The organism is Bacillus sp. JZ39 (genome assembly GCF_053903145.1).
This window is the reverse complement of record NZ_CP096389.1, coordinates 1195277-1251048: the sequence shown is the minus strand read 5'-3', so window position 1 is coordinate 1251048 and position 55772 is coordinate 1195277. Positions and strand designations below refer to the sequence as shown.

68 protein-coding genes, 1 tRNA gene, 2 pseudogenes and 2 riboswitches (1 of these 73 cut by a window edge) are annotated in these 55772 nt (G+C 42.9%); of the genes and pseudogenes, 32 read left to right on the top strand and 39 right to left on the bottom strand.

From position 1 onward, the window contains the following. Positions 1-69 precede the first annotated feature (69 nt). From cotT to M1D65_RS06515, 4 genes are all read left to right on the top strand, one after another. On the top strand, positions 70-303 hold the full coding sequence (cotT, locus tag M1D65_RS06530; protein ID WP_014479515.1) for a spore coat protein CotT: 234 nt from the start codon (positions 70-72) through the stop codon (positions 301-303). 111 nt (positions 304-414) lie between these two features. Beyond that, positions 415-1416, top strand: a complete 1002-nt coding sequence (gene cyoE / locus M1D65_RS06525) for a heme o synthase (RefSeq protein ID WP_195757827.1) — start codon at positions 415-417, stop codon at positions 1414-1416. A 606-nt stretch (positions 1417-2022) separates the two neighbouring features. Continuing rightward, the gene (locus tag M1D65_RS06520) at positions 2023-2352 is read left to right on the top strand and encodes a YjdJ family protein (protein ID WP_070548830.1); all 330 of its coding nucleotides are present in this window, start codon (positions 2023-2025) and stop codon (positions 2350-2352) included. Between the two features lie 131 nt (positions 2353-2483). Continuing rightward, positions 2484-2678: a DUF4177 domain-containing protein gene (locus tag M1D65_RS06515; protein ID WP_003232825.1), complete on the top strand. Its 195-nt coding sequence runs from the start codon at positions 2484-2486 to the stop codon at positions 2676-2678. 41 nt (positions 2679-2719) lie between these two features. On the opposite strand, the gene ybaK is transcribed toward M1D65_RS06515, so the two are convergent. Further along, complete coding sequence (gene ybaK / locus M1D65_RS06510; RefSeq protein ID WP_277709517.1) at positions 2720-3199, bottom strand: Cys-tRNA(Pro) deacylase; 480 nt, start codon at positions 3197-3199, stop codon at positions 2720-2722. 228 nt (positions 3200-3427) lie between these two features. Between ybaK and M1D65_RS06505 the strand changes: the two genes are divergently transcribed. After that, entirely contained in the window at positions 3428-3823 is a 396-nt protein-coding gene (locus M1D65_RS06505) for a hypothetical protein (protein WP_009967031.1), read from the top strand. A 218-nt stretch (positions 3824-4041) separates the two neighbouring features. Then, positions 4042-4548, top strand: coding sequence for a GNAT family N-acetyltransferase (locus tag M1D65_RS06500; protein ID WP_049140740.1), 507 nt, complete (start codon positions 4042-4044; stop codon positions 4546-4548). 45 nt (positions 4549-4593) lie between these two features. Here M1D65_RS06500 and M1D65_RS06495 read toward each other — a convergent pair whose 3' ends face one another. From M1D65_RS06495 to M1D65_RS06470, 6 genes are all read right to left on the bottom strand, one after another. Beyond that, positions 4594-5076 carry a YjdF family protein gene (locus tag M1D65_RS06495; RefSeq protein WP_080474468.1) on the bottom strand — a complete coding sequence of 161 codons (483 nt, stop codon included), beginning with the start codon at positions 5074-5076 and terminating at the stop codon, positions 4594-4596. 168 nt (positions 5077-5244) lie between these two features. Further along, positions 5245-6192 carry a mannose-6-phosphate isomerase, class I gene (manA, locus tag M1D65_RS06490; protein ID WP_456270813.1) on the bottom strand — a complete coding sequence of 316 codons (948 nt, stop codon included), beginning with the start codon at positions 6190-6192 and terminating at the stop codon, positions 5245-5247. A 14-nt stretch (positions 6193-6206) separates the two neighbouring features. After that, on the bottom strand, positions 6207-8159 hold the full coding sequence (gene manP, locus M1D65_RS06485) for a PTS mannose transporter subunit IIABC (RefSeq protein WP_041850960.1): 1953 nt from the start codon (positions 8157-8159) through the stop codon (positions 6207-6209). A 149-nt stretch (positions 8160-8308) separates the two neighbouring features. Further along, on the bottom strand, positions 8309-10255 hold the full coding sequence (gene manR, locus M1D65_RS06480; protein WP_021479514.1) for a mannose transport/utilization transcriptional regulator ManR: 1947 nt from the start codon (positions 10253-10255) through the stop codon (positions 8309-8311). Between the two features lie 308 nt (positions 10256-10563). Further along, complete coding sequence (locus M1D65_RS06475) at positions 10564-10881, bottom strand: hypothetical protein (RefSeq protein ID WP_041345315.1); 318 nt, start codon at positions 10879-10881, stop codon at positions 10564-10566. A gap of 138 nt (positions 10882-11019) precedes the next feature. Then, a complete protein-coding gene (locus M1D65_RS06470; RefSeq protein WP_080474467.1) occupies positions 11020-11337 on the bottom strand; it encodes a putative quinol monooxygenase in 318 nt (105 codons plus the stop codon). Positions 11338-11584: 247 nt separating this feature from the next. Between M1D65_RS06470 and M1D65_RS06465 the strand changes: the two genes are divergently transcribed. Together M1D65_RS06465 and M1D65_RS06460 are read left to right on the top strand one after the other, a co-directional pair. Beyond that, positions 11585-12511, top strand: a complete 927-nt coding sequence (locus tag M1D65_RS06465) for a response regulator aspartate phosphatase (RefSeq protein ID WP_456270812.1) — start codon at positions 11585-11587, stop codon at positions 12509-12511. 101 nt (positions 12512-12612) lie between these two features. Next, positions 12613-12735 (top strand): response regulator aspartate phosphatase I, encoded by a 123-nt coding sequence (locus tag M1D65_RS06460; RefSeq protein WP_224588918.1) that lies wholly within the window; start codon positions 12613-12615, stop codon positions 12733-12735. 489 nt (positions 12736-13224) lie between these two features. On the opposite strand, the gene M1D65_RS06455 is transcribed toward M1D65_RS06460, so the two are convergent. After that, entirely contained in the window at positions 13225-13605 is a 381-nt protein-coding gene (locus M1D65_RS06455) for a hypothetical protein (RefSeq protein WP_029317635.1), read from the bottom strand. 197 nt (positions 13606-13802) lie between these two features. Here M1D65_RS06455 and M1D65_RS06450 point away from each other — a divergent pair, with 197 nt between their 5' ends. Beyond that, positions 13803-14462: a hypothetical protein gene (locus M1D65_RS06450; RefSeq protein ID WP_029317634.1), complete on the top strand. Its 660-nt coding sequence runs from the start codon at positions 13803-13805 to the stop codon at positions 14460-14462. Between the two features lie 30 nt (positions 14463-14492). Here M1D65_RS06450 and M1D65_RS06445 read toward each other — a convergent pair. Next, positions 14493-14597 (bottom strand): annotated as a pseudogene (locus M1D65_RS06445) (peptidoglycan-binding domain-containing protein); the annotation flags it as partial. A 136-nt stretch (positions 14598-14733) separates the two neighbouring features. Between M1D65_RS06445 and M1D65_RS06440 the strand changes: the two are divergent. The 4 genes and pseudogenes from M1D65_RS06440 to M1D65_RS06425 all read left to right on the top strand — a co-directional run bounded on the left by M1D65_RS06440 (position 14734) and on the right by M1D65_RS06425 (position 17614). After that, positions 14734-16512: a T7SS effector LXG polymorphic toxin gene (locus M1D65_RS06440; RefSeq protein WP_032725476.1), complete on the top strand. Its 1779-nt coding sequence runs from the start codon at positions 14734-14736 to the stop codon at positions 16510-16512. Positions 16513-16523: 11 nt separating this feature from the next. Further along, positions 16524-16916 carry a CDI toxin immunity protein gene (locus M1D65_RS06435; RefSeq protein ID WP_003232847.1) on the top strand — a complete coding sequence of 131 codons (393 nt, stop codon included), beginning with the start codon at positions 16524-16526 and terminating at the stop codon, positions 16914-16916. A 33-nt stretch (positions 16917-16949) separates the two neighbouring features. Continuing rightward, complete coding sequence (locus M1D65_RS06430; protein ID WP_003232848.1) at positions 16950-17258, top strand: hypothetical protein; 309 nt, start codon at positions 16950-16952, stop codon at positions 17256-17258. A gap of 54 nt (positions 17259-17312) precedes the next feature. Then, positions 17313-17614 (top strand): annotated as a pseudogene (locus M1D65_RS06425) (contact-dependent growth inhibition system immunity protein). Between the two features lie 133 nt (positions 17615-17747). Here M1D65_RS06425 and M1D65_RS06420 read toward each other — a convergent pair. After that, positions 17748-17820 (bottom strand) — tRNA-Val (locus tag M1D65_RS06420). A 172-nt stretch (positions 17821-17992) separates the two neighbouring features. On the opposite strand from M1D65_RS06420, the gene M1D65_RS06415 reads away from it, so the two are divergent. Further along, positions 17993-19183, top strand: a complete 1191-nt coding sequence (locus M1D65_RS06415; protein ID WP_032725419.1) for a DUF819 family protein — start codon at positions 17993-17995, stop codon at positions 19181-19183. Positions 19184-19252: 69 nt separating this feature from the next. Further along, on the top strand, positions 19253-19798 hold the full coding sequence (locus M1D65_RS06410) for a GNAT family N-acetyltransferase (protein WP_003232852.1): 546 nt from the start codon (positions 19253-19255) through the stop codon (positions 19796-19798). Between the two features lie 31 nt (positions 19799-19829). On the opposite strand, the gene metC is transcribed toward M1D65_RS06410, so the two are convergent. Together metC and metI are read right to left on the bottom strand one after the other, a co-directional pair. After that, positions 19830-21002, bottom strand: coding sequence for a cystathionine beta-lyase (gene metC / locus M1D65_RS06405; RefSeq protein WP_014479474.1), 1173 nt, complete (start codon positions 21000-21002; stop codon positions 19830-19832). Continuing rightward, positions 20995-22116, bottom strand: coding sequence for a cystathionine gamma-synthase/O-acetylhomoserine thiolyase (gene metI, locus M1D65_RS06400; protein WP_032725759.1), 1122 nt, complete (start codon positions 22114-22116; stop codon positions 20995-20997). The genes metC and metI overlap by 8 nt, the downstream gene beginning before the upstream one ends. A gap of 67 nt (positions 22117-22183) precedes the next feature. Then, a riboswitch (SAM riboswitch) is annotated at positions 22184-22304 on the bottom strand. A 167-nt stretch (positions 22305-22471) separates the two neighbouring features. Here metI and M1D65_RS06395 point away from each other — a divergent pair. The 3 genes from M1D65_RS06395 to M1D65_RS06385 are packed head-to-tail and all read left to right on the top strand — an operon-like array spanning position 22472 to position 24168. Beyond that, the gene (locus tag M1D65_RS06395) at positions 22472-23194 is read left to right on the top strand and encodes an esterase family protein (RefSeq protein ID WP_003245358.1); all 723 of its coding nucleotides are present in this window, start codon (positions 22472-22474) and stop codon (positions 23192-23194) included. Positions 23195-23230: 36 nt separating this feature from the next. Beyond that, positions 23231-23746, top strand: coding sequence for a YjcG family protein (locus tag M1D65_RS06390; RefSeq protein WP_003232861.1), 516 nt, complete (start codon positions 23231-23233; stop codon positions 23744-23746). Then, on the top strand, positions 23746-24168 hold the full coding sequence (locus M1D65_RS06385; RefSeq protein WP_003245407.1) for a GNAT family N-acetyltransferase: 423 nt from the start codon (positions 23746-23748) through the stop codon (positions 24166-24168). Before M1D65_RS06390 ends, M1D65_RS06385 begins: the two co-directional genes overlap by 1 nt. Positions 24169-24240: 72 nt before the next feature. On the opposite strand, the gene M1D65_RS06380 is transcribed toward M1D65_RS06385, so the two are convergent. Continuing rightward, positions 24241-24495, bottom strand: coding sequence for a hypothetical protein (locus M1D65_RS06380; protein ID WP_003232866.1), 255 nt, complete (start codon positions 24493-24495; stop codon positions 24241-24243). 116 nt (positions 24496-24611) lie between these two features. On the opposite strand from M1D65_RS06380, the gene M1D65_RS06375 reads away from it, so the two are divergent. Next, positions 24612-26891 carry an ATP-dependent helicase gene (locus tag M1D65_RS06375; protein WP_032725418.1) on the top strand — a complete coding sequence of 760 codons (2280 nt, stop codon included), beginning with the start codon at positions 24612-24614 and terminating at the stop codon, positions 26889-26891. A 73-nt stretch (positions 26892-26964) separates the two neighbouring features. Here the strand turns inward: M1D65_RS06375 and spoVIF are convergent, their stop codons facing one another. From spoVIF to yjcA, 4 genes are all read right to left on the bottom strand, one after another. Continuing rightward, complete coding sequence (gene spoVIF / locus M1D65_RS06370) at positions 26965-27219, bottom strand: sporulation-specific transcription regulator SopVIF (protein WP_003232870.1); 255 nt, start codon at positions 27217-27219, stop codon at positions 26965-26967. Positions 27220-27351: 132 nt separating this feature from the next. Continuing rightward, positions 27352-27501 (bottom strand): sporulation protein YjcZ, encoded by a 150-nt coding sequence (gene yjcZ / locus M1D65_RS06365; RefSeq protein ID WP_003232872.1) that lies wholly within the window; start codon positions 27499-27501, stop codon positions 27352-27354. Between the two features lie 81 nt (positions 27502-27582). Further along, the gene (locus M1D65_RS06360; protein WP_014479470.1) at positions 27583-27789 is read right to left on the bottom strand and encodes a hypothetical protein; all 207 of its coding nucleotides are present in this window, start codon (positions 27787-27789) and stop codon (positions 27583-27585) included. A 281-nt stretch (positions 27790-28070) separates the two neighbouring features. Next, positions 28071-28427 (bottom strand): sporulation protein YjcA, encoded by a 357-nt coding sequence (yjcA, locus tag M1D65_RS06355; RefSeq protein ID WP_014476457.1) that lies wholly within the window; start codon positions 28425-28427, stop codon positions 28071-28073. A gap of 159 nt (positions 28428-28586) precedes the next feature. Between yjcA and cotV the strand changes: the two genes are divergently transcribed. From cotV to cotZ, 5 genes are all read left to right on the top strand, one after another. Beyond that, on the top strand, positions 28587-28973 hold the full coding sequence (cotV, locus tag M1D65_RS06350; protein WP_003244871.1) for a spore coat protein CotV: 387 nt from the start codon (positions 28587-28589) through the stop codon (positions 28971-28973). A gap of 40 nt (positions 28974-29013) precedes the next feature. Beyond that, the gene (cotW, locus tag M1D65_RS06345; RefSeq protein WP_003245818.1) at positions 29014-29331 is read left to right on the top strand and encodes a spore coat protein CotW; all 318 of its coding nucleotides are present in this window, start codon (positions 29014-29016) and stop codon (positions 29329-29331) included. Between the two features lie 99 nt (positions 29332-29430). Then, positions 29431-29949 (top strand): spore coat protein CotX, encoded by a 519-nt coding sequence (gene cotX, locus M1D65_RS06340; RefSeq protein ID WP_003244668.1) that lies wholly within the window; start codon positions 29431-29433, stop codon positions 29947-29949. Positions 29950-30100: 151 nt separating this feature from the next. Next, positions 30101-30589, top strand: coding sequence for a spore coat protein CotY (cotY, locus tag M1D65_RS06335; protein ID WP_003239243.1), 489 nt, complete (start codon positions 30101-30103; stop codon positions 30587-30589). Positions 30590-30716: 127 nt separating this feature from the next. Continuing rightward, positions 30717-31163, top strand: a complete 447-nt coding sequence (gene cotZ / locus M1D65_RS06330; protein WP_003244982.1) for a spore coat protein CotZ — start codon at positions 30717-30719, stop codon at positions 31161-31163. Positions 31164-31256: 93 nt separating this feature from the next. On the opposite strand, the gene cotO is transcribed toward cotZ, so the two are convergent. The 10 genes from cotO to M1D65_RS06280 form a co-directional block, all read right to left on the bottom strand. Further along, the gene (gene cotO / locus M1D65_RS06325; RefSeq protein ID WP_080262653.1) at positions 31257-31940 is read right to left on the bottom strand and encodes a spore coat protein CotO; all 684 of its coding nucleotides are present in this window, start codon (positions 31938-31940) and stop codon (positions 31257-31259) included. Between the two features lie 100 nt (positions 31941-32040). Continuing rightward, on the bottom strand, positions 32041-32817 hold the full coding sequence (fabI, locus tag M1D65_RS06320; protein ID WP_003232896.1) for an enoyl-ACP reductase FabI: 777 nt from the start codon (positions 32815-32817) through the stop codon (positions 32041-32043). 134 nt (positions 32818-32951) lie between these two features. Then, positions 32952-33767, bottom strand: coding sequence for a bifunctional hydroxymethylpyrimidine kinase/phosphomethylpyrimidine kinase (gene thiD, locus M1D65_RS06315; protein WP_032725416.1), 816 nt, complete (start codon positions 33765-33767; stop codon positions 32952-32954). A gap of 18 nt (positions 33768-33785) precedes the next feature. After that, positions 33786-34796 (bottom strand): thiazole biosynthesis adenylyltransferase ThiF, encoded by a 1011-nt coding sequence (gene thiF, locus M1D65_RS06310; protein ID WP_032725415.1) that lies wholly within the window; start codon positions 34794-34796, stop codon positions 33786-33788. Further along, positions 34793-35563, bottom strand: coding sequence for a thiazole synthase (gene thiG, locus M1D65_RS06305; protein ID WP_010886483.1), 771 nt, complete (start codon positions 35561-35563; stop codon positions 34793-34795). Before thiG ends, thiF begins: the two co-directional genes overlap by 4 nt. After that, positions 35560-35760 carry a sulfur carrier protein ThiS gene (gene thiS, locus M1D65_RS06300; RefSeq protein ID WP_072173897.1) on the bottom strand — a complete coding sequence of 67 codons (201 nt, stop codon included), beginning with the start codon at positions 35758-35760 and terminating at the stop codon, positions 35560-35562. The genes thiG and thiS overlap by 4 nt, the downstream gene beginning before the upstream one ends. After that, the gene (thiO, locus tag M1D65_RS06295) at positions 35760-36869 is read right to left on the bottom strand and encodes a glycine oxidase ThiO (protein ID WP_120027978.1); all 1110 of its coding nucleotides are present in this window, start codon (positions 36867-36869) and stop codon (positions 35760-35762) included. The genes thiS and thiO overlap by 1 nt, the downstream gene beginning before the upstream one ends. Further along, positions 36853-37470, bottom strand: a complete 618-nt coding sequence (gene tenI / locus M1D65_RS06290) for a thiazole tautomerase TenI (protein WP_049140729.1) — start codon at positions 37468-37470, stop codon at positions 36853-36855. The genes thiO and tenI overlap by 17 nt, the downstream gene beginning before the upstream one ends. Continuing rightward, positions 37445-38155, bottom strand: a complete 711-nt coding sequence (gene tenA, locus M1D65_RS06285; RefSeq protein ID WP_049140728.1) for a thiaminase II — start codon at positions 38153-38155, stop codon at positions 37445-37447. Before tenA ends, tenI begins: the two co-directional genes overlap by 26 nt. Before the next feature lie 78 nt (positions 38156-38233). Then, positions 38234-38342: riboswitch (TPP riboswitch) on the bottom strand. 61 nt (positions 38343-38403) lie between these two features. Beyond that, the gene (locus M1D65_RS06280) at positions 38404-40248 is read right to left on the bottom strand and encodes a monovalent cation:proton antiporter family protein (RefSeq protein ID WP_120027976.1); all 1845 of its coding nucleotides are present in this window, start codon (positions 40246-40248) and stop codon (positions 38404-38406) included. 234 nt (positions 40249-40482) lie between these two features. On the opposite strand from M1D65_RS06280, the gene prpE reads away from it, so the two are divergent. Then, a complete protein-coding gene (prpE, locus tag M1D65_RS06275; protein WP_077670622.1) occupies positions 40483-41217 on the top strand; it encodes a bis(5'-nucleosyl)-tetraphosphatase PrpE in 735 nt (244 codons plus the stop codon). Between the two features lie 12 nt (positions 41218-41229). Here prpE and M1D65_RS06270 read toward each other — a convergent pair whose 3' ends face one another. The 4 genes from M1D65_RS06270 to M1D65_RS06255 are packed head-to-tail and all read right to left on the bottom strand — an operon-like array spanning position 41230 to position 43995. After that, on the bottom strand, positions 41230-42129 hold the full coding sequence (locus M1D65_RS06270; protein WP_021479542.1) for an RluA family pseudouridine synthase: 900 nt from the start codon (positions 42127-42129) through the stop codon (positions 41230-41232). Between the two features lie 14 nt (positions 42130-42143). Then, the gene (locus tag M1D65_RS06265; RefSeq protein ID WP_003232918.1) at positions 42144-42944 is read right to left on the bottom strand and encodes an NAD kinase; all 801 of its coding nucleotides are present in this window, start codon (positions 42942-42944) and stop codon (positions 42144-42146) included. A gap of 18 nt (positions 42945-42962) precedes the next feature. Continuing rightward, positions 42963-43598: a GTP diphosphokinase gene (gene yjbM, locus M1D65_RS06260; protein ID WP_003245294.1), complete on the bottom strand. Its 636-nt coding sequence runs from the start codon at positions 43596-43598 to the stop codon at positions 42963-42965. A 28-nt stretch (positions 43599-43626) separates the two neighbouring features. Continuing rightward, complete coding sequence (locus M1D65_RS06255) at positions 43627-43995, bottom strand: UPF0738 family protein (protein WP_038828801.1); 369 nt, start codon at positions 43993-43995, stop codon at positions 43627-43629. A gap of 124 nt (positions 43996-44119) precedes the next feature. Here M1D65_RS06255 and M1D65_RS06250 point away from each other — a divergent pair, with 124 nt between their 5' ends. The 5 genes from M1D65_RS06250 to M1D65_RS06230 all read left to right on the top strand — a co-directional run bounded on the left by M1D65_RS06250 (position 44120) and on the right by M1D65_RS06230 (position 47472). After that, complete coding sequence (locus M1D65_RS06250) at positions 44120-44692, top strand: CYTH domain-containing protein (RefSeq protein ID WP_014479452.1); 573 nt, start codon at positions 44120-44122, stop codon at positions 44690-44692. A gap of 14 nt (positions 44693-44706) precedes the next feature. Then, positions 44707-45441, top strand: coding sequence for a bifunctional muramidase/murein lytic transglycosylase (cwlQ, locus tag M1D65_RS06245; protein WP_064671238.1), 735 nt, complete (start codon positions 44707-44709; stop codon positions 45439-45441). A 254-nt stretch (positions 45442-45695) separates the two neighbouring features. Beyond that, the gene (locus tag M1D65_RS06240; protein ID WP_003232928.1) at positions 45696-46094 is read left to right on the top strand and encodes a globin domain-containing protein; all 399 of its coding nucleotides are present in this window, start codon (positions 45696-45698) and stop codon (positions 46092-46094) included. After that, positions 46091-46990 (top strand): protease adaptor protein SpxH, encoded by a 900-nt coding sequence (gene spxH / locus M1D65_RS06235; RefSeq protein WP_003245184.1) that lies wholly within the window; start codon positions 46091-46093, stop codon positions 46988-46990. The genes M1D65_RS06240 and spxH overlap by 4 nt, the downstream gene beginning before the upstream one ends. Positions 46991-47304: 314 nt before the next feature. Continuing rightward, the gene (locus M1D65_RS06230; protein WP_003244944.1) at positions 47305-47472 is read left to right on the top strand and encodes a hypothetical protein; all 168 of its coding nucleotides are present in this window, start codon (positions 47305-47307) and stop codon (positions 47470-47472) included. A 37-nt stretch (positions 47473-47509) separates the two neighbouring features. Here the strand turns inward: M1D65_RS06230 and pepF are convergent, their stop codons facing one another. Beyond that, positions 47510-49339 (bottom strand): oligoendopeptidase F, encoded by a 1830-nt coding sequence (gene pepF / locus M1D65_RS06225; RefSeq protein WP_003245178.1) that lies wholly within the window; start codon positions 49337-49339, stop codon positions 47510-47512. A 229-nt stretch (positions 49340-49568) separates the two neighbouring features. Continuing rightward, a complete protein-coding gene (coiA, locus tag M1D65_RS06220) occupies positions 49569-50690 on the bottom strand; it encodes a competence protein CoiA (protein WP_249853162.1) in 1122 nt (373 codons plus the stop codon). Between the two features lie 73 nt (positions 50691-50763). Here coiA and M1D65_RS06215 point away from each other — a divergent pair, with 73 nt between their 5' ends. Then, positions 50764-50886, top strand: a complete 123-nt coding sequence (locus M1D65_RS06215; protein ID WP_021479547.1) for a hypothetical protein — start codon at positions 50764-50766, stop codon at positions 50884-50886. Here the strand turns inward: M1D65_RS06215 and mecA are convergent. Next, the gene (mecA, locus tag M1D65_RS06210; RefSeq protein WP_003232942.1) at positions 50881-51537 is read right to left on the bottom strand and encodes an adaptor protein MecA; all 657 of its coding nucleotides are present in this window, start codon (positions 51535-51537) and stop codon (positions 50881-50883) included. The two genes, M1D65_RS06215 and mecA, sit on opposite strands and share 6 nt — an antisense overlap. After that, complete coding sequence (locus M1D65_RS06205; protein WP_119122854.1) at positions 51504-51644, bottom strand: hypothetical protein; 141 nt, start codon at positions 51642-51644, stop codon at positions 51504-51506. Before M1D65_RS06205 ends, mecA begins: the two co-directional genes overlap by 34 nt. A 169-nt stretch (positions 51645-51813) precedes the next feature. On the opposite strand from M1D65_RS06205, the gene M1D65_RS06200 reads away from it, so the two are divergent. Then, a complete protein-coding gene (locus M1D65_RS06200; protein ID WP_038828809.1) occupies positions 51814-52470 on the top strand; it encodes a TerC family protein in 657 nt (218 codons plus the stop codon). Between the two features lie 45 nt (positions 52471-52515). Here the strand turns inward: M1D65_RS06200 and spx are convergent, their stop codons facing one another. The 4 genes from spx to oppF form a co-directional block, all read right to left on the bottom strand. Then, entirely contained in the window at positions 52516-52911 is a 396-nt protein-coding gene (spx, locus tag M1D65_RS06195; protein ID WP_014476435.1) for a transcriptional regulator Spx, read from the bottom strand. Between the two features lie 180 nt (positions 52912-53091). After that, positions 53092-53670 (bottom strand): GNAT family N-acetyltransferase, encoded by a 579-nt coding sequence (locus M1D65_RS06190; RefSeq protein WP_003224597.1) that lies wholly within the window; start codon positions 53668-53670, stop codon positions 53092-53094. A 163-nt stretch (positions 53671-53833) separates the two neighbouring features. Further along, complete coding sequence (locus M1D65_RS06185) at positions 53834-55051, bottom strand: MFS transporter (RefSeq protein WP_120027974.1); 1218 nt, start codon at positions 55049-55051, stop codon at positions 53834-53836. Between the two features lie 106 nt (positions 55052-55157). Continuing rightward, positions 55158-55772: the 3' portion of an oligopeptide ABC transporter ATP-binding protein OppF gene (gene oppF / locus M1D65_RS06180; RefSeq protein WP_003239287.1), read on the bottom strand. 303 nt of this gene lie beyond the right edge of the window; the window shows 615 of its 918 coding nt (coding positions 304-918); the start codon falls outside the window, past its right edge; it ends in the stop codon at positions 55158-55160.

Here is a 55772-nt window from a genome sequence, read left to right as displayed (position 1 = left end):
GTACATACACCCAACTTAAGCATCAAGAATATGGTAAAAGGAATAAAAAAAGCTAGGGAGGTTTTCCTCTTGGATTACCCTTTGAATGAACAGCCATTTGAACAAATTACCCCTTATGATGAAAGACAGCCTTATTATTATCCGCGTCCGAGACGGCCATTTTATCCGCCTTATTATTATCCGTTCTACCCGTTTTATCCGCGTCCGCCTTATTACTACCCGCGCCCGCGCCCGCCTTACTACCCTTGGTACGGTTACGGCGGCGGTTATGGCGGAGGATATGGCGGAGGTTACGGTTACTAGTCGCCGCATATCAAAATGGGGGCAGTCCAGCTCCCCATTTTTTTATTTTAAAAATGACAATATCATGACAAATATAGGAAATAATTGTGATTCCGTATCCCTCTTGTTACGATAACAAAAGCATGCAGTTTTAGGGGGAGGCGTCTATTTTTGGAGAATACAAGAGATTCTGCAGCCATATCTGAAACAAAATACATAAAAGCTTCAAACCGGGTAACCATTTACGATTTTATCAAACTTGCAGAACCCGGCATTATCATATCAAACTCGATAGCAGCCTTCGGCGGGTTTTGGATCGCGTTTGCAAGCGCAGAAAAAACGTTAACCGGCATGGCTTTTTTGATGACAATGGTAACAGCAATGTTGGGAACCGCGTTTGTGATGGCTTCCGGCACTGTCTATAACAACTATTTTGATCGGCATATGGACGCAAAAATGGCACGCACTCGCAGCAGGGCCTCGGTCACAGGGAAAATGCCGCCAGCCATGATCTTAACATATGGCTCTGTGTTAGGAATCGCAGGTCTTGCCATGCTTTATTCCCTTAATCCATTAACGGCCTTTCTCGGACTCGCCGCCTTTATTTTTTATGCGATCATCTATACGGTATGGGTGAAACGAACGTCTGTGTGGAGCACATTTGCCGGGAGCTTTCCAGGAGCTGCGCCGCCATTGATGGGGTATTGTGCCGTAACCGGTGACTTCAGTATGACAGCAGTGCTGTTGTACACGATTATGTTTCTGTGGCAGCCGCCGCATTTTTGGGCGATTGGGATAAGACGCAAAGAGGAATATCGTGCCGCTGGCATTCCGCTCTTGCCAGTAGTCAAAGGAAATCATGTAACAAAAATAAAAATGATGCAATATATTGCCGTCCTGGTGCCGGTCACGCTATTATTTCCTTTCTCTCTCGGCACCGGCCATATGAGCCCATTTTATTTTTTAGCAGCCTTGGTTCTCGGAGGCATATGGATCAAAAAAAGCATCAAGGGATTCAAAATAGACGATGACGTGAAGTGGGCAAAGGATATGTTTGTCTACTCGCTTATTTATTTTTGCTTGCTGTTCTTCATCATGATGATCGATTCATTTATGATGTTTCTGATCAGATGATGCAAAAAGAGCCACACATTAATGTGACTCTTTTTTGTTTGGAAAAACAGCATCTAATAGAAATGTCATGGCAAAAAACACAACCATGCAAATCAAAAATCGTATAATCTCACTCAAAATCCAGCTATCAGCTATGCGCATACCATCGGTTTCTCGGAGGGTTGCGCATATTGAAAAAATCATGAGTATGTTTTTTAGGGTTTCTTTGTTCATAAAATACCATCGCTTTCTCGATAGGATGACTTAAAGGCAATGAGATAAGTCATCAAGATATAAAATGTGTCGCATCGTTGCATGTTTTGATTGAAAGAAATCATTGTTTTTTTGCCAGCCAATTGTAAAGCTCAAGCAAACAGATGAAAACCGTTTCTGTGAAAAAGCAGATCTAATCGAATGCTTCTATACTCTCTCCACAAATAAATACATTTGTTTCTCTAATCTATAAACCCGCACTCTTTTTCCATCATCAGGTATTATAAGCCAAAAACAAACAAAAAAATAGACTTGCGTTTGAGTTGTATGGAAGTGAAATTGCAAGAATAACCCATACGGTGGTAATATATTGTTTGATTTTCCCATATTCATAGATTTGGAGGTCATACAAAAGTGAAGGGAATATTTTTAGTTGTTCAGCTTGGATTTTCTATTATGGTATTTCTGTTTTTAGCTGCTGTTAATTGGTATCAAGGAAGCGAGCTTGTTTCAGATCGATTTGATTGGAACTATACTGCTAAACTCTCAAAACTGCTTAATGGAATTGATGCCGTCAGCAGCCCCAAACAAATTTCACAGCTTGATTTTTTCGTCTACTCCGCTAAACACTACCCTGTTATGAGTGCGTTAATGATCATCTCCTTCTTATATGTTCTGGCCGCTCTTTTTTTACTTATATACTCAGTCAAATGCAATAAGCAAGAGATTCATTTGGACTGCTGACCCGGTGAAATTCGTTTTTATAGCCCCTTGACTCTTCAAGATGTTCCTGTGTTTAGTGAGGCAGACCTTAACCTAGGTTTTTGGAACTTCTTGCTCAATTATGCGTATACCTTAATAGAAGGGATCAAACGATGAAAGAATATGAATTCGTAAGAGTTGAGCTGAGTACGATGAGAAGAAGGCCTAAAGAAGACTACCAGCAAATCATCCATGATTATGCGAAAAGAGGCTGGAGATTTGTTCAGATTTTCGCTCCCAGTATAGATGGGTATGGGGCAGCTGCTTATTTTGAAATCATATTTGAAAGGGATGCGGAAAAAGCTTAATCGATATGACTAAGCTTTTTTGTTTCCCCCTATATCTGCATCTATACAATTTCTGCAAATGCGGCATCACATGATTTGGCTAAATCTTGTGGCGCCAACTTTAGCTGCATACCGATTTTCCCTGCACTGACAATGATAAAATCAAGCGTTTCTGCAGATGCATCAATATAGGTCGGGAACAATTTTTTCATGCCAATTGGCGAGCAGCCGCCGCGAAGATAGCCAGTTACCGCTAATAGCTCCTTCATTGCAATCATTTCTATTTTCTTTTCCCCTGTCACCTTTGCTGCCTTTTTTACATCTAACTCTTCTGCAACGGGTACAACAAAGACATAATAATGATTTGTTCCTGCTGCTGCAACCAACGTTTTATATACATATTTCAAAGGATAACCGATTTTTTCCGCAACAGAGATGCCATCTACCGGCTGGCCGTCTGTTTTATACCCTAATACCTCATAAGAGATGTTCTGCTGTTCTATCAGACGAACCGCATTTGTTTTTGCCAGTTTTTTCGCCATTGTTTTCACCCACTATCAAAATGATGTATGTCTAACTTCTTGCAGTAATATGTAAATTCTATCATCCTAACCTGCATTTTCAAGGTTACTAGCATTGAATCAACGAAAGGACAAATTGATTTCCTTGGACGCCTATAGCCCATTATTAGACTACATGGAACAAAACAGGAATGAACAAATAACTCTCACATACAATTTGTATGAATGGAAAATAAAGGAGTGGTTGCTTTGTATCATTACTTTTATGGCCCTGCGTTAATTCCTTACTTTTCACATACTCATAACCCTCAAAGAAGTCCAGACTTTTCAGAAAGACAGCGAAGAAGAGAAATCACGTTGACTGTAGATGGCTTTGTCCCCCCATCTTCCACCGAAGATCTTGGAGACGGCTTTTATTCTTACGCATGGACGAACCAACAGGTCATCAATCCAGGTGAATACTTAGTTTGTCATCTTGAAGGAAGAGATATCAACGTGATAAATGGTGGATTCACTCCGCGCGATACTGCTCCATTGTATGCTGTAGCAAGCTTTCCAAGACGAAGAAACCAATGGGTCATTATCATTCATAATCCTGTGCAAACCCAAAGAGCCATATCGCTTTATTTGATTGCGAAAAGGTAGCACAACATGTTATCAGAAACCCTGCATTCAGGAACAGAAAAACGGGTAGGGACACATTAACATCGGTATTTTCCCACCCGTTTTTGGTCTGGGCAAACTCTTACCTGTCACTCTTTCAATCCCCCTCAATTTTTTCATCTTTCTCTACTGCCAAGGTATCAGAGAAAATTGTTATATGTTATCATTATTCCCAGTAAAAAGAAAAGAGGATTAGATATATGGTTCTCCTTGAGACGAATCGATTACGATTAAAAACGATTGATATTCCCCTTCTTGACGCCGCGTCTAAACAAGATCATCAGGCTATCAAAGACTTAGGTTATGAAACAAATGGTGAATGGCCAAATTCTGATTTTTTTGAAGCGATACCTTATTTCCGCGAGATTTTAGTCAAAAACAATGGAACAAAAGGATTTGATTCATGGATTATTGTAAAGAAGGACAGTCATGAAATTGTTGGGGGAACTGGATTTTTAGGTGACCCAGACGAAAATGGCATGATTGAAATCGGTTTTGCAACAAATAAAAGTCATCGCCGCAAAGGTTATTGTGTGGAAGCCGCCCAAAAACTAATAAACTGGGCATTAAGCCAAGAAACAGTAAACCGGATCACCGCAAGATGCGAACATGATAATCTAGGCTCACAAAAAACCTTGGAGAAGTTAGGGTTTATATTGAATCATAAATCAGCGGATTATAAACATTGGCTATATGTTACAAAGTAGAGTCCTTAATTACAAAAGCAGGCACTGCGCCTGCTTTTGTTTGGATTATTTACCTCTGTGCTTCTTTTTCGCTTTTTGCTTTTTGAGCATATACCTTTGCTCTTTTACATGTTCTCGTTGTTCTTTCATTATTTGTTTTTTCTTTTGCTTTCTTGCTTCAAGCTCTAGCTTTATCGCCTCTTGAGCTTTAGAAGCTACTCCGGCGTTTTTCAACTCTTTTGAAACCTGGCGCTGCAATCTTTTTGGATTGATCTTTTTTTGACGTCTCCCTTGTAAACTCACTCCTTCCTGCTCAGCTTGGGCCAACATATTCAGGAGTTGGTTATGAACAAACTCTAATACTTCAGAATCCCTCGGCTCTTTGCCAAAAAGATGACGAAAGGCTCTTAGCTTTCCATTGTTCACAACTTCAACAACGCCTACCCAAAACTGACCATCGTAGTAAATCGTTAATTTCATAACGATTCCCTCCTCATAAAAGATATTAAAGAATGATGGACATCCCGAGGAGGGGAAGGTTACTGACATTCTCAATCATGCATCCGGACTACCAACCGAATCGTGTTTTTTCATTCTTTACCATATACAGAAAAGAGTGTAACATTTCTTCTCCAACTATTAAACTCTTATTTTATTTAGATCATTGCTGGAGAATAGGCGTCTTCATTCGCAAATTTATTTCTCAAGCCCTGCATGTTACAGATGGGAGACGATACATTCTGCATATCCTTCGAGTTTAAATTCTCCAAGACCGTAAGGCAGCAACATATGATCTCCTTTTTTGAAAGGATAGACATACCCACCAGAGATCATACGGCCCTCCCCTTCAATCACACTGATAAGAAGGAATGGTTTTTGCTGCTTTAAGCTTGCTGATCCTGATAAGTTCCATTTCCCCACCGAAAAGTAAGCGCATTCAATCAATGTCGTTGTAAGCAAATCCTCAATTTGTTCATGGTGAACTGTATGCCGTTCTGGAATAGACGGGACCTCTATCACTTCGATGCTCTTTTTCAGATGAAGCTCGCGCAGCTTGCCTTCTGCATCTTTTCGATCATAATCATATAATCTGTAGGTTGTGTCTGAGTTCTGCTGCGTCTCCAAAGCAAGAATTCCTTTTCCAATCGCATGAACAGTACCGCTTGGCACATAGAAAAAATCCCCCGGCTTTACCTTTACACGGCGCAAGAGCTCATCCCATTCTCCACGCTCTATCATGGTAGTTAGTTCTTCCTTTGTTGTTGCATTGTGGCCATAAATAATCTCGGCATCTTTTTGGCAATCAATAATGTACCAGCATTCTGTTTTTCCAAGCTCACCGTTTTCATGTATGTTGGCATATTCATCATTCGGATGCACCTGAACAGATAAGTCCTGGTCAGCATCTAATATTTTTGTAAGCAGAGGGAAACGGTCCCCTTCAAGCTGTCCGAATAAATGTCTATGATGTTCCCATAATTCGCTGAGCGTGAACCCCTTATACATTCCGTTTTGAACAACGCTTTGACCATTTTGATGCGCGGCAAAAGCCCAGCACTCCCCTGTTCGTTGTGACGGAATGGTATAGCCAAAATCAGCTAAAGCGGTCCCGCCCCAAATTCTTTCTTTGAAAACAGGCTTGAAAAATAACGGTTCAGTCGTCATGAAAATCCCCCGCTTTATTCGATTTCTTCTAGCAGCTTGTATGCTTCTTCTGTTGTTTGCACGGAGAGCAGCCGCTCCCTATAATTGTCATCCATTAGCTTTCGAGATAGCATCTGCAGTATTTTCAGATGCTGGTTTCCCCCGCTCTCTTTCGGTACAGCAATCATAAAGATTAATTTAGCTTCTGATCCATCCAGGCTATTCCAATTAACACCTGATCGTTTGATCCCAAAGGCAACACTCGGCTCCCTGACCGCCTCAGACTTTCCGTGCGGAATCGCGATATTCATGCCAATCGCCGTTGTTCCCTGTTGTTCACGATTCAAAATGGCTTGTTTAAACCCGCTCTCTGAAAGCAGCGCACCTCTTCGGGACAATTTCTGAATCAATTCATCTATGATGTCATCCCTCGTTTCCCCCGATAAATTTGGTTCAATTAATTCCGGGCTGATAATGTCTGTCAGTTTTTTAAATTCCGACATCTCAGCTTTTTGGCTTTGAATTGGCTGCTTTATTTCATTTGCTGCCGCAGCTTCACTTGGCGCGGAGGGCGGTGCAGTTTCACTGAGCACAGGAGACGCCGTAATATCCTTTTTTAGTACATTGACGAACAGAGCAGTGACAAGAGATCCTGCAATCACAGCAATAAAAAACATCAGGACATGATCAACTGCGCCAAGCACTGCAACGATAGGTCCGCCGTGCGCCACTCTGTCTCCCACATTGCCAATCATGGCTATCACAGAACCTGTCATTGAGCCTGCCATAATACTTGGAATAACGCGCAGAGGGTCCTGCGCCGCAAATGGAATCGCTCCTTCAGTAATGCCGAAGAGACCCATCGTAAATGCCGCTTTCCCCATTTCTCTTTGAGATGCCTCGAATTTTCTTTTTCCTAAAAACGTCGCAATGCCAAGGCCAATCGGGGGGATACAAATGGCGACAGCAATTGGTCCCATAATTTCATAATTTCCTTCTCCAATCATTGCCGATCCAAACAGAAACGCCACCTTATTTACGGGACCGCCCATATCAAATGAGATCATCGCCCCTAAAATCAATGCCAGAAGGATCGAGCTCGACCCTTTCATCCCCGCCAGCCAAACTGTTAAAGAGGCGAAAATTTGAGCTACAGGCGCGCCGATCAAAAACACAAACGCTAAACCTACAATCAGTGATGCAAACACCGGAATAATAATAATCGGCATAATCGGCTGGATGGCTTTTGGAACTTTTAATTTTTTGATCCAAAGTGCCGCGTATCCAGCCAAAAACCCGGCAATAATCCCCCCGAGGAATCCGGCGCCGCTTGCGCTGTCATAAAAACTTCCAGTCGCCGCAATATAACCGCCGATCATCCCTGGCACAAGTCCCGGTTTATCAGCGATGCTATAGGCGATATAGCCTGCTAAAATCGGAATCATAAATGAAAATGAAGCACTGCCGATCTGTTCAATCGTTTTCCAGAAGGAATCATCCGGAATAACTAAGCCTTTAGGTGTTTTCTCCCCTCCAAGCGTTAATGCAACCGCTATCAATAATCCGCCGACAACAATGAAAGGAACCATAAATGAAACGCCGTTCATTAAATGACGGTAAATTGGATTTTGTTTTTTCTCCTGATGATTACCGGATTCCGATTTTAAAGCGGAACGATAGACCGGTATATCCCCGTTAAGAGCTTTTTGAATCAATTCTTCCGGTTTGCGGATGCCGTCCTGTACCCCCACAGACAGCAGTTTTTTGCCTATAAACCGGTCTTTGTTTACCGAGCGGTCTGCAGCAATAATGATTGCGTCCGCTTCGTGAATTTCCTCTTCGGTTAGCTTATTTTCAACACCAATCCCTCCCTGGGTCTCAACTTTGATGCTAACGCCCAGTCTGTCAGCAGCTTTTTGCAGATTTTCCGCTGCCATATACGTATGGGCGATTCCATTCGGACAAGATGTAATCGCTAACAGTTTCATAGGAAACCTCCTTTAAAGTGTGAATAATAAGATCTTGTCTCAACTGTATACCGAAATCAGCTCATTAAAATCGCTTTTTTTTACCATAGGTTCCGGTAATAAAGGCATTTTTCCCTATAACAAAAAAAAAGCAAGGAATAATCCCTGCTTTAATAATCCAAATGAGATAAAAATGTCATGACATTGGCTTCTTTCGTCAGCTTCTGGACGAAGGCCGGCTGCTCGCTAAGATATGAAAGCTCGCTAAACAGCTGCTTTGTCATGGTTTGATCCTCGTGTTTGACAGCCAGCATAAAAACGAGCGAAACTTTTTCATTTCCCCATTCAAGCGGCTCCTTTAATGTGGCAATCGCGATTGCTGATTGTTTAATAAATTTAGCGTTTGCATGAGGAATGGCAATGCCTGACCCAATATTTGTCGCCGACATTTTTTCCCTCATCACCGCATGAACCGCATAGTCCTTATCAACATAGCCTTTCTCAAACAAAGCTGTCGCCAGCTGTTCGATTAACTTGTAGCGATGCTCCGCCTCCTGCTGCAAAAAAACCAAAAAAGGAGTCGTATTGTTCAGCATCTGAAACGTTTTTTGTTTTTGGCGGTGTGATTCGCCCAACTGACGTATAAACGCACTTAATTTCTTCTCTTCGCCAGGCTCTAAAAGCGGAGATACAACAATATGGGGAACCGTAATATTCTCCAGCGCAATGGTGGATATGACAAGATCAATATCCTCATGCTTTTTGATATAATCCTTTAAATCGGCCTTTGCAATACAAGCCATTACAGCGATTTGGTGATATTTCCGTTCAATTTTTGTCCGCAGCAATTGTGACATCCCAATCCCCATGTGGCAGACGATAATCGCCTTTTTATGTGTCTCGCTGCTGCACTGCATCCGTTCGATCGCTGCCTGAAAATGCAATGTCAAATATGCTGCCTCTTCCTCAGGAATTTGAAGATCAAAAGTTTGATTGATGTCTTCCAAAACATCAATGATGAGGTGGAACAAATAAGGGTACATCTTTTTGATGTCATTGAGCATAGGATTTGCTACAGAAAGATCGTAGCTCAGCCGTTGTAGCACAGTATTGAGATGAATGTTCAAACCATTGATCAAATCCTGATCCTTATGAAAATCCATCATTTTCAGCTCTGAAACACGATTGATTAAATGCCCTACAACCTTAGGAAGCACAGCATTTTCAAGGTTCTCTTCTGTCTGCAATGGATAACGAACTTTACCGCCCAATATATGTAATGTTAAGTACACGGCTTCTTCTTCTGGGAAGCGGATTGCAAAAACCGGTTCAAGCCGCTGTAAACAAGCAAATGTCCATTGATATTCTTTCTTCTTTTTTACTGCCGCCATTTCTTTTGGGGACAATGAAATCGGCTGCTTCATTTTGATGCGGCGGACCATTAACAATGTATGCAGCAGCAAACTTTCAAACGTTTCGTCTGTGAAATAGAGGGAATGCTTTTTTTGTAGTGATTTGATTTCTTTCGTCACAAAGTCTACTTCATAATGTAAAAACTTACTTTTAATAAATTGGCTGGTAAACGCTGTATTGTGGATCAAATCAGATATTCTTGCCAATGCCTTTCTTTTATTTCTTTCGTTCCCTTCAACCTTTAATCCAAGCCGCTGCCTAGAAACCAGCGTGAGATCAAAACGCTTCAGCCACTCTTCTACTGCGTATAAATCCTTTTTTATGGAAGATCGATTGACAAAATGCCGAGCAGCAATGTCTTTTGCGGAAACAGGCTTCGGATTCATTAATAAGTCATAAGCAATGTGCAGCATTCTTTCTTCATCGCTCCGCTGCCTAGAAGAAAAATGTTCAGTATGTAATTGTTGGCTTAGCCAGGTCCTTTCTTGTTCTTCTATATGTAAATAAACGCCCAACCCTGGTTTTCGAATAAGCTGTGCATGAGAATGCTCATTGAGATAATCCTCGATCACTTTCAAATCATTTCGGATTGTTTTTTCAGAACACTGTACCCTATCTGCGAAATCTTGCACAACTAAATAGTCATCAGGTTCAGATAACAACAGATACAAAATCTCTTTTTGTCTTGTATTTATGTATTCCATCTGTTTTTCTATCCTTCCTGTCAGTATCTACTTGAGCAAATTGATAGTATAAGTATACTATATAAGAAACCGTTTACATTATAAAATAAAATCATAGAGACAAAAGTTTCGTTTTTTACCGAAGCTTCCGGAAAAATGCGATTTTATGATTTTGAGTTAACTGCTAGAAACGACCTGATTCTGTGATAGCTTCTTGTTTTCGTTTTATGTCAGCTTAGTATACGAAATAAAAAACGGACACCAACCAAAGCACAGCGTTCTCTGTCCAGTGATCAGTATCCGCAGACCTTTCATCTCGGGCATTTTTTTTACGGCCCGGTTCCACAGTCTACTTTGTATTTACCGTTTGATGCTTTTTTTGAATAGCATAAGTGAGGCGTTTGTCCCGTTTCACCTTTCCAATCAAGCCAATTCACATCATAAAGATTCCCAGATTCATTGTCACCTTCTTTTTGGAGAACTGCAAAGTAGCTCTGATAGGGATATCCTCTTTTATAAATTTCGTGTCTGATTGCTCCTTTTTCAGAAGCAGCTGTAAAAACAACAGGAGATAGAACTGGTAGTGCTATCAATATAACTATAAGTGCTGCTAAAAGGGAAAGTATAATTTGGGTTTTCTTTTTCATTTTTTTCTCCAAGCTTTTAAACTTATTATTAATAAATGTATTTAATTCTCCGCATGATATTGTTGTCGGAGTTGGACAACAATCCGCCAACAACTTTCCGCTTCTTAGTTTTTGAATGTCTCTTTTGAAGACGCCTTTTTAATCATTCACATTGCTTTTCATTAACCATTCTACTTCCGTTAATTCTTGTTTTTGAACGTCTATTGTGTGTTTTTTCGTGAAATGGGTTTTCACAGCTTCTTCGTTTTCCCAAATCTCCCAAAGCATTATTTTACGTTCTGATGGCTCAAGCGGATAAGCATGGAATGTAATACAACCCTCTTCTTTGTTCGTTTCTTCCTCAAGTTTTTTGAATTTCTTCATTATCTCATTAAGGTCTTTATCACTGATGATTTTTAAACATGCCGTTATGTAATGCATCGAAATTCCCCCTCCTATCATTTTATGGCTTTTCATTATAACATTTTCTTGAAAAAGATAGATGCCATTTATAAATCATTAGACGACTTCGAGTGCCTTTTAGATCAGCTTTCTTAAATTCTAAAGCAAGCTAAAGAGTTCATATCAGACGATACAGTCCTTATTTATGTTTATTCTGACCTTTTTTCAGTCTAAATAGATGGACTTTTCAAAAAATAATTCTTTTAGAGGGTGTCCTTAGTGGTATAATATTAAATATATGTAAATAAAAGGAGGTATTTGATTGTCTGTTTCGGATTTAATCCCATATCATTACGTAACTACAGACATTAATCATTGGTATGTTGTCATAAAACAGGGTCGAGTTGAGAAAGCAAAAGAAATGAAACAAAAAGTTGAAAAAGAATTCGATATGATGGAGAAAAATGAAAAAGTAGCAGTCTATCTCCAGCTATTAAAGCTGCGGCACGAAATAATGCTTTCGTATCTCGAACCTGACTCTGTTAAAAATATAGATGGTGTTTATGCTGATCTCAAAAAGACAAGGGAAAATATGGCTCCTGAATCCCTCACCAATACAATAGAGTTCTATTATCATTTTTTTACCGGCATGTATCATTTTAGAACGAGAGATTTAGTTATTGCTTTAACATATTATCGCGAAGCCGAAAAATATCTTGATTTATTAGATAAGAACGCAAATACAGATAAGGCAGAGTTCTATTTCAAAATGTCAGAAGTCTATTACTATATGAAAGAGACTCATTTTTCAATGAATTATGCCCAGCGAGCATACTCTATATTTAAAGAGCAAAAAGATGCTCAGGGGAACCTTACATATGGCAAGGAAATGGTCCAATGTCAGTTTGTTATCTTTGGGAACTGGCTAGATAAAATGTGTTATGAGGACGCTTTAGAAACAGCTGAAAAAGCCTTAAATGATGCTATAAAAATAGGGGAACAACATTTAATTGGTTCAGCTCATTTTAATGTGGGATTATGTTATAATAATCTTGAAGAACTTGACAATGCTGAGAAACATTTTAAAATCGCCTATGAAATTCATAAGAATCGAAAGCACATTTATGAGTCCAAAGCGATTTTTAATCTGGCGTATGTCAAAGCAAAGAAGAATGATTTAAAGGCTGCGTTAGAATTATACCAAGAAGGTCAGAAGGTTGCTGCCCGACACAACAACCACAGGAAGTAACCGAGAAATTAAAACTGGTTAAAGGTCTTTATTTATCATTTGACTTACAAACACTTAGAGAAGTGTTCAAGTTCTTCAAAGAGAAAAACCTTTATGGTGATATGGAAGAATACGCTGTTGCTGTTGCTGATTTTTTGACCAACAAAGAAGACAGACATGATGCGGTCGATTTTTATCAAATGGCAATTGAAGCACGTAAACAAATTCAAGGGGGAAACATTTAAATGAAAAAATGTAAAATTGCAATTTGTTTAGCGCTCTTGCTTGGCATTGTTGGAGTATCCAGCGCTTCATACGCTCTTTCTGAGCAGTCCACTCATAAGGTCGCAGATAGAGCAGCAACTTAATATGATATTAAGAAATAACCCCATTTTGGACTTTAGAAATGGGGTTTTTATTTTATCTTCTCAACTCAATATTATTCCTGAGTTTTCATTTAAATCATATACTGCATTAATAAACCGACAGCCCATAAAAAGTAAAAAACCCTTGCTACGCAAGGTTTTAAGCTATGATTCCGACTGGGCTCGAACCAGGGATCTCCCCCCCTGTCACAAGGTAGCGATTATGTTCTGACACGAACAGACGTTTTATTCCCAAACCCTATTTTATAGGGTTTCTTACATAAGTTTCTGATTAAAAATATTCCTTTTTGATTAAATTTGTATAAAGCCCGTCTAAAAAACGACGGGCTTTTAATTAATTCTTGTTGGTTATACTGTTTTACAGTTGTTGGTTTTGGGCTGTAATAAGATGGTCAGGGCTATACCTGATGCCAGAGTTAAAAAATAGCCACATAGCATAAAATAGGGGGCGATTTCGTTTTTGAGAAAATAAAGCCCAAAGAGAATAACGGCTGTACCGATAGTGAAATAAATCGGCTTTTTACTTTTCAAAGTCAAACGGCTTGATTGAGTAAACTTTTTGTAGATTAAAGGCAAGCCGGTATAAACCCCTATGAAAAATGTAAATAAGATAGACCAAAGGAAACCGATTGGCGAGAAATAGCTCTCGGAAAATATTCCGTCGAAAGCCCAATTGCTCAACACAACGAAGCCAAATAGATAAACAAATGCCAATATGATCTTGACCATGATATCCCTCCCCTACAATCCAATATACACGTGATATAAGGTTGTTTAAATGGGTAAAACCATTCATTTACTTTTCAATCTTCCCGCTCCTTCAAAGCCTAATACTTTAATCAATAGCACCATTTGTTACTTTCATCCCATTTACCAATATTATACATTAAGATAAGATGGGGACGAAAACATTAAGGAGGGATAAAATGAAAAAGTTACTTGTGGGTGTGGTTTTTGCCCTAGCTTTGAGTTTTTCATCTCTGTTTAGTCTTCAAAGTGCAAATGCTGCCGAAAAAGTGGACAAGAATTCTGATCTGATTATTGATAAGGCGACCTTTCACGAGGTAACAAAACAAAAAAACTTGAGAACCCTTTCATCTGAGAAAATCCCAACTGTTAAAGAAGTGAATAAGGCTTTAAACAGTATGCATGTCAGCAAAGATCATCCATATCAAGAAATTGATCTCGGTAATGGTTTCACTGTGGAAATGGGCGTAAGTACAGATATGGGAATGGAAAAGATAAAAACACAGGCCACCCAAAATAAAACTGCAAGTGGCTATTACGCTGTAAAGTTTACAGGGATAAAATTATATGATATTCGAGTAAGTGACAACTATTCATACGAGTATGGAAAGAAAATAACAAAGTGGGAAAGCCCGCCAAGTGCATCCGCTTCAGGTTTTGCTGGCTGGAATGGTAAAATCACTTCCAAGAAAATTGCAAACATTGATAAAACGGCTAAGGATGCAATCGCCAATTCTGATTACACGTTTGTAAAGTATGGAGGTAACCGCCACGGCCATATGGAATTACGATTCACTGCAACCGGAAACTGGTACACACATCACGTTTCTATTAAATAAAAATAGCCCTCCAATTGAGGAGGGCTATTTTTATTTAAGAAGGGATTCGAGCTTCGCTTTAGTTTTCGGGCCATAAATGCCATTAGGACTTAAACCATTCATCAGCTGGAATCGTCTTACTGCGTCATCAGTTTCCAAACAAATAATCCGAGTAGGTAAATTGACACAGATCAAATTATTCATTTCACACTTTTGAATCACATCGCTGTCTATTTCTTCATTTTCCCATGGTAAAATCTTGTTGGAGCTATTCAAACGAAAGGATATGAACATGAAAGTATTTGAAGCCAAATCACTGCTTTCAGAAGCAGATAGACGTGCAAAGGAATACAAAGAATTAAGAAGTCAGATGGTCAATCTAAAAAAGGCTTTTAAAGCTGTAGCTGATTTAGATGACAGTGAGTTTTCCGGCAAAGGTGCTGACAACATTAAAGCATTTTATCAAGACCATGCAGGTGTAGCTGACAATTGGATTGACTTACTTGATATGAAAATTGCTTTCTTGACAAGCATTTCAGGCACTCTAGAGGACGCCAGCTTATCTGATGCTTATATAGAAGAATCCTTCTTAGAGCACGAGCTGGCTAACGCCTACACAAAATCAAAATCTATTATGTCTGAACAAAAGAAAGCCATGAAAGATATCTTACATGATATCGACGATATCCTTCCGCTTGATCTGTTTTCAACTGAGGACTTTAAAGACGAACTCGCCGATGCGGAGGACAAACGCAAAAAAACAGTCGATAAACTAGGCAGCGTGGACGAAGCACTTGTTACTGAATATGCCCAATCAGAGCCAAACGAGCAATTCATCAAGAAGGACTTCCAAAAGCTTGAGGAATCCACAGGCAAAGGCAAGAATGCTACACCAATCCATTATAATGCCAAGGCTTATCGAGAAAGTGATATACATAAGAGAAAAGGCGATATCGAGAAACAGACTGAAGCTTATTTGAAGATCAAGAAAGATGAAGCGAAAGAACGAGAAATCAAAGAGCTGAAAAAGAAGCTAGCTGACGGAGTGACGGATCCAGATGAATACTTAGACATTGCCAAGAAGGTCGGCTATGAGAATCTTACCCCTGAACAGCTTGAATTTGTTTCATTTCTTGAACAGCGTAAAGCTTTCATGGATAACGGAAAAGAAGTGTTGCAAATCATAGGTGATGGCGCCAAGGGTGCGATTGTTGGTATATACGATCTTGCCAAGGATACCGGTGAAGGAGCCATTCAATTCGGATGGAATATCGGTTGGACAATTGACAACTTAAACAAGGATCCTCAAAAAGTGCTGGATACAGTTCTGGAATACGACTATCAAGCTGCCTTTCAAAGTATGGTCGACACATTGAAGGATAATTGGGATACAAAAATGATTCACGGGGATGCATACACGCGGTTGCACTATGTTACTTATTTGGGCGGAAGTCTTCTGTTATTGAAAGGTGGAAAGTCATCTGTCTCAACAGGCTCGAAGGATCTTGCTAAAGTTGGGAAAGCAGCTAGTGAAAAGATTAAGAATGGCAATCCATCTGTTAAACCTTATGTTAATCGATATACTCCTGCATTAGAAGGGATTCTACAAGACGCCGGGAATACTATTAACGTTAAAAATACGCCGCTCCTAAAAAGAATAGCCGATTCCACTAAAGATAGTGTATTCTTTAAATCAATCAATGGTAAGTCATCAAACAACAAGACAGTTAAAAAAGGCCTTTCCAAAAAATCAAGAGAAGTCGCGCTTCCAAAGGTAGATACATATGAACAAGCTAGAAATGAGGCGCTAAATCTAATTGGTGATTTAGGAATAGATTCAAAACCTTTTATAGGTACTTTATCTAAAAGCGCAGGCTTTGGTAAAGTTACTGGCCGAATGTCTGGAGATAATAAAGTCCTTTGGAGATTAGATTATGACCCCGAAAAGGGACCTCATATAAATGTTGAGGATTATAGAAATGGAAAAGGAGATAAGGCAAAGAAATATTATATACCTTTTAACGGAAACGAAGATACTTATAAATCCCTTTTAAAACATTTAAATAAATAGGAAGTGTTAATATGACTTTATACGAAGAATGTCTAGAAGCTCTTGGAGATAACAAAGAAGTCCTCACTATTTCTGAGACACGCAAATATCATGAACAACTTGGCGAAAGCTTCCCCTTCACATCATGGGGAAGAATTAAATGGGATGAAGTAACTACTCACAGATCTATTGATTATGCTGAAGATATCGACGAATGGTTAATTGAGAATAAAATAGATGACAAAAATGTTATTCTCCTCTGGGCTTATGGTGATTATCCAGCTGTAAAAACCAGCTTAGACAACGCTTTAAACGTAATTGATGATGTAACTGCTGTAGGTTCAGATACTTTCATGTTCAGCGAATCTGGTTATGTTATTGAATTTTTCCATGATGGAGATGTAACAATAGGAAAAGCAAGCTGAAAATAATAGCCCTTCTTAGTTAAGAGGACCAATATGAACTTAGAGAAAAAAATGGAAGCTATATTAATTAAAAGAAAAGAACTTAATCTTAATGATGACTATGAAATTCAAAAGAGTTGGGATGAAATAATTGAAGTACTCTCAGAAAATGAGGAAAATTCAATTAGCTATCTAGAAAATTGTAATAAAGAAGATTTATATTGGATCAGTGAAGTATTTGAAGATTTAGCTGAAAGTTTGCAAAGTAAAGAACTTATTAATTGTTTAAGAAAATTAGATGAAAAGTACCCTGATTTAGAAATGACAAATGATATTGATATAGCAGAAAGTTATATAGAATAAGATACGTACCATCTCTCAGATTTAAAGTTACCAGTTTCTTGGTGGTGATAAGTAATGATAGAAATCGAAGTTTCTGATTCTGTATTTGGATTCCTTGGCGGTTATTTTCATCAGGATATTGATTCTCCAGAATCAGCACTGGACGAATACTAGAAGAGATTCCAAAAGAAGAGCAAGAAACTGATATAGTTGCATTGAAAGATTTTATTAACAGCGATTATTCGGATGAAGAAAAGAATGATTTTATCGATGAAGCTGCTGACGGAGTGGACGTTCTTAGTTACGGCGTATCTCCAATCATATGGCTCGAACAAGTTATTCAAAAAATCGAAAAGAATATTGAAACTTTAACCTAGCATAGAAACAGAGCTGATTTTGAATTCACTTCAAAATCAGCTTAAAAAAACTTCCGTCCCCAACTCGATGAATGATGACAAAATCAATAAATAGGCAAAATAAAAAACCCTTGCTACGCAAGGGTTTAAGCTATGATTCCGACTGGGCTCGAACCAGCGACCTCTACCCTGTCAAGGTAGCGCTCTCCCAGCTGAGCTACGGAATCATGATATGTATGTGTTACTGGGTATGTTGTTGTCTTTCTGACAAGTTCTATTATATAACCTCCTCCTCTATTCGTCAACTGCTTTTTCAGAAAAACTTTTTTCGGACTTGCTGTTCTGTTCATCGGCTATTATAATATGTCTTAATTTTCTAACAATAGAGGTGATGGGGTTTTGCATTCTTTGATTTCTTCCGATGATGTATGGGTATTATGGGGGTTTATTGCGGTGTGGGCGGCAGTGAGTATCGGGCTGGAGCAGCGCTTTAAGTGGGCGTCCGCTGTGTCGGGCGCTATTATCGCCCTTGCAGGCGCTATGGTGTTTACAAATGTAGGAGTGCTTCCTGTTGAGTCGCCTGTGTATGACACTGTGTGGTCTTATGTGGTACCACTGGCGATACCACTTTTATTGTTTCAGATCAATGTTCGGCAAATTTTTAAGGAAAGCAGGCGTTTGCTGTTTATTTTTCTGATTAGCTCCGCTGGCACTGTGCTTGGGAGCATTCTTGCTTTTTTTCTACTTAAACAGCATATTCCCTATCTCGATAAAATCGGTGGGATGATCAGCGCCTCTTATATCGGCGGCGGGGTCAACTTTGCGGCGATGGCGGCAAAATTTGAGACGCCTGGTGAATATGTATCGGCTACCGTTGTGGCTGATAATTTTATGATGGCGCTTTTGTTTTTTATTTTAATCAGCATTCCTGCACTCAAATGGTTTCAGCGGCATTATGCCATGCCGTTTGAAGAGAAGGTAAAAGCCGATGGAAACAGCGGAAACAGTGCTGAAAGCTATTGGAAACGGAAGGATATTTCCTTAAAGGATATCGCTTTTAATGCCGGTGCCGCTTTCGCGCTTGTTGCGGTTAGTATGAAGGTTTCCGGTTATTTTAAAAGCATTTTTTCTCATCCCCTGCTGACCGGTACGCTTGGCGATCAGTACCTGGTGCTTACGTCTTTAACTGTTCTTATCATTTTTCTTTTCCCGCGTTTTTTTGAAAGGCTCAATGGATCTCAGGAACTTGGAACCTTTTTGATTTATTTGTTTTTTGTGGTGATCGGCATTCCTGCAGATCTCCGTTTAATCGTCACGAATGCCCCCCTTATTCTATTATTCGTGTTTATCATTGCGATCAGCAATTTAGCGGTTTCCTTAGCTGCCGGAAAATTGTTCCGTGTGCGGCTTGAAGAAATTCTGCTCGCCGTCAACGCTACTGTCGGGGGACCGACGACTGCGGCTGCGATGGCAATTGCCAAGGGATGGCGGGAGCTTGTCGCCCCGATCATGCTTGTCGGTACGCTCGGCTACTTAATCGGCAACTATGTTGGCACTTTTATGGGAAATTGGTTTTCTTCCTTCTTATAAAAAGGATATTTGCATTTCCCTGAGAATAATGTAAGAGGAATGCTGACACGAGAACGGAGAGATCACTGTATGTTAAAAGGAAAAACCATTTATGTTAGACCTTTAGAAGTAACGGATGCCGAAGAAAATCTGCGGCTGCAAAGTGAAAATCGAGATTTTTTCGAACAGTTTTCTATGATACGCGCAGACGATTACTATACGGTTGAGGGGCAAAGAAAACGAATAACCGAGTATCAGGAAAGACTTGAGAAAGATGAAGAATATCATTTTGGCATCTTTACAGCGTCAGACGATAGATTAATCGGGACGGTTTCGCTCTTTCAAATCATCCGTGGGGCGCTGCAAACTGCGTTCATTGGGTATTTTTTAGACAAAGCTCATAATGGAAAGGGCATTATGACAGAGGCAGTCAGATTGGTTGTTGATTATGCGTTCCACGAATTGAAACTGCATCGGATTGAAGCCGGTGTGATGCCCCGTAATCTCGGGTCCATGCGTGTTTTAGAAAAAGCGGGATTTCATAAAGAAGGCATCGCCCGAAAAAATGTAAAAATTAATGGCGTTTGGGAGGATCATCAAGTCCTCGCGATTCTGAATCCTGATGACGAACAATAATAAAAGAAGCCGGCCATCCCCGGCTTCTTTTTTAACGAACCGCAACTGGAGCAATTTCTTTCAGCGCTTGTTCGAAATCGTGTTCTAAATCATCTGCATGTTCGACGCCCACACTCAGACGGAGCAGGCCATCAGTGATACCGCGTTTTTCACGCTCTTCCTTAGGCATTGCCGCGTGAGACATCGTTGCCGGATAGGACAAAATCGATTCCACGGCGCCAAGGCTGACAGCGAAGACCGGCAGTGACACATTCTCGACTAACTTCTTAACGGCCTCTTTGCTTTCAAGCTCAAAAGATAGCACGGCGCCCGCTCCCGTTGACTGGCTTTTATGGGTTTCAGCGCCGGGATGATCAGCCAGTCCCGGATAATACACGCGCTTGACCGCCGGGTGCTTCTGGAAAAATTCCGCAAGCCGCTGGGCTGTTTGGCTCGCTTTTTCTAAACGGACCTGCAACGTTTTTAAGCCGCGCAGCACGAGCCAGCAATCTTGCACGCCAAGGACGGCGCCGAACGCGTTTTGCAGCTTATACAGCTGCTTCCCAAGCTCTTCATCTTTGACAGCAGCCAAACCTGAGAGCACATCGCTGTGTCCGCTTAAGAATTTTGTCGCGCTGTGAAGTACAATATCCACGCCGAGGTCAAGCGGACGCTGCAGTGCCGGTGTCATGAATGTATTGTCCAGAAAGGTCAGACAGCCGTTTTCTTTTGCAAGCTGAACAATCGCTTTAATATCCGTAATCCCAAGTGTCGGATTTGATGGCGTCTCCATATAAATGACCTTTGTATTCGGCTTGATGCTCCGCGCCACTTCATTACGATCCGTCATGTCGACAAACGTATGCTCAATGCCAAACCGGGTCAGCACCTCTGTCACCATACGGAAGGTTCCGCCGTATACATCTTCTGTCACAAGAACGTGATCACCCTGTGACAGCAGTAAAAATGCTGTTGAGATGGCAGCCATGCCTGAACTGAAAGCAAATCCTCTTGTTCCGCCTTCCAGTGCGGCAATTGTTTCTTCGAGAGCTGTTCTTGTCGGCGTGCCAGAGCGGCTGTAATCATATGCCCCGAACTCTTCAAATGAAGATTGGTGAAAAGTCGAGGCGTGCTGAATCGGTACACTGACCGCCCCGGTTCCGCCGTCTGTTTTAAATGGATTGTGCACGAGCTGGGTTTCCAGCGTCCAATTGTGTTTACTCAAAAGAAACAGCTCCCTCTTTGACCTGACATAATGCCTGTTTTAGATCCTCTTTTAAATCTTCCGCATGTTCAATACCGACAGAAAAGCGCAGCAACCGATTGCACACCCCGTTTGCGATGCGGATCTCTTCAGGAATATCCATGTGCGTCTGGGTCGCAGGGTATGTAATAAAGCTTTCCACCCCGCCGAGGCTTTCTGCAAAACAAATGGTCTTCAGCGCTTTTAAAAACGGATTGACCCATTCTTCTTTTTGCAGACGGAAGGACAGCATGCCGCCTTTTCCGGGATACAGCACATCCGAAATTTCTTCCTGCTCTTCTAAAAACGCCGCAAGCTCCTGCGCGTTTGCCTGATGCTGGCGCATTCTGAGGCTCAGCGTCTTCATTCCTCTCATCAGAAGCCACGAATCAAATGGCGGCAGGACGGCGCCGATTGCATTTTGATGCTGAAACATTTCCTCTCCGAGCTGCTCATCCTTCACCACGACAAGTCCAGCAAGCAGATCGTTATGCCCGCCTAAATACTTGGTTGCGCTGTGAATGACAATGTCAGCTCCCAGCTCAAGCGGCCGCTGCAAGACCGGTGTATAAAATGTATTATCTACGATCAGCAGAAGACCGTGCTCCTTTGTAATCCGGGCAATATGTTCAATGTCCGCCTCCTGCATGAGGGGGTTTGTCGGCGTTTCCACAAACACCGCTTTTGTATTCGGCGTAATCTTAGAGCGTAAACAGTCCTCATCGCTGAAATCATCATAATGAAAAGTCAAGCCGTATTTTTTCCATTCATTTTCAAATAAACGGTACGTGCCGCCATATAGGTCCGATGAAACGATCAGTTCATCTCCGCTTTTAAACAGCGCCATAATCGTTTGGATAGCAGCCATTCCCGAACTAAAGGCAAGCCCTCTCGCGCCGTTTTCTAAGTTAGCGATCGCGTCCTCAACAAGCTGGCGTGTCGGATTTTTTGTGCGGACATAATCAAATCCGGTAGATTCTCCGATCCCTCTGTGGCGGTATGCTGTTGATAAATAGATAGGAGCACTCACTGTTCCCGTGACTTCATCGCTACGGTTCCCAATTTGAGCTAATTTCGTTTCAACGTGCTGTGACATATAGCTGACACCTTCCCTTTTCAAAATAAAAACCCCTTCTTCATAAGAAGAAGGGGTTTAACGCTTCTTCTTATCTTCCAAGCATAAAAAACGCTTGCTGGATTTAGCACCTTGGCGCTTTGCACATGCAAAACAAGCCGGTTGCTGAGGTTTCTAAGGGCCAGTCCCTCCACCTCTCACGATAAGAAATATCGATTTCAATTTTCTGATTGTTTTATATTAGCGCAATTCACAGTTTATTTCAACACTTTTTTCTTCGTGTGCCGAACCGTTTAAAGAGAGAAATTTCTAATAATTCATGGTACAATAATTGAAAATGCAAGAAAGTATAGTGATGTCCTGGAGGAATGTTTTTATGGCACCGAAAAACGGCACAGTGCAAGAAAAGAAATTCTTTTCAAAAGAGCTTAACGAGGAAATGACCTTGCTTGTTTATCTGCCGTCCAACTACTCCCCGCTTTATAAATACCATGTCATTATCGCGCAGGACGGCCACGATTATTTCAGGCTGGGGAGAATCGGCAGACAGGTTGAGGAATTGCTGTCGAAACGCGAAATAGACCGGAGCATTATTATCGGTGTTCCTTATAAGGATGTAAAAGAGCGCAGAAACACCTATCATCCGGAGGGTTCAAAATTTTCGGCTTATAAACGGTTCATCGCCCATGAGCTCGTTCCTTTTGCAGATGATGAGTATCCAACCTATCAGATCGGTTACGGCCGAACGCTGATCGGTGATTCGCTCGGAGCAACCGTGTCACTTATGACAGCGCTTGATTATCCGAATATGTTTGGCAACATCATCATGCAGTCTCCCTATGTTGACAAACACGTACTAGAAGCCGTAAAACAGTCAGACGATATCAAACACCTCTCTATTTATCACCAAATCGGAACAAAAGAAACTGACGTCCACACGACAGACGGGAACATTCTGGACTTTACAGAACCGAACCGGGAGCTGAAACAGCTGCTGGAGAAAAAGCTTTCCGATTATGATTTCGAGCCATTTGACGGAGACCACAAATGGACATACTGGCAGCCGCTCATCACCCCGGCGCTGAAAAAAATGCTTTAACACTCTATCATACTTTATTTCCAGGAGGGACATAATATGAAATACGGAATCGTTTTATTTCCATCAAAAAAGCTCCAAGACCTTGCAAACTCTTACAGAAAGCGCTATGACCCAAGCTACTCTCTAATCCCGCCTCATTTGACGCTGAGAGCATCCTTTGAATGCGCGGAGGAGAAAGCGGATCAGCTCGTATCACATTTAAGAAACATCGCAAAAGAGTCCCACCCACTCGTTCTCAAAATGACAAAATACAGCTCATTTGCGCCTGTCAATAATGTCATTTACATCAAAGCAGAACCGACGGAAGAGTTAAAAACACTCAATGAAAAGCTATACACCGGTGTGTTGGCAGGAGAACAGGAATATAATTTCGTTCCGCATGTGACGGTCGGCCAAAATCTTTCCGACGATGAGCATTCAGATGTGCTGGGACAATTAAAAATGCAGGAAGTGTCGCATGAAGAAATCGTTGACCGTTTCCACTTGCTTTACCAGTTGGAAAACGGATCGTGGACAGTATATGAAACCTTCTTGCTAGGCAGAGGAGAATAATGAAAGCAGTTATCGCAAAAAATGAAGAACAACTGAAAGATGCATTCTATGTAAGAGAAGAAGTCTTTGTCAAAGAACAAAACGTGCCTGCTGAAGAAGAAATTGACGAACTTGAAAATGAGTCAGAGCATATCGTCGTGTATGACGGTGAAAAGCCTGTCGGTGCCGGAAGATGGCGCATGAAGGACGGCTACGGCAAGTTAGAGCGGATTTGCGTACTGAAAAGCCACCGCTCAGCCGGTGTCGGCGGCATCATTATGAAAGCGCTCGAAAAAGCCGCGGCAGACGGAGGCGCTTCCGGTTTCATTTTAAACGCGCAAACACAGGCTGTGCCGTTTTACAAGAAACACGGGTATCGCGTGCTTTCTGAAAAAGAATTCCTCGATGCCGGCATTCCGCACTTACAAATGATGAAGGACTGAACGCATCCGGATCTTTTGAGATCCGGATTTTTACTGCATATAAAAAAACCGTTCTCTGGTATGAACGGTTTTTTATACATATCGATTAATATATGTGCCCATTCCTTTTTCTCGCAATCTCTTATAAAGAGAGCGCTTACGTTTCATCTCGTTTACTTTTCTTTCAGCTGCCGTTTGATTCTCCTGCTGCTTTTCCAGTTCTTTGTATACCCGCTGAAACGGGACATAGCTGATTTTTTCGGTTCCGGCATAATCCTGCTTATGTCCAATCGTTCTATTAGCATATTGAGCGTATTGCTGGTTCTGAATTTGACCTGCATATATCATACAATACCCACCCCTCTGCTGTCTCTTTTCCCTTAAACTTACTTTTTGAAACACATTTCTTTTGATATGATAGTCATTGTCTGTAATGAACACCTTTTGATTGGGAGGACCCCTTTTTGAAATGCGCCCGACTGAATGATAGAATCATACATTTACATACATATTCGAGAGAACATTATCAATTCCTCTTTGAAGAGGGAATAAAAGGACATTTATTTTGTTCTCATTGCGGAAAGCCCGTTTTGTTACGGCTTAACATCGCCGATCCGCCAGAGTTTATCCATCGCCAGCCAGGCGATTTTCCGGCATGTGAGGAGGCGTGCGAACCGAAGCCCTCTAAAGAGGGGAAAAAAGAAGATGATCAGGAATCTGGTGTGATTCGTTTACCCAAGGGAAAAGCGATCGCCGCTGACCCGTCCCCAGCTGTTACAGAATGGCACCGTCCTAGAAGCATTAAACCAGGAACACCATTTGTGCCAAAAACAATAGAACCCGATACGAGCCTTTTTCCGTCTGTCGGTTTAAACACGGATCAGCTGAAAGCTGTCACGGAAACAGAGGGCCCGCTCCTCGTGCTTGCAGGTGCGGGGAGCGGAAAAACACGGGTGCTGACAGCCCGTGCCGCCCACATGATCGAACACTTAGGCATACCGCCTGAAAATATGCTGCTTGTCACCTTTACAACAAAAGCTGTCGCTGAAATGAAAGAGCGTATGGCGAACCAGTACGGATTACAGCCGGCAAAAGTCAGAAGAATTGTGACAGGAACATTCCACAGTCTGTTTTATAAGATCTTGTATCACTCTAATTCTGCTAAATGGAACGGTGAGCATCTGCTGAAAATGGAGTGGCAGCGGGAACAATATATCAAAAAAGCACTCTATGAAGAAGGCATCGATGAGAAAGAATTCCCAGTTGACCAAGCCCTGCAGCAGATCGGTTTTTGGAAAAACACTTATGTCCCAAATGAACGCATCCCTCTAAAAGATGAGTGGGAAAAACAAGTTTATCGTTTATATGAACATTATGAACGCCAGAAAAAAGAACACAGCCAATTTGATTTTGATGACATGGCTTCAGCCTGCTATGAATTGTTTATCGAGCGGCCTGACCTTCTGGAACAATATCAATCTCGGTTTACGTATATCTTAATTGATGAGTTTCAGGACATTAATCCGGTTCAATACAAAATCATGCAAATGCTCGCCAGCCCGGAGCAAAACCTGTGCTGTGTCGGAGACGATGACCAGTCCATCTACGCGTTTCGCGGAAGCAATCCGTCTTTCATTCTTGATTTTCAAAAGGATTATCCGGGAGCGAAGACGATCTATTTAACTGCGAACTACAGGTCTACGCACCCGATCGTCTCTAGTGCTGATATCGTTGTGAAAAAGAACAAAAACAGATATGCCAAAACGCTTGAAGCGGCCCGCGATGACATTCAGGTCCCTGTGCTGTTTTATCCTTATGATGAAGAGGAAGAAGCCACAATGGTCGTTTCCGATATCAAAGAAAAAATTCAAAATGGAGCCAGTCCAGAAGACTTTGCGGTTCTTTACCGCACAAACAGCGGAGGCCGTGCTATATATGAAAGGCTTCATCAATCGTCAATTCCGTATACAGCTGACCGCGGCGTCCAATCGTTTTATAGCAGACGGATCGTCCGCCAGATTCTCGCCTACTTGTACGCCAGCCAAAATGAGGATGACACCGAGGCGATTAAACACTTGCTTCCCGCCTTGTTTTTAAAACAGTCCGCTTTGAATACGCTGAAGGCGCTCTCGATCACAGAGGACTGTACCATGATCAAAGCGCTGGCCAAATTGCCTGATCTGAAGCCATTCCAGCTGGACAAAATCAAGAAAATCGTACCGTTTTTTGCAAGCCTCCGCACGATGAAGCCCGTAGAAGCCATCACCTTTGCAGAAGGAAAAATGGGCTTCTCCGAGTATTTAAAAAAGCGGGGCAATGAGGGCAACAAGCTGGAAAAAGGTTCCGATGACCTGCGCGACATCAAGGTTGTCGCCAAGAAGTTCAAAATGATTCCTGACTTTCTTGCCCACGTAGACCATATGAGGGCCGCTGAGAAAAACAGAACGGATAAACATGGCGTTCAGCTGATGACCATTCACCGGTCAAAAGGCCTTGAATTCAAAACAGTCTACGTGTTAGGCACTGTAGACGGCTCGATTCCGCACGATTTCTCATTAGAAACGGCAAGAAAAGGAGACGAGGCCGCTCTTGAGGAGGAAAGACGCCTTTTATATGTAGCCATGACCCGGGCGAAACAGCATTTATATTTGTCTTGCCCCGCTAACAGGCGCGGCAAAACAGCCAACCGCTCAAGATTTTTGTATCCCCTGCTACAGAAAGCAAGACAGCCCTTGCATCATTAACAGCCCGGCAGATTTCTGCCGGGTTTTTACTGTAAAAAAAGGCCCGCTGCAGTGAGTCAGCCAGGCCATCCACTTATTTATTATCCATCATTTTAGAAATCGTGCCAAAATCAAGCTTTTCTTTTCCGCTTGTAATAGATTCCACAATTTTATCTTCTAATTCTTTTGGCACGCGTCTGTTTGCCATCTGCGCTACGCGGTTAATCACACTGCGCACTGTATTTTCATCTTTAAAATTAGCGTTTTGGAGTGATCCGGCAAGATTCATTACATCCTGCATCTTCACACCTGTTTTCTTTTCGATGTTCTTAAAAAATTGATTATCCATAATGCGCCTCCTTTTGGCGGAGTAATACGGTATTGTATGAATGCACATAATACATTGTGCTTTTCCAACATTTTTAAAAATAAACACAAGGCAAGGAAGCACGGGTTATAACCCGTACTTCCTCAATACATCTTAAAAGAAAGATGCACCTACGATGATGAGGAGAATGAATAATACGACCAACAAAACAAATGTTGAACCATAGCCGCCGCCGTAACCGCCAGCATAACCGCCATAACAGCCGCCGCCGTAGCCGCCGCCGAATCCGTATCCAAAGCCCATAGATAAGCACCTCCTTTACTCTCTATACACTATGTGAGCTGCTTGGATCGGCTTGGATATTCGCATAGGGCGTTTGCGGATTTACGATTGATCATATTGAGCTTGATGTTTTTTAAGTAAGGCCTCTGTTTTTTCAGCCAGCTCTTCAATCTCATCTTCAAATTCCAGACCGGCTTTATCAAATGCATCCAAGTCTTTTCTGATACTGCCCATCGTGTCTTCATGCTTTTTTTGCTTTTGTTCGTGAGGTTCATATCTTCCTTCTATCCATTTTTCAAACTCATTCACTTTTATCCCCCCGCTTATGATATATGCTGAGCAAGGCCGCCCCGTTAAAAAAACAAAAAACCGGAGTTCTCCGGTTTCTTTGCCAGGCTATTGAGGCTTTTTCTTTTTATTTCCGCACCCGCAGCCTTTCTTTTTTATCTTTTTTGATTGATACGATGAATCTGTATATGGAGATTTTTGGGAAGGTTTATGATGCTGATTCATTTTTGTCCCCTTCCTTTCCTTATGTCATATATGCTACTTTATGCGTATTCTGACAGAAAGTTGCTGGTAGTAACGCCTTATTCTTGCAGCCATTTTGATACGAGCGTTTCTATGATGCCGGCAAGGCCGGCGATCGCCAAAAGTAAAATCAGCCACTGCGCCGCTTGCGGGATCAACGCCTGGCATAAAATCAAAAAGCCGGCGCACCACACGCCTGTGCACCAATAGCAGCTCAGCAATTCACCAATAAACGCCCTGACACCGGTTCCCTTAATCACGATATAGGTTTCAATGTTTCCGTCCGCATCCTTTTCTTCCTTCTCTTCATGAAACAGACTGCGAAGCGGCGCCATAATCGTGTCAAACACCAGCAGGCGGGCGAGCCGAAAGACCGCAAGCGATAGAAGAACAATTGTCAGCCCATTTATAACCACTCGTTCACTCCTTTGCCAATCATGATCCCTTCACATATATGCCAAAACCCTATTCTTCATGAATTGTATCTTGTCCGGCAGAAAATTGGTTATTTTTATTATTCCGCTCTGCACCCCATTTGCATTATATAGAGTATGGATAAGAAAGGAGTGAAGGTTATGTCATTTGAAGAAAAAGTCGAATCCCTGCACCCTGCAATATTTGAGCAATTATCAAGCGAATTCGAACAGCAGATCGAAGTGATTGATTGCGAAAATATCACAATTGACACGTCACATATAACAGCTGCCCTTTCTATACAAGCCTTTGTGACAACCATGATTATCGTGGCGACTCAGCTCGTCATCGCCGACGAGGATTTGGCTGACGCAGTGGCAAGTGAAATTCTTATTCTCGATAGCTCCCAAATCAAAAAAAGAACCATCATTAAAATTATCAACAGCCGCAACATCAAAATTACTTTGTCTGCCGACGAGATAATAACCTTTGTACAAATCTTGCTTCAGGTGTTAAACAGCATTCTTAGTGAACTTGACGTCCTTTAACCCTTTCTTTTCACAAACTTAAAAGACGAGGTGAAAACAAATGTCAGATAACGATAAATTCAAAGAAGAGCTTGCAAAGCTTCCAGAAGTTGATCCAATGACGAAAATGCTGGTCCAAAATATATTTTCTAAACATGGGGTCACAAAAGACAAAATGAAAAAAGTATCAGACGAAGAAAAAGAAATGCTCTTAAATCTTGTAAAAGACTTACAAGCTAAATCACAAGCGCTAATAGAAAACCAAAAGAAGAAAAAAGAAGAAGCAGCCGCGCAAGAGCAAAAGAACACAAAACCGTTAAGCCGCAGAGAGCAGCTCATTGAACAGATCAGACAAAGACGGAAAAACGATAACAATTAGCCAATCATAAAAAAATAGGGTTCTTCATCAGGATATATGACTCAGTCAAAATAAGAGGCTCGCTCATTTAATAACAGTAAAAGAAAAGGAGGAATAGATATGGAAAGCAGACCATATTCTTGGGTTGCACTTGATCCTGACTGTGACCATCCGTTAGATGACAAAGAGAAAGATAAAGAAAAACACGAAAGAAAATGTCATTGCGACGTTTGCTGTAATGGCAATGGTTTTTTTGGCAACGACAACGCCTTCATCGACCAAGATCTAGCTCAAGCAAATCTCAACAAACAAGTTTCAGATGAAACGATTATTATTAGAGATTCTTGTGACATCAATGTTACATCTACAGACGTTCAAGCCGTAACATCAGTTGTAACAGCACTTAATGCCGCTGTCGTAACGGCAACTCTGACATCAATTGCAGACGGGGTAATTGCCGAATTAGTCGCACAAGATTTGTTACAGCTTACAGCTAACAAACAAGTAAACCGCCAAAAACTTCTCATCGAATGTTCCCGCGGCGTAAACGTCACAACAGTAGATGCCGATATCGCAACCCTTATTTCTACAGCAACAAATACACTCGTAGCCATCCTAGTTATCACTCTTGTCCTCTAGGACCTAAAAGCAGAGCTAAAAACGCTCTGCTTTTTCTTATTTTCCAAGCATATGATGAATATATAGACGTTCACCCACACCAAGTGGGGCACGGGTACATATGTTGTTAAGGACTAAAGTCAAATACCCTATAAAGAAGGAGCTGAAATCAATGAGCTGCGGAAAAACCCATGGCCGGCATGAGAACTGTGTATGCGATGCAGTGGAAAAGATTTTAGCAGAGCAGGAGGCAGTTGAAGAACAGTGTCCGACTGGCTGCTATACCAACCTTTTAAACCCTACGATTGCTGGAAAAGACACAATTCCGTTTCTCGTTTTTGATAAAAAAGGCGGATTGTTCTCCACATTCGGAAACGTAGGGGGATTTGTGGATGATATGCAATGCTTTGAATCCATTTTCTTCCGCGTCGAAAAATTATGCGATTGCTGTGCAACACTTTCTATTTTACGCCCGGTCGATGTCAAAGGCGATACCTTAAGTGTTTGCCACCCTTGCGACCCGGATTTCTTCGGGCTAGAAAAAACAGATTTCTGCATTGAAGTGGATCTCGGATGCTTCTGCGCGATTCAGTGCCTGTCACCAGAGCTAGTTGACAGAACATCGCCTCACAAAGATAAAAAGCATCATCACAATGGATAAACACTTGTAAAGAGGAATCCCCTTCCAAACTCTATTACAGGTGCAAATCATTCAGCTGCTTCCAGCGTGAGGCAGCTGACTCTCCATCATTTCGCCAGTCTCAAATTTATAAGGCAGGAGGGATAATATGAGCCAGAAAACATCAAGCTGCGTGCGTGAAGCTGTAGAAAATATTGAAGATCTGCAAAACGCTGTTGAAGAAGACTGCCCGACCGGCTGCCACTCTAAGCTTTTATCTGTAAGCCATTCGTTAGGCGACACAGTGCCTTTTGCAATATTTACATCAAAATCAACGCCATTAGTCGCCTTCGGAAATGTTGGCGAACTCGATAACGGCCCTTGCTTTAATACAGTATTTTTCAGGGTCGAAAGAGTGCATGGAAGCTGCGCAACACTGTCATTATTAATCGCATTTGACGAACACAAACACATTTTGGACTTCACCGATAAAGATACGGTGTGTGAAGTGTTCCGACTCGAAAAAACGAACTACTGTATTGAAGTTGACTTAGACTGCTTCTGCGCAATCAACTGCTTAAATCCTCGATTAATCAATCGTACACATCATCATTAATCATAAGCTGGAAAAGCTTGCAGGCCTGCAGGCTTTTCTCTATATAAAAAAAGCTGTCCGGCAACATCAGCCGGGCAGCTTTTTTCTTTTTCGTTAAAAACCGAGCGGGTGCAAAGAGGTAATATCATCGATTGCCAGCTCGGTTGGGGCTCCGTTTCCGGTTGTTCGAAGGAGGACAGAATCATTTCTTCTTCCGACAATCACGCCCCTGTACGTTCTTCCATTGGCTTCAATCAAACAAAGCGCTCTCGGCATGTTATGAGGCAGCTTTGTTAAAAAATCAATTTTTTCGTGGATCGTCATCTTGCTCATCGGTTTTTTCACTTTTCGTGCCGGCGGTGCTTTTTCCTCCGCTTTATCAGCACTATGGACAGCTTCCGGTTCTTTCTCAGGCTTCCGGGTCTCAAGTGCAGGCTCTTCCTTTTTTTCTGCTTTCGGGGGCTCGTGTTCAACGGTTTCTTCTACGGCCTGCGGCTCTGCTTTCTGTTCCTCTTGGCTTTTTATGTTCTCTGGCTCTCTCGCCTCTTGTGTTTGCTGACTCACTGGTTCGGCTGCAGGCTTTTGGTCTTCTTGCAGGACATCCTGTGCCACGGCTTCCTCCTGCTGCTTCTCATGGTAAGCCGGCTTTTCCTCAGCTTTTGGCGGAGCGGGTTTGTCGGCCTTTCTTTTGATGACAATCTCCTGCATGGATGACCTTGTAGTTTCTGCATAATCCGGCTGAACAATATACATGAGCGGTTTTTTATCCGCGTTTCTTTTCTTATTAGACATCTTCATCCCTCCGATTGTGTCATATTCTATCTATATGACAGAAAGCTGAAAATCAGAAGAAATAAAAAAGCAATCCCTATTCGGGATTGCTTGATATAGATCCTGCTTAGCGGGCAGTGATATGGAAACCTGAATCAACGTGAAGATTTTCACCTGTAATCCCGCGGGACATATCACTGAACAAGAACGCAGCTGTATCGCCCACTTCTTCAGGTGTTGTCGTGCGGCGAAGCGGTGCACGCTCTTCGATGTCTTTTAAGATAGAGTTGAAATCGCTGATGCCTTTAGCAGATAATGTTCTGATCGGGCCGGCAGAAATGCTGTTGACGCGGATATTTTCTTTTCCTAAGTCAGCAGCTAAATATTTCACACTTGCATCAAGAGAAGCTTTTGCTACACCCATAACGTTGTAGTTTGGCATCACAAGCTCTCCGCCAAGGTACGTCAAAGTGACAATGCTTCCGCCTTCAGTCATCATCGGACGTGCCGCTTTAACAACAGCAGTCAGAGAATATGAGCTGATGTTATGAGCCAAAAGGAAGCCATCACGATTTGTGTTTAAGTATTCGCCGACAAGCTCTTCTTTGTTGGCAAACGCGATACAATGCGCGATACCGTGGATTACACCGACCTGCTCCTTAATGCTTGCGAAGCAAGTTTCGATTTCTGCGTCGTTTGTTACATCGCAAGGAAGGATGATGGAATCGTTGCGGTCTAACGTTCCGGCAAGCTCGTGAACGGATTTCTCCAGGCGTTCACCAGCGTATGTGAAAATCAAACGTGCACCCGCTTCATGTAAAGAACGCGCAATGCCCCAGGCGATGCTGCGTTTGTTGGCTACCCCCATCACAACAATGTTGCGGCCTTCAAGTGAAAAATTCATATGTATAAAGCCTCCTATATTTAATAAAGACATAGTATTAGTACCTGATCTTAATTCCTATCATATCATAACCTTGTCCAGATGAAAAGCGCATACGTAGCAAACGCAAAAGAGATCACCATCAGCTGGTGATCTCATCGGCTTGTATTTAAGCTGTTTCGTTTAAAAGCGAAATGGTTTGTCGGCCCGTGTCCCGATCCGATGCCGAGCGTATTTTCCACCGCTTCACGGACAAAGTTGGCCGCAACCTCAAATGCCTGATGGATGCTGTCTCCTTTAGCCGTTTGGGCCGTTAAAGCCGCAGCAAAGGTGCAGCCTGTGCCATGCGTATGCTTCGTATTGATATAAGGATGGGTGATTTGCATAAACATGCTGCCATCAAAAAGAAGGTCAGTAATGTGATTGTCCTCAGGCTGGTGCCCGCCTTTGATAATGACATGCTGCGCACCCATCTTGACGAGCTGCTCCGCTGCTTTTTTCCGGTCATCCAGCGAGCTGATTGTCATTCCTGTCAGCGTTTCTGCTTCCGGGACATTCGGCGTAATCGCGTAGCTTCTTGGAATGAGCAACTCCTTTAAGGTGGCAACTGACTCATCACGCAGCAAGGATGCCCCGCCCTTTGCGATCATAACCGGATCAACAATTACACGATTGAATCCGTACTCGTCAATTTTTCTTGCCACTTCTTCAATCATGTCGGCATTCCAGAGCATTCCCGTTTTGACTGCATCCGGTCTCAAATCCTCAGCAACAGCGTCAATTTGCTGTCTCAACGCCTCTACAGTCAGCGGATGCACCCCATGAACGCCAAGCGTATTTTGAGCGGTTACCGCTGTAATTGCAGACATTCCGAATACATCAAGCTCTTGAAAGCTTTTAATATCAGCCTGTATCCCTGCGCCGCCGCCTGAATCTGATCCGGCGATTGTCAATGCTTTATATATACTCATTACACTACACTCCTTTTATTACCCAATCCATTTATGATAAATGGATTTTGCCCGGGCAATATCATTTGTTCCATGGATCAAAGCTCTGCCGTCCCGGAACAACACCATTTTCATATCATCCGAGCGGCAGGAAATTAAATACGGGTTCGCAGCTACTTCAAGCCCGGCCTGCCTCAGCTGAGCGGCAAGCGCTTCAAGATCCGCTTCTTTCGTAATAGATGATCTGATCTGCACCGTGTTCCTGCCGCACAATACAGCCGCTTTTGTTTGATTTTCATAAGACAAAAACGGAAAATCCTTTGTGCCGCAGCTTGGGCATGCGTCATGTTTGAGACTGGCCGCTCTCACTTCTGACCGCTCGTTTTTCCACAAATCAAAGGAGCGCAGCACCGGCTCGCACTCCTCTCCCGTCAGCAGCTTCAGTGCATCTGTTACCTGAAAGACTGCTACCTGCAAAACAGCCGGACTGATGATGCCAGCTGTGTCACATGTTGCTCCGCCAATCGGAAGTGCATCGAGCAAGCAATGCAGGCAAGGAGTAGAACCCGGCACCACGGTAAAGGTGAGGCCGTAGCTCCCTACACAGGCACCGTAAAGAAAAGGAATCCCTTCCTTTACCGCAGCATCATTTACGATCAGGCGGGTTTCAAAATTATCAGCCGCATCCACTATAATTGATGCATCCCTAATCAGCTCGAAGATATTTTCTGCTGTCACATCCATGACAAGGCCGGTCACATCAACATCGCTGTTAATCGAACGGAGACGGCGCTCCGCAGCGGCTGCTTTCGGCATTTCTTTTTTGACATCATCTTCTGTATAAAGCTGCTGGCGCTGGAGGTTGCTCCATTCAACATAATCTCTGTCGGCAATTTTCACAGAGCCGACTCCCGCTCTCACCAGCATTTCTGCACTGGCTGTTCCGAGCGCGCCGGCGCCGATAATCACGGCGCGCGCTTCTTTCAATTTTTTCTGGCCGGATGGGCCGATCGGAGCAAACAGCTCCTGCCTTGAATACCTGCCCGTCATACAGGAAGACCTTCTCCCGGACTGCTTGCCGTTCCGTATTGCTTAAGCGGGATTCGGCCCGCCTCATAAGAAAGGCGTCCTGCTTCCACCGCGAGCTTCATGGCACGAGCCATTTTCACAGGATCGTCAGCTCCCGATACAGCCGTATTGAGCAGTACGCCATCCGCTCCAAGCTCCATTGCGTATGCCGCATCTTTAGGCGAGCCGATTCCAGCATCCACGATGACCGGCACTTTCGCCTGTTCAATAATAAACGACAGATTCAAAGGATTTAAGATTCCTTGTCCTGATCCAATCGGAGATGCACCCGGCATGATGGCATGAACGCCGAGCTCTTCCAGCTTTCTCGCCAGCACAACGTCATCCGACGTGTACGGGAGCACAATAAAGCCTTCTTCAAGAAGCTGTTCAGACGCTTTTAATGTCTCAACAGGGTCAGGCAGCAAGGAACGGCTGCATCCGATGACTTCAACTTTAATCATGTCACAAAGGCCTGACGCTTTCGCCAGCCTTGCAATCCGAACCGCTTCTTCAGCAGTGCTGGCGCCCGCTGTATTCGGCAAAAGCGTATATTTGGATAAATCAAGCTGTTCCAGAAAATTCGGCTGAGATGCTTCAAAGATGTTCATTCTCCGCACAGCAAATGTTAAAATATCAGACTCGGAAACAGCTACTGCTTCCTTTTGAATGTCAAACGATGGGTATTTCCCCGTGCCCAGCAGCAATCTTGATTGAAATGATTTTCCGCCAATTGTTAACATGCTCATCCGCCTCCTACAAAATGGACAATTTCAATGACATCACGATCACAAAGCTCAACCTCGTGATAGCGTTCTTTCCCGATTATTTCTTTATTTCTTTCCACGATAACAATTTTATTTTCAAGCTGATAAGACGCCAACAGGTCTTGAATTGTACCTGTGTCTTTTTCCCACTTCACGTCTTTACCGTTCAGCTGTAGGATCATATCTGAATCGCCTCCTTGCGATCAATTCGGAATGCGTGCAGCCAGTCTTGGTTGACCTCTTTATTCATGATGAGGTCACTGATCAAAGCGCCCGTTGCGGGAGCAAGCAGGATCCCATTTCTGAAATGGCCCGCCGCAAATAAAATACGGCTGTCCTCAGGATGTCTGCCGATGTACGGTTTTCCATCCTTTGTTCCCGGCCGGAGTCCCGCCCAAAAACGATCCACCTTCATATTCTGTATAGCTGGCAGCATCGTTTTTGCTTTTTTCATAACCGATTCCAATCCGCCAAGATCCGGTGTTTCACTCCAGTCTCCCGGCTTCATTGTCGCGCCGACAACCAGTTTGCCGCTTTTTCTCGGTACGATATAGCAGTGATCATGGTAAAGCGTTTTTGTCAGCGGGATATCATCATTCCAAACGGACAGGCACTCCCCTTTTACAGGGAGAAAAGCATTGTTCAGTCCGAGCTGTTTAAAAAACATCCCGCTCCACACTCCGCTGGCAACGACAACATGATTAGCCCATACGTCTCCGCTAGGGGTCTTGATGGACAGGGCTTCACCGTCACGTTCGACATGCAGGACAGGCGTATGCTCAAAAATCTCCGCCCCAAGCATTTTTGCTGCTTTCACATATGCCTTGCAAACAAAATAAGGCTCCACATGCACATCCTCCTGAATAAAAGATGCACCAAAGATGTCACCAGACGCATACGGCTCTTTTTCTAACACCTCTTCTTTTGAATACCAGCTGACAGAGTCCAAATCGTCCATCTGTCTCAGCTGCAGCACATCTTCTTCAGAAAATGCAAGCTTAAACATACCGCCGTTATGCTGCCTGATATCCACACCAGATAATGCATAAAGCTCTTCTCCAAGACCTTTGTACAGACGCTGACTGTGCATGGCGAAATCAAAAAACGCGTCACGTTCCTCGCATTCGGCATGGGCGCCCAGCATTCCGGCAGCGGCACTTGTCGTTCTGCCGCCCATTGTTCCGCTTTCAAACAATGCGGTGCTTTTGTTTTCCTTTGCCAAATGATAAGCAATCGCGGAACCGATAATTCCGCCTCCAATCACCACTGCTTCATAATGCCTTTTCATAGCGCATCTCCTTTAGCTTGCGGGAATATCGTCTGGCTGCTTCCAAGGGCTCAGCGGAAGAGAAAATTCCTGACATAACAGCAATGCCGTCTGCCCCTGCTTGTTTTACGTCTCTTAACCTGTCCGGCGTCAACCCCCCGATGGCTATAACCGGGATGGAAATCCGCTGTTTGATATCTGACAGCAAAGATACTCCTCTGCCTTCAAGACCCTTTTTGCAATCCGTTTCAAACACATGGCCGAACAGCACGTAGTCCGCGTCTTCCTTTTCTGCTTGAACCGCTTCCTCCAGTGAATGCACCGACCTCCCGATATGAAGGTGTGGAAATCTGGCTCTGACCTGCTTTGGTGAAAAGCTGCCGCTTGGCAGCTGCACGCGGTGAATAGTAGAGAAAAGCGCAATATCCACGCGCCCGTTCATCACCAGTTTTCGTTTATCTATACCGCCTTCAAAAATAAGCTCGAGCAGTTTCAAAATATCCGCCGCCGATTTTGAGCGTTCCCGAATATGAATAAAATCAACTTCATTCTGAATCGTAATGATGATTCTCGCTAGCTCTTCTACCGGCTTGCTGTCATCCGTTATGGCGTGAAGCTCCACATTCCTCCACCTCTTTTATGGCGCTGTCAGACCAGCCTTCTTTTCGATAGGCCATTCCCCAAAATTGATATTCATAGTAGCTGGAGATGACAAAATTCTCTTTCATCTTGGCACGCACTTCCTCCGTGCTGTTTTCCGCCAGCTCATTAAAGCGGTTGATTTGCTCCTCGACCTGTTGTCTAAACCAATCACCGCCATATGTGCCAATCCACTTCTGATAAATTGGATGCCCCGGATCACAATGCAGCAATTTCTCACCAACCTCGTAATAGAGCCAATAGCATGGCAGCAGGGCCGCTAAGATTTCAGCGAAATTCCCGCTCAAAACCGAACGGTACATATGGGATGTATAAGAGTACGCAGTAGGAGACGGCTTAAACGCCTTACGCTCTTCCTCGCTGATTTCCAACAGCTCGGCAAACTCCCGATGAAGCGCCATTTCCGCCTCATATGTACCTTGGGCATGGCTTGCCATCCGCCCCGTTGTATAAAGGTCCTTCGCATAAGCGGCGCCAAATGACTGCACCTTTGCAAAATGCGTTAAATAATAGGAATCCTGAAGTACGTAGTATTTAAAACGGTCAATCGGAAGCGTTCCGTCACCGATTCCTTGAACGAACGGATGGACAAAGCTCCCCTCCCACCATTCTGCGGCTGCACTGCGGCATTCTTCTGAAAACTTCACAAATCATTCCCCCTCTGAAAATAAAAAAACCACTTTCCCGCAAGGAAAAGTGGTTTGGAATTGGCATAGTAAAATAACACAAATACCGCTCCACTTCCCTACGCAGGTCTGAACCTGTTCAAGTTATGAGGGTCTAAAAGTCACACTTTTATCTCAGCCCTTATGAAGGACACCCCTAGTGGTTAAACGAATACATATTGAATTGTTCTGCACCTCTATATTAACACGAATCCTTATTTGGTCAAGATTTATCCTTCCAATGTTTTCTTAAGATCCGTTACGTACCCCCGAGATCCGGTGACAATTAAGCGATCTCCCAATTTCAGCCTAGTATCCCCATGAGGAACAATGCTGTCCACACCTCTGAAAATCCTGACAAAGATGACGTCGCCTGTTAAAGGGAATTCCCGTAAAATGACACCATCATATTTACTGTTCTCCATATTAATTTGATACAGCGAAGACTCTTGGTTCGTGAGCAGCTTCATGACGCCAGGCGCTTCTATCAGTGCGCGAAGCAGCGTTTTTGTCGACAGCAGAATAGAAAAGATGCTGATTCCCTGCTCCTTCAAAGCTGCTTCATGCTCCGGTGATCCTACGCTTGCAATGACTCTTTCTGTGCCTTTTTCTTTTGCAAGTAATGCAATGTCTGCATTCATATCTTCTTTCCCGGTCGCCACAACGAGAATATCCGTTTCAAAAATGCCGAGTGATTCAAGCGTCTCGTGTTCATAGTCAGAAATTGTTTCAACAGCAAACACTGATTCTGACAGCTTTTCCTCCGCATTCTCTTGGTAGACGTGTACAACACGCACGTCATACTCTTCCTCTGGCAATTCAAGTGTAACAGGCAAAGTCATTTGATTGGCGCCAATGAACGTAATCATCTTTTTCTCCTCCGGCTGCTCTTCCCGTTTGTATAATTTTTTAAAACAGATCGGCGTAAAAATACTTGCAATGACAGCTACTAAAATTAGCGCTCCTGACATATTTGCACTGATCACGTGAAGCTGCTGGCCGATTGTTGCAGCGGCAATCACGAGCGAAAGCGTTGATGTCAGCAGGAAACCAGACGCGAAAATGGTTCGGTTATCATACCACTTCTTTAAGTACATGACAGGAATGATTTTGCTGACTAACAGCGCCAGCAGCAGGAGCGGAATCATGATTAAAATTGTTTTATCCTGGAAAAGAGTCCAAATATCAAGCTTCACACCGACCATCACGAAGAAAATCGGTATTAAGAACCCATAACCGAATGAGTCCAGCTGCTGAACAAGTTCTTTGTTTGGCGAAAGCAGGGAAACAAGAACCCCCGCTAAGAAAGCGCCGAGAATATTTTCCGCCCCAAGTGATTCAGACAGGGCAACGAGTACAATAATTAACGTAAAAATGGCACGCGTCCCGATCTGGATCGTCCCTTTTGACATGGATTGAACAAAAGAGCGATGTTTGAAGACCCGGCCGAAAAAGTAAAGCACCACTCCGGCCGCAAACAGAATCATCAGGAGCCACATGTTTCCGCTGTCCTCTCCGTATAAAGAAGAAAAAACAGCAAGAAGAATCATCGTGGCCAAATCAGCAATGACAGCAACAAGTAAAATAATCTGCCCGATATTCGAATTCATGATCCGTTCTTCTTTTAATGTTGGAACGACAACGCCTAATGAAATCGTTGAAATAATCAGGGTCATCAAAAATGCATTTTGGATAAATCCGGCCAAGACGAACCCATAGGACAAGAGCAATGATAAAATAAAAATACCGACGAAAATAACAGATGCCGCAGCAAACGTATTCGGCGCTTCCTTGCCATTCGGCAGGAACTGCTTTTTCTTTCCTTTCTCAAACGACGAAAAATCAATTTCAAGCCCGCTTAAAAACATTAAAAAGATAAATCCGAGCATAGAGAGTGTCTGGAGCCAGGTGTCACCCTCCACAACTAAATTAAGGCCGCTTTTCCCAATAATCAGCCCCATAATGATTTCAGCAACAACAACCGGGATGCTGAGTTTAAACCGATGCAAAAGGATGGGTGTCAAAAATGCAACGATAAGTACAACAACTAAAGATGCGACAGATGTATGCGCCATAATCAGAACCTCCTTTTTAAGTCAGGGTTATGCTAGTTCTCACTCAGAGAACAAAACCTCATTTTTAAAAAACATAACGCGATTTTAACAAGGGTGATGATGAAAAATAAAGTGATAAGGTCTTAATCCTGTTTAGAAAATGATTCTTCTTCTATAATTTGCACATAAAAGCTTGTGATGACTCACAACACTTTGCTTCATAATAAATAAAACAATCGGTAAGGAGGATACCGCATGGCTTACGATATCATCAGCGATATTCATGGCTGCTATGACGAAATGACTGCATTAATCCAAAAGCTTGGCTATACAATCAAAAATGGAGTACCTATCCATGAAGAAGGCAGGGTGCTTGTTTTTGCCGGAGATTTAACTGACAGAGGGCCCAAATCGATAGAGGTCATCCGATTTGTAGCCGGCGCTTACGAAAAAGGCGCTGTGCGTTATGTCCCGGGAAACCATTGCAATAAATTATATCGTTACTTAAAAGGAAATCCGGTAAAAGTGATGCATGGTCTCGAAACAACAGCGGCAGAGCTTGAGGAACTTTCTAAAGATGAGAGAAAATCAGTCAGCGAACAGTTTATGAAGCTGTACGAAACAGCGCCGCTTTACGACATCTTACATAATGGAGAATTAGTTGTCGCCCATGCTGGCATAAGAGCTGACGATATCGGCAAATATACCCGGAGAGTGAAGGACTTTGTGCTTTACGGTGACGTGACGGGTGAAACATATCCGGACGGCAGACCCGTCAGACGTGATTGGGCGGCAGCCTATAACGGAAAGGCTTGGGTGGTATACGGTCATACACCTGTGAAAGAGCCTCGGAAGGTCAATCGCACCATCAACATTGATACAGGCTGCGTGTTCGGAAATCAACTGACAGGCTTTCGCTTTCCAGAAATAGAAACCGTCTCTGTTCCAAGCTCCCTGCCTTACGACGAATCAAGATTTCGCCCCATATAAAAAAGGAGAGAATCAATGATTCTCTCCTTTTATCAGTTTTCTCATATCCTGAGGCAGTGGAGCATGAAACGTCATGTTCTCCTGTGTCAGCGGATGGATAAACGAAAGATGCTCGCTGTGCAGAGCCTGCCGGCCAATTTCCTGTCTCGTTCCGCCGTACAGTGTATCGCCGCACAACGGGTGCCCGAGATAACTCATATGAACACGAATTTGATGGGTTCGTCCAGTCTCAAGCTGCAACGTCACCGAGGTCATATCGTCATTTGCACATGTGACGTAAAAATGCGTAACAGCCTTCTGGCCGTCTGGCGTTACCGTCCGTTCAATTATACTGTCAGGATGTCTGCCAATCGGAGCATCGACTGTTCCCTCCATCTGTGCCATCCGCCCGTGAACCACTGCCGCATACCGGCGTTTCACAAGGCCGTTTTTTTGCGCAGACGATAAAATGGAGTGGGCAAATCGATGCTTGGCAACAAGCATGACACCTGATGTATCCCGGTCTAACCGGGTGACAAGATGAACTGTCGCCCTCACTCCGGTTGTTTGATAATGATCAATAATTCCATTGGCAATGCTGCCGGAGGGGTGCTCTCTCGAAGGGATTGATGACACATACGGCTGCTTGTTTATCACAAGCACATGTTCATCCTCATAAAGGATATCGAGCGGAACAGGCTCTGCCAACAGCGTCTCGCTCACCTGCTCCTCAGGAAACTTCACGATAAGAAGATCTCCCTCTTTCAAAACGTATTTGACCGTCACATGCTCACCGTTAATCTGCAGGTCGCCCCCGCCAAACTTAATATCGGTCAGCAGACGTTTTGAAATTCCCAGTTCACTGGCATATTCCTTTACAGTCATCCCGTCCTCAGCGGAAGTAATGTTCTTTCTGATAAAAAAATGCTCCACGATATGTCCTCTTTCTATTCACCTTTTCCAATAAACGAATCCTGGACTCTTTTCCAAAATGGAAACGGACGGAATCTCGCAAACCGCACTTTTTCGGATGCAACTTGGCAGCGGATCGACTTTACATCCTTATGGAGAAGGGTTAAGTGGTCAATCGTCACTTGAAAGTCAACTTCGTTTCTCGGCTTAATCATGCAATCATGATGGGATGGGAGAAGCAGAGGTGACCCCACCGTACGGAACACGCGGTTATTAATTGAAGCCATTTCCGCAAGCTGGATCGCCCTGATAGACGGATGGATAATCGCTCCGCCCAGCGCCTTATTGTAGGCTGTGCTGCCTGATGGAGTTGACAGGCAGAGGCCGTCGCCCCGGAAGGTTTCAAAGAGCTGCCCTTTGATTTCCACATCAGCAACAAGGCTTCCTTCGATGCTTTTAATCGTACATTCATTCAAAGCTAAGTATCTTTCTTCCCGCTCGTTTTCGTGATAGGTCACAATGACTTCGAGAAGCGGATATTCGACTGTATGATACGGCGTTTTCGCGATGGCAAGAACAAGTTTTTCAATTTCATGAGGAACCCAGTCGGCATAAAAACCCAGATGACCTGTGTGAACGCCGACAAATGCTGTTTTGTCCAAGCGGTCGCTGTATCTGTGAAAAGCATACAAAAGCGTTCCGTCGCCTCCGACTGAAATAACGATTTCCGGTTCATTTTCATCCAGTTCCATATCAAAATCCAATAAATACGCCTGTATTTTGCTTTTCAGCGTATCAGAAACTTGATCTCCTTTTGATGATACGGCAAATTTCATGCTCTTCTTCCCCTTTACCTATTGTTGCTCGCTTCCTTTTTTCTTTCTTGAAAAGGCAGCTTGAGCTTCCTGTACTTCACCCCTGATCTCCGACATCTCTTCATCAAGCCGGGAAGCCGCTTCAGAAGCGCGCTGAAGCCTTAGTTTTACTTTTTCAGGAATGTTTCCGCTGTATTTATAATTCAATGAATGCTCAATGGTCGCCCAAAAATTCATCGCCAGTGTACGGATCTGTATTTCTACGAGAACATGCTTTTCTCCGGATACCGTCTGCAAAGGGTACAGCACAACAAGATGGTATGATCGGTATCCGCTCTCTTTATGTTCCGCAATATAATCCCTCTGATCCACAACGGTGAAATCTTTTCTGGCAAAAAGCATCTCTTTTACGATTTGGATGTCATCGACAAATTGGCACATGATTCTAAGGCCAGCAATGTCCTGCATGGTTTCAATTTCATGCAGCGGTATGCTTTTCCGTCTCGCTTTTTCAAGTATGCTGGCCACAGGCTTGACGCGTCCGGTCACAAATTCGATCGGTGAATGGTCGTCCTCGTATTCATATAGTGTGCGGATCCCCTTGAGCTTCACTTTCAACTCTTCGACAGCCTGGCGATACGGCACTAAAAAACGCTCCCATTGTTTGTCATCCATCATACATCCCCCAATTCCGAACCAGTTTCTATAAAAACACGCGTTTCACTTTTTCTTCCATTTCTTCTCCATAGTTTGCATTATCTTTTATATTTTCTAAAAGATATTCCAGCTCCTCATGCAGGCCTGCCAGTTCAATTGTTTGGTCTCCTGCCTCTAAAACAACCGGTGTTTTTTGTGCATGGGCCTGCTTCAGTTCTGGCCATACATGTTCCTTTATAATGACATATTCAAAAGAATCAGCTAATTCAAGTATGTATACAAAAGCAAAGTGGTCAGAATCAACAAGCATTTGACCTGACGGCTTGCGTTTCGCTTCGTTTCCTTCTGTCTGACAGGCAAGGCGAAGCTGATCATCCGATAATGTTGCATTCAAAATTTCGATTCTGTTTTGCATAATGATCTCCTTTTTTAAACAAAGTACAGATTCATTTTATCATATCGAGCTCGATATTGATAAACCTAACATCTAAAGAGATAATAGTAAAAATAAGATTTACAGGGCGGAAAGGAAGAGCATTATGAGCCAAGAAATTGAAATCGAATTTAAAAACATGCTGACCAAACAAGAATTCAAAAACATAGCAGCGGCACTCCAGCTGACAGAAAAAGATTTTACAGATCAAAAGAATCATTATTTTGATACAGACAGCTTCGCGCTGAAACAAAAACAAGCTGCGCTTCGTATCCGCAGAAAAAACGGAAAGTATGTCCTTACATTAAAGGAGCCGGCTGATGTGGGGCTTCTGGAAACGCACCAGCAGCTTTCAGAGGTATCAGATCTCGCTGGATTTTCAGTTCCCGAGGGCCCTGTGAAGGACCAGCTGCACAAGCTTCAGATCGATACGGATGCCATTCAATACTTTGGATCTTTAGCAACAAACCGTGCGGAAAAAGAAACAGAAAAAGGCTTAATAGTTTTAGACCACAGCCGATATTTAAATAAAGAGGACTATGAAATTGAATTTGAGGCGGCGGATTGGCATGAGGGCAGAAAAGCTTTCGAGAAGCTGCTTCAGCAATTCAGCATTCCTCAGCGCGAAACCAAAAATAAAATTCTGCGTTTTTATGAAGAAAAACGAAAGTCTATATAAGGTGGAATGACATCGTGAATGTAACGAATTGGGCAGCTTTACTTCAGCTTCAGGCACTACAGTCCATATCTAATGCACGCAGCAGCTCGGACACTCAGAATACGGAAAGCCCGCTTTCAAGTTTTAGCTCTTTGCTCAGCCAATATACAAACGGTCTGACATCTCAGCAATCAGCACCTTCTTCATCGCCAAGCCCGCTCAGCATGCTGAACAGCGCGAATACAACAGCGCCGTCACTGCTTTCAGCGTATGGGCTTAACTCATATACGAGCAGCAATTCAGGTTCAGTCACAAAAGCGGCAGAAAGCACTGAAACAGCTGCTGCAGATTCAGCTTCAAACAAACATGAAGCAAATCAGATCAGTTCGGGAGACTTTTCTATTGACAGTACGATTAAAAAAGCCGCTGATAAATATGGCGTTGATGAAAAACTGATCCGCGCCGTCATCAAACAGGAATCAGGCTTTAATGCAAAAGCGGTCAGCGGAGCAGGTGCGATGGGCCTCATGCAGCTGATGCCGTCAACAGCAAGCTCACTTGGCGTTTCCAATCCGCTTGATCCGCAGCAAAATGTGGAGGGCGGAACGAAATATTTAAAACAAATGCTGGATAAATACGACGGCAATGTGTCTATGGCATTAGCGGCTTACAACGCCGGACCGGGGAATGTTGACCGATACGGAGGCATTCCTCCTTTCCAAGAAACGCAAAACTATGTAAAAAAAATAACTTCAGCTTATTACGCGTAACCAGAGGTGCTCTTTCCCTCTGGTTTTTTTGCGAAGTGAAATCTTACGCATTCCTGATTTTTATGTGATATGATATGAAATACAAACCCCGGCTGTCAGCCGAAATGAGTCATCAAACGCATAAAAGGCAGTTTGTTTGTAGAAATGATGCCTTGTTGCTAAAATAAATCTAGATGAAACAATGAAATACAGAAAATTACTTTTTGCAATAGGATTTATGATTCCTATTAGCCATATTTAAAGGAGTAGTCAACATGGGACAATCGTTTAACGCACCTTATGAAGCGATTGGAGAGGAACTTCTATCGCAACTTGTTGATACTTTTTATGAGCGTGTCGCGTCTCATCCTTTGCTGAAGCCGATTTTTCCAAGCGATTTGACAGAAACCGCCAGGAAACAGAAGCAATTCTTAACTCAGTATTTAGGCGGGCCTCCGCTTTATACTGAGGAGCACGGCCATCCTATGCTCAGAGCAAGGCATCTTCCCTTTCCAATTACAAACGAGAGAGCTGATGCGTGGCTCAGCTGTATGAAGGACGCAATGGACCATGTAGGGCTGGAGGGCGAAATTCGTGAGTTTTTGTTTGGCCGGCTGGAGTTGACAGCAAGGCATATGGTGAATCAAACGGAAGCGGAGGATCGATCATCTTGACAAACTATCAGCATGAGCTATACTTCGCCCATTGCCACGGTCATCCAAAAAAACCGCTTGAAATTTATATGTTTGTAGACCCTTTATGTCCTGAATGCTGGTCCTTAGAGCCCGTCATCAAAAAGCTGAAAATCAGATACGGACGTTTTTTCACCTTACGCATTATCGCTTCCGCAAGCCTTACCGCTTTAAATAAAAAGCGAAAAAAGCATCTTCTCGCAGAAGCATGGGAAAAGATCGCGAGCCGCTCTGGCATGTCATGTGACGGCAATGTCTGGTTCGAACAGGATCAGCCGCTTTCATCGCCTTATATGGCTGCTCTCGCTTTTAAAGCAGCCGAATTGCAAGGACGAAAAGCCGGCATGCAATTTCTCAGAAATATGCAGGAGAGCCTATTTGTTTCAAAGAAAAATATTACGGATGAAAACGTGCTTTTGGAGATTGCTGAAAATACAAGTCTCGATCTTGAAGAATTCAAAAAAGATCTGCATTCTCAAAGTGCGGTCAAGGCGCTTCAATGTGACATGAAAATTGCTGCTGAGATGGATGTTTCTGTTAATCCGACACTGACGTTTTTTAATACGCAGCATGAGGATGAAGGGCTTAAAGTTCCTGGCAGCTACTCATATGATGTATATGAAGAAATTTTATTTGAGATGCTTGGCGACGAGCCGAAGCCGTCGGAAACACCGCCTTTAGAATGTTTTATTGAATATTTCCGCTTCGTTGCCTCGAAGGAAATTGCTCTTGTATATGACCTGAGCCTTGAAGAGGTAGAAAAAGAAATGAAAAAACTGGCGTTTGCTAAAAAGGTTGCCAAAGTGGAAGCCAAACACGGAATGTTTTGGAAGTCTCTCAGCACTTATTCTGATGAATATCAATCATGTGAAAAATAGCCGCAGGCGTGCATATGCTTGAGGCTGTTTTTTTACGCCCCGAACCAAACATACGTTCTGTTTTTAGCACTAAAGAAACCGCGCCGGGATAAGCGCGGTTTCATATGTCTTAACGACAACAAAGGGGATGGGAGAAATTTTTCACGGTCAAACAAAGGGGTAATGTTTGTTTGTGATCAATTTCACATCCTTATGATAACAAAAGATGTCGACTTTTGACAACCTCTATGCTTAATGTTCATATTTTTGTCACAAAACATAACGAAGTGCATTCACTCATATCCTTATAAGGAAAAAGGACGAGGAGGACCGCCATGATGTCTACTTTGATCTCAATTGTGTGCATTGCTGTTTTTTTCTGCTTGAATATCTTAGGCATGATGCATATGCTGCCGCTTTATATTACCTCTCCTCTGCTGTTTCTGTCTATTTTGTTTACCCTCTACCGCTTGAATCACCGGAAAACCTTTAAAGGGTTTTAAAAAAGCCTGTGCGTCATTTCCGCACAGGCTTACTTTTTTAAGACTGCTTGACTTTCATCAGCAGCTCTTCCATTTCATCAAGTTTTTCTTCAAACATTTTGCACGCGGCTTCGATTGGCTCTGGAGACGTCATATCAACACCCGCTTTTTTCAGGACATCAATCGGGTATTGTGAGCTTCCCGCTTTCAGGAAGTCAATATAACGGTCAACCGCCGGCTTTCCTTCCTTCAAAATCTGGCTGCTTAATGCTTGGGCAGCGCTGTACCCTGTCGCATACTGATACACATAGTAATTGTAATAGAAGTGCGGAATACGCGACCATTCAAGGCCGATTTCCTTATCAATCACCATGCCGTCTCCAAAATACTTTTTATTCAGGTCGTAATAGACATTTGTCAGAAGCTCAGGTGTAAGCGGCTCGCCTTCTTGCGCCTTTGTATGGATCAGATGTTCAAATTCAGCGAACATCGTTTGTCTGAAAACCGTTCCCCTGAAGCCCTCAAGCATATGGTTGAGAATATATAAGCGCTGTTTTTCATCCTCTAAATTGTTCAGCAAATATTCGCCAAGGAGCGCTTCATTTGTCGTAGAGGCAACTTCCGCGACAAAGATACTATAATTGCCGTATGGATAAGGCTGGTGCTTTCTCGTATAGTAGCTGTGTACGGAATGTCCAAACTCGTGCACGAGCGTAAAGAGATTATTGACGTTATTATGCCAGTTCATCAAAATATACGGATTCGTGCCGTAAGCTCCTGATGAATAAGCCCCATTGCGTTTGCCTTTATTCTCGTAAACGTCCACCCAGCGGTTTTCCAGTCCTTCTTTTAGGATAGAGGCATATTCTTCCCCTAAAGGTGCGAGGCCTTTCAGCATGTAATCTTTGGCTTCCTCGTATGTCACCTTCATCCCAGCATCTTTCACAAGCGGTGTATACAGGTCATAGATATGCACTTCATCAAGCTCAAGCACTTTCTTTCTTAGCGCAATATAGCGGTGCAGGAGCGGCAAATGCTTATTAATCGTCTTAACAAGGTTATCGTATACTTCCTCAGGAATACTGTTGTTAGAAAGCGCAGCCTCACGCGCGGACTTGTACTTTTTCACTCTCGCGTAGAAGTTGTCCTTTTTCACAGTGCCGCTTAGCGTCGTGGCCATTGTGTTTTTATATTGTCCGTACGTTTTATACACTGCGTCAAACGCATTTTTGCGGACTTCACGGTTTTCACTTTCCAAGAAATTAATAAAATTGCCGTGAGTGATCTGTTTTTCATTCCCATCTTCGTCTTTAATGGACGGGAACGTAATATCTGCGTTATTTAACACGCTGAATGTATTTGAAGATGACCCCAGTACCTCGGAAGCTTCAGCAAGCAGCGCCTCTTCCTTCTCGCTCAGCACATGCGGACGTTCCTTTGTAATCTCCTCAATCGCATGAGAGTACAGCTTTAATTCTTCTTTTTCAAGAATGAACTGCTGCAGTTTGTCTTCTTCTATGGATAAAATCTCCGGAACCAAATAAGCTGTCGCGCTTGCGGCCTGTGTATACAGGTTTCCCGCCTTGTCATTCAGCCCCTGGTAAAAGGAGTTCCCAGTATCCTGGTCTGAGCGCATATGCGCATATGTGTACAGCCTACCCAGCCGCTCCATCACTTTATCTTGATACGTAAGAGCCTCGTATAAATGATCAGCTGAATCTGCCAGCTTTCCTTTATACTTAGATAAATTCGGAATTAATTCTTTTACAGCTTGAAATTCTTTATTCCAGGCCTCATCACTAGGAAAAATATCCTCAAGTCTCCATGTGTCTTCTGCCTTTACCTCACTTCTGTCAGGCAGTTGGTTTGCTTTTTTTTCCTCAGCCATGGTGATCCCCCTCGTCTTCTTTGATTCAAGCCAATTGAAAAAACAGCTGTTTCTCAATAAACTTGTGTTGTGAATATCTTCCGGTTTTTCACTGCCTTTTGTCAAATCATATGCAGTAATGAAGAGAACGAATGCCAAAAAAGCAGTAAAAACACGAAAAACCTTTCCTTTTGTGCCTTTCACAGCCTGCCCACCACCTTTGTCTTAGGGTGAGCCAAATAAGACAAACTCATTCTATAAAACAGCTGCGGTCTCTTTCTATGAGATCCTGCATGGAGTGTATGCCGCCTGCAGGCTGATTCAGCACATATACTTCTTTCTGAGTCTCCCTTAAAAATCCCTTCTTGCACAAAAAATCAATATACTGTTTAACCGCTTCTGAAAGACACTCTTCGCTGCATTCAAACCTGAGTGCAATGTTCTTATTATAAATGTGCAGTTTGCACTGCTGCAAAACGGCTGAAAAACGAATTGGCGCACGTTTATCTCCAAGATCCGTCATAAACAAATAAAGAAACCCTTGCCACACAAAAACCGGACTCTTAAAAACTGCCCCTTTTCTAACAGGAACAAACACTTCAGTTGGCAGAAAAGAAAAAGGCGTCTGCTGCTTCTCATAAAACAGCAGCCTAAGGCGATTTATTTCCTTTGAGTTAAACCGATGGGGTTTATGGCGAAAACGGTGAATCGCTTTCGTCCAGCCTGAATATTGAATTGAGGGTTTCGGTTCAGTGAAAAAAAGATCGCCTGCACCTGCACGATGGATAGGGATCGTTTGGACTGAGGAATAAGAATGGTTTGTGTAGAATGGAATGATGTGGCTGAGCCGGAGAAAAGAACGCCTTTCAGGACAATAACATATCAGTTCTCTGTATGGACTTGCATTGATAAACTGCCAATGAAAAGCTGAAAGCTGATAAAAGGACGAAGCAGTCCGTTTTAAGCGGCTGTATCCCATAATCCACTGCGGGATGATTCCTTCTTGTTTGAAGCCCTCTGTCCGCTTTTGAAAGACATCTGGAGCGATATTGGCGCATTGATATTCAACAGCAAGCATATGCTCCTTGATTCTTGCCATGACGTCCGGTCTTTGGTTGATTGTCCTTATAAACGGCTCCAATATTGGTGAAGCCCGTTGTGTTTTCAGCCATACATACAGCTGTCTTTTTCCTTCTAAGTGGTAGGCGCTTTCCGGTTCGATGTCTATGGAGCAGGATTTGTTCTGTTTATGGGCAAAATGCGGCGCTTTTTGAAGTCCGAGCTTCACAGCTAGCTCTCCCCCGCATACCGGACAGAAGAACCGTCTCTGCTTTAATTTCTGGTTTTGCTGAGCGCCTAGAAGGTGGAACATTTGGCCGTCTTCAGTCACAGCACTAAACAATTGTCATCTCTCCTTTCCAGATGAAGTATACTTTCTGGAAAAGATGATCAACTCCTGTTCGCTGTATTTTCCGCTTGTCTATATGTTTTTGATTTTTCACATCTCTAAAATGGCATTTTCGTGCATAAAAAAAACCGATTTCCGGAAGGAAATCGGTTTGCTATGATGCAAAGTGTTTTTTTATCGTTTCTAGAGCATGCTCTGAAATAATCAGCTTGCCGTACTCTTCAAGACGGTGTATGCTGATTGAGGATTCATTTGCGTACTCCAGCAGGATGCTTAGCTGATTTTCAACCTCTTCATCAGTCATATTGCAAAAATCTACATATAAATAATATCGGTTCTCAAACGAATATAAAGTCGTTTTGCTTCCGTTAACGTTCAAATTAGATAGAGAAATAACATCCTCAAAATCGCCAAATCGCAAGACAAATTGAAGCTTTTGCTCCTTCTCTTCCTGATTGACGGCTTGCTCTTCTTTCTGGAAATCATCCAGCAAGGCGTCAAGATCCTCAGATGCTGGTTCTTGCTTTTTATCCTCAGGAATCGGCAGTTCGAGCTTTTGTCCGTCTTTGGAAAGCTGGGCTTTTGTGACGATGATTTCTAATCCTTTGTCCAGTGCCTGAACTTGAATCCAAAGTGGGCCTTCCACAGCGAATTCCTCTTCTTCATGAACTTCATCCATGACTTCCCAGAAAAGTTCTTCACTGCGCTCACGGTTATACCAAATTTCTTCTCTGTCAAAACCGCGATCTTCAATATCTCCGTAAGACATATAAAATTTTACTGTATGCTCGTTAATTCTTTCAATTTCCATTTGCCAACCTTCCCTTCTATATAAGATGTTGAAGGGACATCTAAGCTCCCGATTAATTGTACTTTACTACACTTTACCCATTCCGTCCACATCTTAACCTTAACCAAGGCCAGTGTGAATTCCTTTGTATTTCTATTTTATGATAAAACAGTCACAAAAGAAATAAAAATGCACCTTTGCCTAAAAAACGGCAGATCAGGCGGCTGATATCATAAAATATGACCTGTCTCATATAGTAGTAGTACAAGCGAAGGACTGAAAGCGAGGTGCCGCTTCATGGAGCATGACTATCTGATTTCTCTGCTTGTCATTGTTGGGATTGACCTGATCCTCGGCGGAGATAACGCGGTTGTTATTGCCATGGCCAGCAGACATTTGCCGGACAAGCAAAGACAGCAAGCCATTATTCTCGGAACATTTATTGCCGTTGCCATGAGAATCGGATTAACAAGTGCAGCAGTATATCTTTTGAACATTCCGTTCTTGCAGTGCGCCGGCGGAATTTTCCTGCTGTATTTAGGATATCAGCTGCTGATTGAAAAAAAAGACACGAAACACATTAAAAGCAGCACCTCCCTGTGGAGAGCGATACGAACGATTGTGCTTGCAGATCTCTTTATGTCGCTGGACAACGTCATCGCAGTTGCGGGAGCATCACACGGTGAGTTTTCTCTCGTTGTTATAGGTTTGTGTGTATCGGTTCCGGTTATTATTTGGGGCAGCAAACTCATCCATATTGCACTAGAGAAAATACCGCTTCTGATTTACGCGGGAAGCGGGCTGCTTGCTTATACTGGCGGAGAAATGATTGTCAGAGACAAAAAGCTGTCGCTTTTTATGGCGCAGCACGACACAGTTGAAACGCTCCTCCCCATTTTGACGGTTGCGTTTGTCATTCTTGCGAGCATTTATTACCAGCAGGTTGAAAAATAATAAAAGAAGGCTGATGACTCAGCCTTCTTTTGATGATACGATCTATTAGTTTGCCAAACGCTGTGCTTCTCTTAATTGGAAAGAGCGAACTTTTCTTGGCAGGAAACGTCTGATTTCGTCTTCGTTATATCCGACCTGCAAACGTTTTTCGTCAATGATGATCGGACGGCGAAGCAAACCTGGATGCTCGTTGATCAAGCGGTACAAATCTTGCAGCGGCATAGATTCAACGTTCACATTCAGTTTTTGGAATACTTTTGAACGGGTTGAGATGATTTCATCTGTTCCATCCTCAGTCATTCGAAGAATTTGTTTTATTTCATCAATTGATAAAGGTTCAGAGAAAATGTTTCTTTCTACAAATGGAATATCGTGCTCCTCGAGCCACGCTCTCGCCTTTCTGCATGAAGTACAGCTTGGTGATGTGTATAGTGTAACCATTCATCTTCACTCCTCTAATTAGTAGGATGAACATCTATTTTATTCTTAAATTGAAATTACTCTAAAAAAGGAATCTTTACAGGTATTATACTATAAAAAAGTAAGTGTGAACAGTATCCTAAGAAAAAAATGTGTCAATCCAGCAAATTTTTAATGTTCATGATATGTTCTAATTCTCAATTAGCTTAACTGATCGAAAATATTTTTTTGTTTTTCTTCATCAATGAGTTTCAGGACTTCATCCGTTTTTTCGTACGATTCCCCGTACCATTTCTCGTCTTTATAAGTATGAATGTTTTCATATGTTTGTTTCATGGCTTCAAGAATTTCTTCTTCTGATTCTGTTTTTGGTGACCAGTACAGAATCTCCATCTTGTTTACTTCATTCGTAGCCAATGACCGGCGCCGGTACCCAATTGACTGAGCATGCTTGAAATGCTCTCTTTGATAAAACCTCAGGCGTTTTTCTGTATCAGTATCATCTTCATCCACAGGTTCCACCTCGAGCAATATGGGCTTATTTTTCTTTTTCAGCTTCGCGATCAATTTGCCGCCAAGCCCCTGCCCTCTTGCATCCTTAGACACATACAGATAATCAACGAAGATAAAAGAATCGAATTCCGCAAACATTAAAATATGATGTTTGCCTTCATCTTTATGATAAATATCGCTTCGCTCTTTCAGAAGAGCTTCCATATGCGCTTTTGATTTCATTTCTTCAATTGGAAAGTACTCGCTAAGCTTTTCATACCAGTTCATTGATTTGCTCCTTATGAGTTCGTTGTCTTCATACTTTTAGATATACCCCATTTCTTCTTGTTTAAACAGCCTTACATCTATAAAGACGTGCGAACTTCCGCCATGGTTTCATTTTTTTTTCAGCAAAACGGAGCCAGCTGCTCCGTTCATTTTGAAGTGTTTCTCATTGAACTCGATTTTCCCGCCTGTAATGAATCAGGCGGGGCTGCGCCAGTGCAATCAGAAATGTCATGATATATAATGTAGCAGCCGCGATAAAAGCTATTTTCGCACCAGCAGCATCAGCCACTAGCCCCATAATGGAGTAGGTGACGCCTGACCAAGGAGTCAAAATCGCATTTTTTGCAGCCATGATTCCGATTCGTTTCTGCTCGGGAATAACCTCCTGCAGCATGGTTTCCTGGCAAATATCACGCACCTGATAAAAAGGCCCCATTGCAGCACAAGCCAGAGCGCATACAAATGGGACTGGAGAAAATGAAAACAAAAGGGTCAGCGCCGACATTACAAGCGAGCTGAACATAATGGCATAGCCCATATTCCGCTCAAAAAAAGAAGAAAAACGAATGGCAATCACACTGCCGACAATTGCGCCTATAAAATAGGAAGCGTTAAACATCCCCCACCACACCTCTGTTTCATGCAAAACAGCCGCAGTAAATGCGAGGAGAATAGCAGATGACCATACGGAACCCGCCAAAGCTTCTATCATGTCCATTACAGTAATGTCTCTTACAATAGGGATGATCATTAAATCCTTCCATATACTTCTGACAGATGCTGTTTCAGCAGTTCCTGCAGCCTCTTCTTCATTTACATGCAGCACACTGATGGAAGCTCCCGATAGAACAAACAGGCAAATGGCAGCGCCGACAACGAGTTCAAAAGGGACGGCGTACGTCAGAAGGCCTCCAAGGCCCCAGCCTGCTGTTAAGAACAATTGATTCGAGAGGGAGATCACACCATTCGCTTTTACATATTGCTTCTTTGGTACAATAATCGGCAGCAGCGCAAATCTTGCCGGCTGAAAAAAAGCGCCCGCGAAGGAAAAACAAAACACAAACAGCAGCGTAATCCAAAAGAATGCCTGTCCGTGATGAGTGACGCTGTATGCCATCAGGATTGTAAAGACCGCTCTCAGCAGATTCGCTCCCGCAAGCACCTTTTTAAAACCGAGAATGCGAAGCACCGGAGAGACGCAAAAGCTTGCTGCTATACTCGCAAACGACATGAACGATAAAATAAGGCCCGCCAAAAAAACGGAGTCAGTCATTTGATAGACCCGGACCATTAAAACGATTGTGACGAGGACTCCTGCTAAAGATTGAAAAGATTGAGACAGCAATAGCGCAAAAACATTTTTGTTATGCAGAAATTGAATCGTATTTCGCCTCCGCTTTTTCCTCTAATTGTAAATGTTATCATTCTCACTTTCTATGAGGACGCAAAAAAACCCTTCAAGAGAAATCTCTTGAAGGATTGATGAATCATGAAAAAGCTTTAAATTCGGCTTCCGTGCACATCACAAAATGTCCCGGTTTGACTTCACGGAATTCCATCGTTTCCCCATCCTTTAATTGATGGACAGACGGATCATATTTCTGGCGAACGCGATTTCTCTCATAGTCCGGATCAGGAAGCGGAATCGCAGAAAGCAATGATTTTGTATATGGGTGAAGCGGATTTTCATAAAGCTCATCTGCCGGCGCAAGCTCAACCAGTTTCCCGAAATACATGACGCCAATGCGGTCACTGATGTATTTGACCATCGATAAATCGTGGGCAATAAACAAGTATGTGAGCCCTTTTTCTTTTTGCAGTTCTTTCATTAAATTCACGACCTGCGCTTGAATGGATACATCCAAAGCGGAAATCGGCTCATCCGCGATAATGAATTCCGGATCAACAGCAAGCGCTCTGGCAATCCCGATTCTTTGGCGCTGGCCGCCGGAAAATTCATGAGGATAGCGGTTCGCGTGTTCCTTGTTCAATCCCACTGTTTCCAATAGTTCATGAACTCGTTGCATCCGCTCTTTTTTCGTTTTTGCCAGCTTATGAATATCAAGGCCTTCAGCAATAATATCAGCAACTGTCATTCTCGG

Coding starts and splice junctions, on each gene's coding strand:
- M1D65_RS06215 (WP_021479547.1), top strand. CDS start 50,764: ATGATCAACTCCTGTTCGCTGTATTTTCCGCTTGTCTATATGTTTTTG.
- M1D65_RS06475 (WP_041345315.1), bottom strand. CDS start 10,881: ATGAAAAAGAAAACCCAAATTATACTTTCCCTTTTAGCAGCACTTATA.
- M1D65_RS06250 (WP_014479452.1), top strand. CDS start 44,120: ATGAGCCAAGAAATTGAAATCGAATTTAAAAACATGCTGACCAAACAA.
- M1D65_RS06395 (WP_003245358.1), top strand. CDS start 22,472: ATGGCACCGAAAAACGGCACAGTGCAAGAAAAGAAATTCTTTTCAAAA.
- coiA (WP_249853162.1), bottom strand. CDS start 50,690: ATGTTCCACCTTCTAGGCGCTCAGCAAAACCAGAAATTAAAGCAGAGA.
- M1D65_RS06280 (WP_120027976.1), bottom strand. CDS start 40,248: ATGGCGCATACATCTGTCGCATCTTTAGTTGTTGTACTTATCGTTGCA.
- M1D65_RS06460 (WP_224588918.1), top strand. CDS start 12,613: ATGGAAGAATACGCTGTTGCTGTTGCTGATTTTTTGACCAACAAAGAA.
- cotY (WP_003239243.1), top strand. CDS start 30,101: ATGAGCTGCGGAAAAACCCATGGCCGGCATGAGAACTGTGTATGCGAT.
- manP (WP_041850960.1), bottom strand. CDS start 8,159: ATGAAACTGTTAGCGATTACATCTTGTCCGAATGGAATCGCCCATACG.
- M1D65_RS06450 (WP_029317634.1), top strand. CDS start 13,803: ATGAAAAAGTTACTTGTGGGTGTGGTTTTTGCCCTAGCTTTGAGTTTT.
- M1D65_RS06200 (WP_038828809.1), top strand. CDS start 51,814: ATGGAGCATGACTATCTGATTTCTCTGCTTGTCATTGTTGGGATTGAC.
- spx (WP_014476435.1), bottom strand. CDS start 52,911: ATGGTTACACTATACACATCACCAAGCTGTACTTCATGCAGAAAGGCG.
- M1D65_RS06495 (WP_080474468.1), bottom strand. CDS start 5,076: ATGTCAGTAACCTTCCCCTCCTCGGGATGTCCATCATTCTTTAATATC.
- M1D65_RS06410 (WP_003232852.1), top strand. CDS start 19,253: ATGTTAAAAGGAAAAACCATTTATGTTAGACCTTTAGAAGTAACGGAT.
- manR (WP_021479514.1), bottom strand. CDS start 10,255: ATGGAATACATAAATACAAGACAAAAAGAGATTTTGTATCTGTTGTTA.
- cotW (WP_003245818.1), top strand. CDS start 29,014: ATGTCAGATAACGATAAATTCAAAGAAGAGCTTGCAAAGCTTCCAGAA.
- M1D65_RS06265 (WP_003232918.1), bottom strand. CDS start 42,944: ATGAAATTTGCCGTATCATCAAAAGGAGATCAAGTTTCTGATACGCTG.
- metI (WP_032725759.1), bottom strand. CDS start 22,116: ATGTCACAGCACGTTGAAACGAAATTAGCTCAAATTGGGAACCGTAGC.
- spoVIF (WP_003232870.1), bottom strand. CDS start 27,219: ATGGATAATCAATTTTTTAAGAACATCGAAAAGAAAACAGGTGTGAAG.
- yjbM (WP_003245294.1), bottom strand. CDS start 43,598: ATGGATGACAAACAATGGGAGCGTTTTTTAGTGCCGTATCGCCAGGCT.
- cotX (WP_003244668.1), top strand. CDS start 29,431: ATGGAAAGCAGACCATATTCTTGGGTTGCACTTGATCCTGACTGTGAC.
- M1D65_RS06385 (WP_003245407.1), top strand. CDS start 23,746: ATGAAAGCAGTTATCGCAAAAAATGAAGAACAACTGAAAGATGCATTC.
- thiO (WP_120027978.1), bottom strand. CDS start 36,869: ATGAAAAGGCATTATGAAGCAGTGGTGATTGGAGGCGGAATTATCGGT.
- M1D65_RS06240 (WP_003232928.1), top strand. CDS start 45,696: ATGGGACAATCGTTTAACGCACCTTATGAAGCGATTGGAGAGGAACTT.
- cotO (WP_080262653.1), bottom strand. CDS start 31,940: ATGAAGATGTCTAATAAGAAAAGAAACGCGGATAAAAAACCGCTCATG.
- thiD (WP_032725416.1), bottom strand. CDS start 33,767: ATGAGTATATATAAAGCATTGACAATCGCCGGATCAGATTCAGGCGGC.
- M1D65_RS06455 (WP_029317635.1), bottom strand. CDS start 13,605: ATGGTCAAGATCATATTGGCATTTGTTTATCTATTTGGCTTCGTTGTG.
- M1D65_RS06435 (WP_003232847.1), top strand. CDS start 16,524: ATGACTTTATACGAAGAATGTCTAGAAGCTCTTGGAGATAACAAAGAA.
- pepF (WP_003245178.1), bottom strand. CDS start 49,339: ATGGCTGAGGAAAAAAAAGCAAACCAACTGCCTGACAGAAGTGAGGTA.
- M1D65_RS06430 (WP_003232848.1), top strand. CDS start 16,950: ATGAACTTAGAGAAAAAAATGGAAGCTATATTAATTAAAAGAAAAGAA.
- M1D65_RS06230 (WP_003244944.1), top strand. CDS start 47,305: ATGATGTCTACTTTGATCTCAATTGTGTGCATTGCTGTTTTTTTCTGC.
- manA (WP_456270813.1), bottom strand. CDS start 6,192: ATGACGACTGAACCGTTATTTTTCAAGCCTGTTTTCAAAGAAAGAATT.
- M1D65_RS06255 (WP_038828801.1), bottom strand. CDS start 43,995: ATGCAAAACAGAATCGAAATTTTGAATGCAACATTATCGGATGATCAG.
- cotV (WP_003244871.1), top strand. CDS start 28,587: ATGTCATTTGAAGAAAAAGTCGAATCCCTGCACCCTGCAATATTTGAG.
- thiG (WP_010886483.1), bottom strand. CDS start 35,563: ATGAGCATGTTAACAATTGGCGGAAAATCATTTCAATCAAGATTGCTG.
- fabI (WP_003232896.1), bottom strand. CDS start 32,817: ATGAATTTTTCACTTGAAGGCCGCAACATTGTTGTGATGGGGGTAGCC.
- ybaK (WP_277709517.1), bottom strand. CDS start 3,199: ATGGCGAAAAAACTGGCAAAAACAAATGCGGTTCGTCTGATAGAACAG.
- prpE (WP_077670622.1), top strand. CDS start 40,483: ATGGCTTACGATATCATCAGCGATATTCATGGCTGCTATGACGAAATG.
- M1D65_RS06470 (WP_080474467.1), bottom strand. CDS start 11,337: ATGAAAAGCCATAAAATGATAGGAGGGGGAATTTCGATGCATTACATA.
- M1D65_RS06515 (WP_003232825.1), top strand. CDS start 2,484: ATGAAAGAATATGAATTCGTAAGAGTTGAGCTGAGTACGATGAGAAGA.
- M1D65_RS06380 (WP_003232866.1), bottom strand. CDS start 24,495: ATGATATATGCAGGTCAAATTCAGAACCAGCAATACGCTCAATATGCT.
- mecA (WP_003232942.1), bottom strand. CDS start 51,537: ATGGAAATTGAAAGAATTAACGAGCATACAGTAAAATTTTATATGTCT.
- M1D65_RS06500 (WP_049140740.1), top strand. CDS start 4,042: ATGGTTCTCCTTGAGACGAATCGATTACGATTAAAAACGATTGATATT.
- yjcZ (WP_003232872.1), bottom strand. CDS start 27,501: ATGGGCTTTGGATACGGATTCGGCGGCGGCTACGGCGGCGGCTGTTAT.
- thiF (WP_032725415.1), bottom strand. CDS start 34,796: ATGACGGGCAGGTATTCAAGGCAGGAGCTGTTTGCTCCGATCGGCCCA.
- M1D65_RS06390 (WP_003232861.1), top strand. CDS start 23,231: ATGAAATACGGAATCGTTTTATTTCCATCAAAAAAGCTCCAAGACCTT.
- M1D65_RS06440 (WP_032725476.1), top strand. CDS start 14,734: ATGAAAGTATTTGAAGCCAAATCACTGCTTTCAGAAGCAGATAGACGT.
- cotZ (WP_003244982.1), top strand. CDS start 30,717: ATGAGCCAGAAAACATCAAGCTGCGTGCGTGAAGCTGTAGAAAATATT.
- M1D65_RS06190 (WP_003224597.1), bottom strand. CDS start 53,670: ATGAACTGGTATGAAAAGCTTAGCGAGTACTTTCCAATTGAAGAAATG.